The organism is Micromonospora sp. NPDC049048 (assembly GCF_043197615.1).
Classification (GTDB): Bacteria; Actinomycetota; Actinomycetes; order Mycobacteriales; family Micromonosporaceae; genus Micromonospora.
Window position 1 is genome coordinate 1 of the sequence record NZ_JBICTM010000017.1, and the last position, 47,303, is coordinate 47,303.

The following is a 47,303-nucleotide window of genomic DNA, read 5'->3' on the forward strand; positions in this document are numbered from 1 at the left end:
CCGGAGGTCAGGGCGGTGTAGATCTCGCCGAGGGCCACGTCGAACACGGGGGCGCAGGAGTGCAGCATCCGGCTGTCCGGGCCGACCGCGCATTCGTCGCGCATCCAGGTGACGAAGTTCGTCAGGTTGGCGTGGGTCAGCACGACGCCTTTGGGTGTGCCGGTCGAGCCTGACGTGTAGATCACGAACGCGGGCGCAGACGCCTCGACGATCGGCAGGTCGACCGGTTCGGCCGCCTGCACCGTGGGCCACTCGTGGTCGAGCGCGACGACCCGTACGCCGTCGGGTCGGGGGACGCGTGGGGCGACCTCGCCGATGGTGAGCACGACCTGGGCGCCGTGGTCGGCCAGCAGCATCCGCATCCGTTCCGCCGGCCACGACACGTCCATCGGCGTGTACGCCGCGCCCGCCCGCAGCACCCCCAGGGTGGCGATCAGCGTCCACATGCTGCGGTCCAGCGCCAGTGACACCACGTCCCCGACGCCGACGCCGGCCGAGCGCAGGTACCGGGCCAGCGCCCCCGAGCGACGCTCCAACTCCGCGTACGTCAGCACCTCGCCGTCAGCGACGCCCGCGACCGCGTCCGGCGTGCGGCGGGCCCACTCCAGCACCAACTCGTGCAGCGGCTCGGCCGGCACCGGACGGACCGGACCCCGGCCCCACGCGAGCAACCGCTCCCGCTCCGCCTCGCCCAGCAACGGCAACCCTGACAGCCCGACCTCCGGCCCCGCCAACCCGGCGGACGCCAGCGTGACCGCCTGGTTCACCAGGCCCCGCACCCACTGCGTCGAGAACCCGTCCGCTGCGTAGTCCACCCGCACCGCCGACCCGTCGCCCGCGACGGCCACCACCAGGTCCACGTCCACCGCGTCCGGCCCCACCTCGGCCACCGGAGCGTCCACCAACCCGACCACCACCGGACCCACCGCGTCCGCTGCGACCGGCGCGGCCAATGCCGCATCCACCCGCGACACCAGTTCCCCGAAACCGGGATCGTCCGCGACGTCGACCCGCAGCACGCCACCCGACGACAGCCCCACTGCCACCTCGGCCTGACCGGTGTAGCGGGCCAGCACGCCCAGGACACCGGACAGCAGCACCGCGCCGGGGGAGCGCGCGCCCACCAGGCCGGGCAGGTCGACCGCCCGGAACTCGGAGGCCGCGCGGGCCGGCCACACCGTCGGCCGGCGCAGGTCGCCCATCAGGTCGAGCATCTCGACGTCGGGCCCGGAGACATCCGTGGCCGGAGCCCGACCACCAACGAACCCGACAGACATGAGCCAACCTCCGATCAGGACCGGCGCCACCCACGGGGGGTACGCCGGAGGGGAAACCACGAACTCTCAGCACGCGGCTCGCGCGCCCCACGCGGTGACGAGCGGTCCGGTGCGGACGGGCGGACGGTCAGCCGGCGGTGGTGGTACCCGCCGGCCCGGCTTCGAGGAAGCGCAACATGTGGTGGTTCAGCTCCTCGGCGAAGCTGTACGGCAGATAGTCGGTGCGGATGGTGACGCGCAGGAGGGCGTGGTCGACGCGGGGCAGCACCTCGACCGTGAGCCCGTTGGGCACCTCCCGGGCGTACGGGTCGACGACCTCCTCGGCCCGGCAGCCGGGCAGCTCCAGCGGCACCACCACGTTGTCCTGGAACACGAACGTCGGCAGGCTGGCGACCACCTCGCCGGAGAGCCCGGCGGCGGGATCGTCGGCGGTCTCCGCGAAGGGGACGTCCTGGGCCCGCATGAGGTCGCTGATCGTCTCGTCGACCCGCAGGACCAGCTTGTCGTCCTGCGGCCCGTCGAACCGCACCCGGACGCAGTTGAGGTTGAGCCGGGTGGTGAACGCGGAGTCGAGGACCCGGCTGCCCCGCTTGGCCACCACCATCAGCAGGGCGATGTCGTCCTGCTGATGGATGGCGCGCAGCGCCGAGGCGAACGCCGCCACGAAGTAGCTGGAGCGGCTGAACCGCTGTTCCCGGGCGGCGCCGTCCCAGCGTTGCAGCACCTCGGGGGTGACCGTGACGGTGTGCCCCGCCTTGGGTCCCCAGGCGAGCGCCTGCTCCAGGGGCGCGGTGGCCGGGCCCCGGCCCTGGCGGGGCAGGCCGCGTAGCTGCTCGCGCCAGTAGGCCCGCTGGGTCTCGAGGTCGGCGGCCTCGCGGAGCCGGGCGTACTCGTCGTACGACTGGCGCAGCGTCGGCGCGGGGCGGTCCCACCCGGGCGCCTGGCCGGCCTGCCGTGCCGCGTAGGCGTGGCTCAGGTCCCGCACCAGCAGCCCGTACGACCACCCGTCGAAGGCGATGTGGTGGATGCCGACGCCGAACAGGATCCGCTTCGTGGCCTTGTTCCGGATCAGTGCGGCGCGCCAGTTGCGGCCCTGGGTGTAGTCCAGGGGCTGCTGCACGGCCTCGGCGAGCTGGTCGAGCGCGTCCTGCTCGGTGGCGGCGTCGGTCAGCAGGCGCAGCTGCGGCATCGCCGGGTTCGGCGGGACGAGTGCCACCGGGGGGTCCGTGCGCCGGTAGCGGGCGTGCAGCGCCTCGTGGCGGCGGTGTACGTCGCCGAGCGCGGCCATCAGCGCCCGCAGGTCCAGCTCACCCTCGATCCACCAGGTGACCGGGACGACGACCTCCAGCGGCGACATCAGGCACTTCGCCACCTGCTGCGCGAGCGGAACCGGGCCGGGGCGCTGGCGGGCCTGTGCCGTGGTCGAGCCGGTGTCCGTACGGCGGGGTGCGGTGGCGAGCCACCGGGCCAGCTCGTACGGGGTGGGGGTGCGGTGGATCTGCGAGACGGGGACGACCACGTCGGCCGCCTCGTCGATGCCGGTGGCGACGGCCGCGGACTGCAACGACGTGCCGCCGAGGTGGAAGAAGCTGTCGCGGGTGCCGACCCGGTCGATGCCGAGGACGCTCGCGAAGACCCCGGTGACGAGGCGTTCGGCGTCGGTGGCCGGTGCCACGTACAGCACGTCGAGGTCGGGGCGCTGGGTGTCGGGTGCGGGCAGGGCGTTCCGGTCGATCTTGCCGGTGCCGCCGAGGGGGAAGCGGTCGAGGACGACGACGGCCGCGGGCACCATGTAGGTGGGGAGCTGGGCTGCGGCGTGTTCGCGCAGGTCGGCGGTGCTGAGGGGGTGGCCGTCGCGCCCGGTGACGTACGCGACGAGTCGGGCCACGCCCCGGTCCTCGCGGCGGACGACGACGGCGGTCTCCACGTCCGGATGCTGGGCGAGGACGCTCTCGATCTCGCCGAGTTCGATGCGGATGCCGTTGACCTTGACCTGGTGGTCCATGCGGCCGAGGATCTCGAGTGCGCCGGCGGTGTTCCAGCGGGCCAGGTCACCACTGCGGTAGGCGAGGCCACCGCCGTAGGGATCGGTGACGAACCGCTCGGCGGTCAGTTCGGGACGGTTGAGGTAGCCGTCGGCGACGCCGAAGCCGGCGATCAGGATCTCCCCGGGGACCCCGACGGGCATGAGGTTGAGGTTGGCGTCGACGACGCGGACCTGCCGGTTCGGCATCGGCCAGCCGATCGGCACGTACGCGCCACCCCACCCGGCCGACGCGTCGAACCACGTGCACGCCACCGCGATCTCCGCCGGCCCGTACGCGTTCACCACCCGCGTACCCGCCGTCAGCCACCGCTGGGCCAACTGCGGCGGGACGGCCTCGCCGCCGAAGATGATGCAGCGGAGGCCGGGGCAGGCGGCCGGGTCGAGCGGGGCGATGTTGGTGGCCGGTCCGAACGTGTGCGTGACGCCGTGCCGGTTGACCAGTTCGGTGAGCCGGCGTACGTCGAGCAGGTCGTCGCGCGAGCAGACGACGACGCGGCCGCCGCCGGTGAGCGTGGCGAAGATCTCCCCGAACGCGGCGTCGAAGACCGGCGCCGCCGAGTGCAGCATGCGGCTGTCGGGCCCGATGGCGCACTCGTCGGTCATCCACGCCAGGAAGTTGTTCAGCTTCTCGTGCGACAGCACCACGCCCTTCGGCGTGCCCGTCGAACCCGACGTGTAGATCACGAACGCCGGCGCGTCGACCGGCACCTCCGGCAGCCCCACCGCCGCGCACGCCCGCACCGTCGACCAGTCGTCGTCCAGCGCCACCACCGACACCCCGTCCCCGGCGGGAACCCGGGGCGCCACCGCGCCGACCGTCAACACCACCCGCGCGCCGTGGTCGGCCAGCAGCATCCGCATCCGCTCCGCCGGCCACGACACGTCCATCGGCGTGTACGCCGCGCCGGCCCGGAGCACACCCATCGTCGCCACCAGCGACCACAACCCGCGCTCCAACGCCACCGACACGACGTCACCGGCGCCCACGCCCACCGACCGCAGGTACGCCGCCAGCGACCCCGACCGGCGATCCAACTCCCCGTACGTCAACACCTCGTCACCCGCGACACCCGCCACCGCCTCGGGCGACCGCCGCGCCCAGCCGAGCACCAGCTCGTGGATCGGCTCACCCGGCACCTCCCGCGCCGGACCCCGACCCCACCCCAGCAGCCGCTCCCGCTCCGCGTCGCCCAGCAACGCCAGCCCCGACAGGCCGACCTCGGGCTCCGCCGACCCGGCGGAGACCAGCACCACGATCTGATCCACCAGGCTCCGCACCCACTGCGCGGAAAAGCCCTCCACCGCGTAGTCCACCCGCAGCGCGGACCCGTCCGAGGCCACGGTCACCACCAGGTCGACGTCCACCGTCTCGGGGCCCACCTCGGCCACCGGGCCGTCGACGAGCTCCACCGCCACCGGATCCATCCGGTCCCGACCCAGCACGGGCGCCGTCCACGCCGAGCCCACCCGCGCCACCAACTCCCCGAACCCCGGGTCATCCGCGACGTCCACCCGCGCCACCGCGCCGGCCCCCGGCGACAGCCCGAGCACCACCTCGTCCTGGGTGGTCCACCGGGCCAGGACCGCCACGAGCCCCGCCACCACGACATGACCGGCCGGACCGTCGCCCGATGGCCACGGGGGCAGTACGCGGTGTGCCGAGGCCGCCCGAGCGGGCCACACCGCAGGTCTCCGCAGGTCCCCCACCAGCTCCAGAGCCACGGCGTCGGCCGCACCGTCCACGGCCTGGGCGCCATCGAACCCGACAGACAAGAGCTCAACCTCCGATCGAAAGGGGGCGACCGGAAGGCACAGGGCCGCAGCGGCCGGTCAGCCGGGATGCCGTACGCCGGACGGCGGGGTGTGACGCGAGGTGGGGCGGATCCGTCGGCCCGCCGTGGCCCCGGTGCCGCACGGGCGGGCGGACTCCGGGCGGCGTCGCGGAGGCGGCGCGCGGACCCCACGACCGGGTCGGGCGGCTGTGGCGGGTCAGTGGCGGTGTCACCGGGACGGGGTCGCCGTCCGGATTCCGGGCCGCGACCACGTCGATCGGAATGCGCAGGTGGGTGCCCGATCCGATCACCGGCACCTCCCGTCCGTCCGGGCGCCGCGCACCCATGTTCGTCCCCGATCCGGTGCGGTGAAAAAGGGAACGACGAAACCAATGGGGCCCGACCCTATGAAGCCCGGTGGAGTGGCGTACACCCCTAGAGATGCGCGCGTCGACCCCTAGTGCGTCAGCCGGAGATCGCGTCCGGAGATGGGCCGGCGAGTGGTGACCCGTTCCGCACCGTGTCCGGCATCGCCGCCGCTCGATCGGCCTGTATGCGGGATCCGGTGCGCGACCGGGACGGGGGCATCGGATCCCGGCCGATTGCGGTAGCTTCTTTGGCGGAAACACATGCCGCTATATCTTTTCTATATTGGCTGATAGGCGCCCTCTGAGAGGGTCGGTGCATGATTGTCCCGGTTCCACAGTGAACGGTCCTGTGGTTCCTTGCGGGCAGCTTTTCGGTCAGCCCGAGTCGAGGGCTCAGGTAGGCGTATTGGCGACTCCAATGGCGAAAAGGCCGCCCGCGTCCGACTGACTGGCCCATGTCGGGACAATCAGTAGTGACTATGCTTTCCCGACCATGACTCCGGTCGGTGGCTGGCATCAACCGCCGACCGTTGGTGTGCGCCTCGCCGACGCAACGCTGGCCACAAGCCAGCCGGCTTCCGGCCGGTCCAGCTCATGACCGTCCGGTCGGTGCACGCGGTACGCCCGACTCTCGCGGCCGAGCGGCCTCATCAGGACCGGGAGCCCACACTTCCGGCCACGTTCTGCGCTGTTCGTGGCCGTGGTGCGCCCGGTTTCAGTGCCACCCCGAGGCCCCCAGTGGGCCGGCATGTCAGGAGATTCAATGCAGGTGCCCATCCAGGTACAGGTGTTCGCGCACGACGGGGTGATCCTGGCCCGACCGCCCGACCCGGTGGCGACCGCCGACAGCCGCTATCTCGCCGACGCGGGTGCCGCCCTGCACAACGGCTTGGACATGATCACGGGTCTGCACCTGACCCTTCCGCACCAGGCGGCGGCCATTTGCAGCACCGGTTCCAGCGCGGACAAGTCGCTTCGGCTGCTCAGCCGATCCGGTCTCAAGACGCCCAGTGATCTGCGGGAATTCCGTTCCGGCGCGCAGGCGGTGCAGTACGCCCGGGAAGCCGTCGAGCGGGGCGAGACGCTGGAGTTCCAGTTTCCCCCGCACGATCCGCAGTTGCGGGCCGCGCGCAGCCGGGTGCCCGCGGACCTGCTCGCCCGCCTCAACAACAAGACCGTGCTGGAGAGCCTGGTCGCGCCTGAATATCTGCCACGTCGGCAGGTCGCCACCCCCGCCGACGTACGCCGCATCGTGCAGCAGGACCGCCGGCCGGCGGTGATCAAACCGGCCGGTGTCGAGGTGTTCAGCGGAATCGCGATCTTCACCCGGCGGTTGCAGGACAAGCGGAACCGCACCATGTTCAACCAGCTGGAACAGGTCAGCGACCAGTGGATCGTCGAGGAGGAGGTGCCCTTCCGGACGGTCTGGGGCCTCCAGTTCGGCGTGACGGAGAGCGGATCGGTGCACTACTTCGGTGCGTCCGTGCACCTGCCGCAGCCCACCTCGACGTGGGTCGGTTGTGTGATGGACGACGACCAGCCGCCGGCCGAGCTGGTCGAAGCGCTGACCGTAGGGGTCCGAAAGGCCAGCGCGCTCGGGTACCGGGGGTACTGCTCCTTCGACGCCGGGATCGGTCGTGACGGCGCCCTGCGGGTCATCGACCCGAACTTCCGGGTCAGCGGGGCCACCACCTCGCTGCTGCACCGCAGTTCGCTGCTGGGCCAGCATCCGTGTGCGATGACCACGTTCTTCTCGCTGGCTCCCGGCGTCGACGCCGAGCCGATCCTCGCGCCGTTCATCGACCGGGGGCAGTTCGTCGTCTTCATGCACCACGACCCGGCGGAGACGGACAACGGACCGCTGCCGGCGACCATCGTCGGCATGGTCGGGGCGGCGGACCGGTACGCCTGCGGAGTGCTGATCGCGCAGATCCAGCGGGCGCTCGGCAGCTGACGCGTCGACCCCGGTCCCGGCCCGGGTCGGCGCGCCCGTGCCCTGTTCGGCCGGTGCCTGTTCGGCCATCGGCGCGGGCACCGACGTGGCGATCGAGCCGGTGCCCGCGCCGATGCTGTGGCGTGGGCACCGGCCCGACGCACGGCGGAGACGGCGGCGGTGCCGAGCGTCGTCCGGGTGGCCGGCCTGCGGCGTCGACTCCTCCGGCGGGGGCGTGCACCGCCCGCCCGCCCGCTCGCTGCGCGGCACCGGCGGGCGTGCCGGGCACGAACCTGACGGCCTACGGCGCGGGCCTCACATGCCGGTCAGGGCGGTGCGGACGGCAGCCTCGGGGACGTCAGCGACCAGTTCGGGCCCGGCCGGGCCGTCCAGGACGAAGGACAGGCCCGAGGTGGCCTTCTTGTCCCGGCGCATCAGCGCGACCAGTTCGTCGTGGTCGACGCCGGCGGGCAGCGTGGTGTCGAGCCCGTAGCCCGCCACCACGTCGTGGTGCTCGGCCACCCGGTCGGCGGGAACACGGCCGAGGACGCCGGCCAGCCGGCCCGCGAAGACCGTGCCGACGCCGACCGCCTCGCCGTGGCGCAGGCCGAAGTCGGTGGCCCGCTCCAGCGCGTGCCCCAGCGTGTGGCCGTAGTTGAGGATGTGCCGCAGGCCGGAGTCGCGCTCGTCGGCGGCCACCACCCGGGCCTTCAACGCCACGCAGGCGGCGATCTGCTCCGCGACCGGCCGGTCGCGCAGCTCGCCCGCACCGATGAAGTGCGCCCGGGCGATCTCCCCGTACCCGTTGCGCCACTCCCGTTGCGGCAGCGTACCCAGGTGCTCGGTGTCGCAGAGCACCGCCCGGGGCTGCCAGTAGACCCCCACGAGGTTCTTGCCCTCCGGCAGGTTGACCGCGGTCTTCCCGCCCACGCTGGCGTCCACCTGGGCCAGCAGCGAGGTCGGCAGGTGCAGCACCGCGACGCCCCGGTGGTAGAGGCCGGCGGCCAGGCCGACCACGTCCGTGGTGGTGCCGCCGCCGCAGGAGACGACCGCGTCGGCCCGGGTCAGCCCGAACTCGGCGAACGCCCGGCAGAGCTGCTCCACCGTGGCCAGGTTCTTGTCGTGCTCGCCGTCGCGGGCCGGCACCACCCGGTGCGGCACGCCCGGGTCGGGCGTCCACTCCGGCGGCCGGGCCGAGACCACCACGACCCGTCGGGCGCCGATCCGCGCCACCTCCGCCGGGAGCCGGTGGCGCACGCCGGGGCCGATCAGCACCGGGTACGAGCGCTCCCCGAGCGCCACCTCGATGCGGGCCGGCTCGGTGGCGGGACGGTCAGGTGCGGACGCGTGCATGTGGCTGCTGCCTCCTCGGCGCGACGGGGACCGGCGGGCTCGCGGCCGGGCGGTCCCGGACCATCGACAGGCGCAGCGCCAGCGCGGCCAGCGAGTCGACCTCCGGCCCGATGCCCCACCGGTCGTGGGTGAGCTGCGCGTGGTGCGCCAGCAGGAAACCGGACGGCGTCGTCGGGTGGTCCCGACCCACCACGTCGGCCACCCGGTCCAGGTAGCGCTGCCACGCCTCGGCGACCTCCCCGCCCAGCGGCAGGTCGCCGGCCGCCAGGACGATCTTCTCCGCGCCGGCGTCGGCCTGCGCGGCCAGGTCGCGCCGCTGCGCGCCGGTGAGCCGCTGGCCGCGTTCCTGCCAGTGCAGGAAGAGGAACGCCAGGCGGTCGGCCGCCGGCACCAGCCCGGTCAGGTGCCGCAGGTGCGCCACGGCCAGCGGCAACTCGATGCCGACCAGCCAGGGCACGTCCCCGCCGAGCAGGGTCAGGGCCAGGTCACTGCCCGCGAACGCGAGCGGGCCGCCCCGGGCGGCGTCGCGCACGGCGCACCGGTCGGCGGCGAGGGACACCTGCGGGTCGTACGCGAGCAGCCGCGCCCGTACGGCGTCGAGCGCGGCCGGGGCGGCGTGGAAGCCGAGGCGCAGGTGCCCGGCGGGGGAGTCCTCCGGGTCGAAGAACCAGTCCATGCCCGGATCGGCCCGCCGGGCGGCGGCGACCAGTTCGGTCAGGACGGTTCCGACCAGCTCGATCACCCGTGTGCCCGGGCAGCCGGCCGGCACGGCCGAGCGGGCGAACAACCAGCAGCGTTCCAACGACGGCACCTCGGCTGACGGGCGGGTGGAGCACGGGATTCGACGGTCCGCGGGGGTCGCCCCATCATCGGCCTGCGGCCCGTTCCACCACCCGATCGGCGCTTCGAACTGGGGACGACTTAGGGGGTGACAGGGGTAGGACGCCGGCAGGGCGCTCGGAAGACTTGGGCCGCTACGCGAGCGAGGTCTACGCCGCGGATGAGGAGTCTCGCCGACGGACGGATGTGGTGACATGCTTCGGAGCGACCTGATCCAGCCGTTGTCCGATCTGATCGAGGCGCACGCCGCCAGGTTGGGGAACAAGGTCGCATTCCGCGACGACCGTCGGGCGGTCGGATACGCCGACCTGGCGGCGCGGACCCGTCGGTTGGCCGGTCACCTGGCGGCGTCGGGGGTCGCGCGGGGCGACCGGGTCGCCTTCTGCCTCGGCAACCGCGTGGAGACGGTGGAGACCTGGCTGGCCGTGACACGGGCCGCCGCGGTCGGCGTACCGGTGAACCCGCACAGCACCGACGCGGAGCTGGCCCACCTCCTGGACGACTCCGGCGCGGTGCTGGTGGTCACCGACCCGCGCCACCTCGACCAGCTGCTGCGGCTGCGCGCCGACCGGCCGGCCCTGCGGATTGTGGTCACCGGGGACGACCCGGTTCCGGCCGGGATCGTCGCCTGGCGCGACCTGGTCGACACCGAGCCGGCCGTGGGCGCCCGCGACGACCTGGGCCTCGACGAGGTCGCCTGGATGCTCTACACCTCCGGCACCACCGGCCGGCCCAAGGGCGTGCTCTCCACCCAGCGCACCTGCCTCTGGTCCGTCGCCGCCTGCTACGTGCCGATCCCCGGGCTCACCGCCGCCGACCGGGTGGTCTGGCCGCTGCCGCTGTTCCACAGCCTCTCCCACATCGGGTGCGTGCTCAGCGTGACGGCCGTCGGCGCCACGGCCCGGCTCATCGACGGCTTCTCCGCCGACGACGTGCTGCGTGCGGTCGACGAGGACGAGGCCACCGTGCTGGCCGGTGTGCCGGCCATGTACCACCACCTGGTCACCGCCGCCCGGGAGACCGGCTTCCGTGCCCCGGCCCTGCGCGTCTGCCTGGTCGGCGGGGCGATCACCACCGGCGCGCTGCGGCGGGCGTTCGACGAGGTCTTCGACGCGCCGCTGCTCGACGCGTACGGCAGCACGGAGACCTGCGGCTCGATCGCCGTGACCCGGCCGGACCAGGCCCGGGTCGAGGGCTCCTGCGGGCGTGCGGTGCCCGGCGTCGAGGTACGCCTGGTCAGCCCGCAGACGGGTCTGGACGTGCCGACCGGCACCGAGGGGGAGGTCTGGGTCAGCGGCCCGAGCGTCATGCTCGGCTACCACGGCCTGCCGGAGGTCACCGCCGCCGCGCTGCGCGACGGCTGGTACCGCACCGGTGACCTGGCCCGCCGCGACGCCGACGGCAACATCTTCGTCACCGGTCGCCACCAGGAGCTGATCATCCGGGGCGGCGAGAAGATCCACCCGGCCGAGGTGGAGGAGGCGCTGCGCGCGGTGCCCGGCGTCGCCGACGTGGCGGTGACCGGCCGGCCGCACGAGGTGCTCGGCGAGGTGCCGGTGGCGTTCGTGGTGCCCGGGCCGGAGGGCTTCGACCCCCGCGCCGGGTACGCGGCCTGCCGGGAGAAGCTCAGCTACCACAAGGTCCCCGAGGCGCTGTACGAGATCGGGCAGGTGCCCCGCACCGCCTCCGGCAAGGTCACCCGCCGGCTCCTGCTCGACGGGCCGGCCCGGCTGCGGGCCGTCAACGGCAGCCACCACGAGGCGCTGAGCCTGCTCGCCTGGCAGCCGCTGGACCTGGCCGCCGTACCGCCGGTCGAGGCGCCCGTCCCGACGGCCGCGCAGGCCGCCGTCGCGCCGGCCCGCCGCTGGGCGCTCGTCGGCGCCGAGAGCGAGCCGCTGCTGGAGCCGCTGCGCGCGGCGTCGCCGGGAGACCGGTTCCGCGCCCACCGGGACCTGGCCGCGCTGCGCGAGGCCCCGGACGTGCCCGACGTGACGGTGCTCCTGGCCGGGCCGGCCGACGCCGACGCGGCGGACCTCGCCGACCGGGTGCGCGGCTGGCTCGACGACGACCGGTTCGCCGGCACCCGGCTGATGCTGCTGACCGGCCCGGCCGGCGACGCGGCCACCGGCCCCGGCACGAGCGGTACCGGCAGTGCGGGCGACGCCTCCGCGCAAGACGCCACCGCGCAGGACGCCGCCGCAGGCGAGGCCACCGCAGGCGACGCCATCGCGCAGGACGCCGCCGGGTGGACCGGGCCCGATCCGATGGCCGGCGCCGTCTGGGCCGTCGGGCGCAGCCTGCTGGCGGCGTACCCGGACCGGATCATGCTGGTCGACCACGACGCCGCGGACCGCTCGGTCGCCCTGCTGCCCGCCGTGGTGGACGCCGGCGCCGCGCAGGTCGCGCTGCGATCCGGGACGGCCCGGCACGCGGCTCTCGTACCCGCCCCGGCGGCCATGCCGGCCCGGCCGGTGACCGTGGCCGACCCGGACCGCCCGGTCCTGATCACCGGCGCCGACGGGCCGACCGGCGCCGCGCTGGCCCGGCACCTCGTCGCCGCGCACCGCGTCCGCCGGCTGCGGCTGCCGCACGCCGGCGTGACGCCCACCCCGGGCCTGGTGGACCTGGTCGCCGAACTCGCCGCCGCCGGCGCCGAGGCTGTCGCGCTGCCCGCCGACCGGGCCGGCGACGAGCCGCTCGGCGCCGTCTTCCTCTGCCCCGGCGAAGACGACCTGGCCGACGCCGGGGGCGTGGCCCGGCTGCTGGGCCTCGCCGCGACGCTGGACGCCGCGACCCGGCACCCGGGGGCCGCGTTCACCGTCCTCGCCCCGTCGGCCCTGCTGCTGGGCGCCGCGGGCCGGGAGCGGGCCGCCTCGGGCGTCGGCGCCCTGCACGCCCTGGCCGCCTGCCGTCGGGCCGCCGGCCACCCGGCCCGGCTCGTCGGCACGACCGCGCCCGCCGAGCGCGAGCCGTCGCCCTCGGCGGTGACCGGATCCGGAGCGGGAGCCGCACGCGCCGACCTCGCCGCGTTCGACGTGGCCCACGACGGCGACGACCTGGTCGTGCTCGCCCATCCGGCGGGCCACGCCGACGCCGCGCACCCCGCCTGGCGCGGACCCGTCGCGGAACCCCGCGCCGCCGACGACCGGGACGCCGCCGAGCTGCGCCGCCGACTGGCCGGCCTCACCACCGCCGAGGGAGACCGGCTCCTGCTCGACCTGGTCCGCACCGCCACCGCGCAGGTGGCCGGGCTGCCCGGCCCGGCCGCGGTCCGCCCCGGCCGGGCCTTCAAGGAACTCGGCTTCACCTCGGTCGCCGCGGTCGCGCTGCGCGACCGGTTGGCCCAGGCCACCGGGGTACGCCTCTCCGCCACGGCCGCATTCGACCGGCCCAGCCCGGAGGCCCTCGCCCGACACCTCGCCGCCCGGCTGCGCGGCGCCGTTCCGCAGGCCGTTTCCACGGCGGACCGCTCGGCACAGCCGTCCACCGGGGACGATCCGGTGGTCGTCGTCGCCATGGCGTGCCGGCTCCCCGGCGGCGTCGGCTCCCCCGAGGAGCTGTGGGAGCTGGTCGACCAGGGTCGGGAAGGGCTCACGGAGTTCCCCACGGACCGGGGCTGGGACCTGGCCAACCTGTTCTCCGACGACCCCGACCGCCCCGGCACCTCGTACGCCCGGGTGGGCGGCTTCCTCACCGACGCCGCGGAGTTCGACGCCACCCTGTTCGCGATCAGCCCGCGCGAGGCGCTCGCCATGGACCCGCAGCAGCGGCTGCTGCTGGAGACGTCCTGGGAGCTTTTCGAGCGGGCCGGCATCGACCCCACCTCGCTGCGCGGCAGCGCCACGGGCGTCTTCACCGGCGTCATGCACCACGACTACGCCGCGAACCTGCGCCAGGCGCCGCCCGGCACCGAGGGCTACCTCGGCGTCGGCACCGCCGGTAGCGTCGTCTCCGGCCGGGTCGCGTACGCGTTGGGGCTGGAGGGGCCGGCGGTCACCGTCGACACGGCGTGCTCGTCGTCGCTGGTGGCGCTGCACCTGGCCGCCCAGGCGCTGCGCGCCGGGGACTGCTCGCTCGCCGTGGCCGGCGGCGTGGCGGTGATGGGCACCCCGCAGGCGTTCGTGGAGTTCAGCCGGCAGCGTGGGCTCGCCCCGGACGGCCGGTGCAAGGCGTTCGCCGACGGGGCCGACGGCACCGGCTGGTCCGAGGGCGTCGCCGTGCTGCTGCTGGAACGGCTCTCCGACGCCCGCCGGCACGGGCACCCCGTCCTCGCCGTGCTGCGCGGCTCCGCCGTCAACTCCGACGGCGCGTCCAACGGGCTGACCGCCCCGAACGGGCCCGCCCAGGAGCGGGTCATCCGGCGGGCGCTGGACGCGGCCGGGCTCTCCACCGCCGACGTGGACGTCGTCGAGGCGCACGGCACCGGCACGTCGCTCGGCGACCCGATCGAGGCGCAGGCGCTGCTCGCCACGTACGGGGTGGGCCGCGGCGACGCCGAGCCGCTGCGGCTGGGCTCGTTGAAGTCCAACCTCGGCCACACCCAGGCCGCCGCCGGGGCCGCCGGGGTGATCAAGATGGTGCTCGCGATGCGGCACGGCAGGCTGCCCCGCACCCTGCACGTCGACGCCCCGACGTCCGAGGTGGACTGGTCCGCCGGCGCGGTCGAGGTGCTCGCCGAGGCCCGCCCGTGGCCCGACGTACGCCGACCCCGCCGGGCCGGCGTCTCGTCGTTCGGCATCAGCGGCACCAACGCCCACGTCATCGTCGAGGCGCCCGCCGACCCGCCGACCGAGCCGGCGGACGCCGACCGGCAGTCGCCGTCCGGCACCGTCGGAGCGCAGCCGTCGCCCGAGGCCGCCGCCAGTCGGCCACCCGTACCGTGGCTGCTCGCGGCGGCCACCGGCGAGGCCCTGCGGGACCAGGCGGCCCGCCTGCTGGCCTGGCTCGACGGGCCGGGGGCGGACACCGACCCGGCCGACGTCGGGCACGCCCTCGCCACCACCCGCGCCGCCCTCGAACACCGGGCGGTGGTGCTGGTCGGCGACCGGGACAGCGCCCGGACGGGGCTCGGCGCGCTGACCCGCAGCGACCCGGACCCGGACCTGCCGACCGTGCTGACCGGCCGGGTCGTCGACGGCCAACTCGGCCTGCTCTTCGGCGGGCAGGGCGGCCAGCGCGCCGGCATGGGCCGCGAGCTACACGCGGCGTACCCCGTCTTCGCGGCCGCCTTCGACGCGGCCTGCGCCGAACTCGACCGCTGTCTCGCCGGCCACGCCCCGCTCCCCGTCGCGGACGTCGTCCTCGCGGCCGAGGGCACCGCGGTGGCCGAGCTGCTCGACGAGACCCTGTACACCCAGCCGGGGCTGTTCGCCTTCGAGGTGGCGCTATACCGCCTCCTGGAGTCCTGGGGGGTACGTCCCGACGCGGTGCTCGGCCACTCCGTCGGCGAGCTGGCCGCCGCGCACGTGGCCGGGGTGTTCTCCCTCGCCGACGCGGCGGCGCTGGTCGCCGCCCGCGCCCGGCTGATGCAGCAGCTCCCCGCCGGGGGCGCGATGGTGGCCGTCGAGGCCGACGAGGCCGAGGTCGCCGCGCACCTGACCGACCGGGTGGGCCTCGCCGCCGTCAACGGCCCCACCAGCGTCGTCCTCTCCGGCGACACCGACGCGGTGCTGGCCGTCGCGGACACCCTGCGCGCGGCCGGGCGTCGGACCAGCCGGCTGCGGGTGTCGCACGCGTTCCACTCGCCGCGCATGGACCCGATGCTCGACGAGTTCCGCGCGGTCGCGGCCGGCCTCACGTACCGCACCCCGCACCTGCCCGTGGTGTCCAACCTGACCGGTCACCCCGTCGACCCGGCCCGGCTCTGCTCGCCCGAGCACTGGGTGGCGCACGTGCGGGGCACCGTCCGCTTCCACGACGGCGTACGGGCCCTGCACGGGCAGGGCGTCACCACCTTCCTGGAGATCGGCCCGGCCGGCGTACTCACCGCGATGGCCCAGGACTGCCTCGTCGCCGAGGCCGACGAACTGGCCTTCGTCCCCGCCGTACGCGGCACCGCCGGTGAGGTCGAGGCGCTGCTCGCCGCCGTGGCGCGGCTGCACGTGCGGGGCGTCGCCGTGGACCGTGCCACCCTGGCCGGCCCCGGGCCGCACCGCCGCGTCGACCTGCCCACGTACGCCTTCCAGCGCCGGCACTACTGGCTGCCCGCCCCCACCGGCGCCGGCGGTCCCGTCGGCGTCGGGCTGGCCGACGCCGGGCACCCGCTGCTCGGCGGCCTGTTGGCGGTCGCCGGCACCGGGCAGGTGGTCTGCACCGGGCAGCTCTCCACGGCCACGCAGCCGTGGCTGGCCGCCCCCGGCGACGGCACGGCGCCGCTGCTGCCCGCCACCGCCCTGCTGGACATGCTCGCCCACCTCGGTGGACAGCTCGGCGCCCCGAGCGTGCGGCGGCTGCGCGTGCCCGAGCCGGTGCCGCTGCCCGCCGAGGCGACCATCGAGGTGCAGCTCAGGGCCGGCGCGCCGGACGAGCACGGGCACCGGGTGGCGCACTGCCACGTCCGGTCCGGCGAGGGGCAGCCCTGGCGCGAGGTCGCCGAGGCCGTGCTCGCACCCGTCGATCCGGAGAGCGGCCGGGGCGCCCCCACCCCCGTCTGGCCGCCCACCGGGGCCCGACCCGTGGACCTGAACGCCCCGCAGCACCAGGCGATGGCCGGAGAGCTGGCCCGGGCCGCGTGGGTCGCCGCCGACCGGCTCTTCGTCGACGTACGCCTGCCCGAGGACGCCCGCGACCCGGACGCCGAGCGGTACGGTGTGCACCCGCTGGTGCTGGAGGCGGCCCTGCGCCTGCTCCCGCTCGCCGACTTCGCGCCCGGCGACGACGCCCGGCCCGCCGCCCGGCTGCTGCCCACCGAGTGGGCGGGGGTGCGCCACCACGCCGTCGGGGCGCACGCGCTGCGCGTCTGCCTGGCCCCCGCCGGGGCGGACGCGGTGACGCTGAGTGCCGTCGACGACGCCGGCGTGCCCGTGCTCGACGTGGACCGCGTGGTGCTGCGGACCATGGACCTGCCGTCCGCCGACGCGCCCACGCCGCCGGCCGCGCCCGCCGGGCTGTACGCCGTCGACTGGCTGCCCGCCGCGTTCCCGGCGACGCCGGCACCGGCCTGGACGCTCGCCGACGGCACGCCGCCGGACGGACCGCTGCCGCCGCTGCTGGTGCTGCGGGTCGGTGACGGCGAGCCGGGCCGGCCGGTGCCCGACCGGGCGCACGCCGTCGGCCTCGCCGTGCTCGGGGTGCTCCAGGACTGGCTGGCCGACCCCCGCGCCGAGACCACCCGCCTCGCCCTCGCCGTGCGCGACGGCGACCCGGTGCACGCCCCGGTGGCCGGGCTGGTCCGGGTCGCCCAGGCCGAGCAACCCGACCGCTTCCTCCTGCTCAACCTCGACGCCACCGACGACGCCACCGTCCGCGCGGCGCTGGCCGTCACGGCGGACGAACCCGAGGTGGCCGTCCGCGACGGGCGCGCGCTGCTGCCCCGGCTCCGCCCCGTCGAGCGGCCCCCGGCCGGTACGCCGCTCGCGGCCCTGGCCGGCGGCACCGTGCTGGTCACCGGCGGCACCGGCGGGATCGGCCGGCACGTCGCCACCCACCTCGCCACCGCGTACGGCGTCAGCGAACTGGTGCTGCTCAGCCGCGGCGGCCGGGCCGGTGACTGGACGACCGCGCTGACCGACGCCGGCGTCACCGTCCGGGTGGTCGCGGCCGACGTCGCCGACCGGGCGGCGCTCGCCGAGGTGATCGCCCCGCTGGCCGACCGGCTCGTCGCCGTCGTGCACGCCGCCGGGGCCACCGACGACGCGCTGCTCACCGACCTCGACCCGACCCGCTGGGCACAGGCACTGCGGTCCAAGGTGCACGGCGCCTGGCACCTGCACGAGCTCACGGCCGGGCTCGACCTGGCCGCGTTCGTGCTCTTCTCCTCGGCCGCCGCCACCTTCGGCAGCCCCGGCCAGGGCAACTACGCGGCCGGCAACGCGTTCCTCGACGCGCTCGCCGCGCACCGCCGCGCCCAGGGCCTCCCCGCGAGCGCCCTGGCCTGGGGCCTGTGGGCCGCCGAGGACGGGATGGCCGGCCGGCTCAGCCCCGCCGACCTGGCCCGGCTCGCCCGCGGCGGCACCCGCCCCCTCGACACCGCCGCCGGACTCGCGCTGTTCGACGCCGCCCTGCACGTCGACCGGCCGGCGCTCGTGCCGATCGGGCTCGACCTGGCCGCCGTACGGACCTCCGGCGAGGTGCCCGCCCTGCTGCGGGCGCTGCTGCCCCCGCCGCCCCGCCGGGCCGTCAACGCCGCCTCCGCGCCCGCCTCCGCGAAGGGCTTCGCCGACCGGCTGGCCGAACTCGCCGAACCCGAGCGTGCCGACCTGCTGCTGGACCTCGTACGCACCCGGTGCGCCACCGTCGTCGGGCACACCGGCCCCGAGCAGGTCGAGCCGCGCCGCCCGTTCAAGGACCTCGGCTTCGACTCGCTGATGGCCGTGGAGCTGAGCAACCGGCTCACCGCCGTCACCGGCGTGCGGCTCGCCCCGCACGCCGTGTTCAACCACCCCACCCCCGAGCTGCTCGCCGCGCACCTGCACGCCCGGCTGCTCGGCACCGCCGCCACCGAGGTCACCGACGCGAGCACCGTCGCCCTGGACGAGCCGGTCGCCATCGTCGCGATGGCCTGCCGGTTCCCCGGCGGCATCGGCTCCCCGGAGGAGCTGTGGCGGCTGCTCGACGCGGGCGCCGACGTCATCGGCGACCTGCCGGACGACCGGGGCTGGCCGCTGGCCGACCTCTACGACCCGGTGCCCGGCACGTCCGGCCGGACGTACGTGCGCTCCGGCGGGTTCCTCACCGGCATCGCCGACTTCGACGCCGAGTTCTTCGGCATCAGCCCCCGCGAGGCCCTCGCCATGGATCCGCAGCACCGGCTGCTGCTGGAGACCTCCTGGGAGGCGCTGGAACGCGGTGGCATCGACCCGGCCACCCTGCGGGGCAGCCGCACCGGCGTCTTCGCCGGCACCCACGGGCAGGACTACGCCGACCGGGTGGCTCCCGGCGTCGTCTCCGACGACGGCGAGGTCACCGCCGACGAGGGGCACCTGCTCACCGGCACCGCCGGCAGCGTCCTCTCCGGCCGGGTCGCGTACGCGCTCGGGCTGGAGGGACCCGCCGTCACCGTGGACACCGCCTGCTCGGCGTCCCTGGTCGCGCTGCACCTGGCCGTCCAGGCGCTGCGCCAGGGCGACTGCGACCTGGCGCTGGCCGGTGGCGTGTCGGTGATGTCCACCCCGGCCGGGCTGACCGGCTTCAGCCGCCAGCGCGGTCTCGCCGCCGACGGGCGGTGCAAGGCGTTCGCCGAGGACGCCGACGGCTTCGGCATGTCCGAGGGCGTCGGGATGCTGGTGGTGGAGCGGCTCTCCGAGGCCCGGCGCCGGGGCCACCCCGTGCTGGCCGTCGTGCGCGGCTCGGCCGTCAACCAGGACGGCGCGTCCAACGGGCTGACCGCCCCGAACGGGCCGTCGCAGGAACGGGTCATCCGCGCCGCGCTGAGCGCCGCCGGACTGACCGCCGCCGACGTCGACGTGGTGGAGGCGCACGGCACCGGCACGTCGCTCGGCGACCCCATCGAGGCGGAGGCGATCCTCGCCACGTACGGGCAGCGCCCGGCCGGCGCCGCGCCGGTGCTGCTCGGCTCGGTCAAGTCCAACCTCGGGCACACCCAGGCCGCGGCCGGCGTCGCTGGCGTACTCAAGATGGTCCTCGCCATGCGGCACGGCCGGCTGCCCCGCACCCTGCACGCCGAGCGCCGCAGCTCGCGGGTCGACTGGGACTCGGGATCGGTGCAGCTGCTCACCGAGGCCCGCCCGTGGCCGTCGGCGGGCCGGCCGGCGCGCGCCGGCGTCTCGTCGTTCGGCATCAGCGGCACCAACGCCCACGTGATCGTCGAGTCGGTCGCCGATCCGGCGCCGGAGGCCGCCGCCGATCCCGAGCCGCCGCAGGCCCCCGCACTGCCGTGGCTGCTGTCGGCGCGTACCCCGCAGGCGCTCGCCGGCCAGGCGCGCCGGCTGCGGGAGCACCTCGCCGGCCGGCCCGACCAGCGGCCCCTCGACGTGGCCTGGTCGCTGGCCACCAGCCGGAGCACCTTCGACTCCCGGGCGGTGCTGGTCGGCACGTCGGCCGACCGGTTCGCCGACGCCCTCGACGCGCTCGCCGAGGGCCGGCCCGACCCGGCGGTCACGCGGGGCGAGGCCCGGCCCGTCGGCCGGTGCGTCTTCGTCTTCCCCGGGCAGGGCTCCCAGTGGCTCGGCATGGGCCTGGACCTGCTCGACCAGGCCCCGGTGTTCGCCGAGCGGATGGCGGCCTGCGACGCGGCGCTGCGGCCGTACCTGGACTGGTCGCTGCTGGACGTGCTGCGGCAGGTGCCCGGCGCGCCCGGCCTCGACGAGGTCGACGTCGTGCAGCCCGCCCTGTTCGCGATGATGGTGTCGCTGGCCGAGCTGTGGCGCTCGTACGGTGTGCAGCCGGCCGCCGTGGTCGGCCACTCCCAGGGCGAGATCGCCGCCGCCTGCGTCGCCGGGGTGCTCTCCCTGCCCGACGCGGCCCGGGTGGTGGCGCTGCGCAGCCGGGCGCTGCGGGCCCTGGCCGGGCACGGGGCGATGGCCTCCGTCGCGCTGCCCGCCGACACGGTCCGCGACCGGATCGCCCGCTTCGGCGAGCGGATCTCGGTCGCCGCCGTGAACGGACCGGCCGCCGTCGTCGTCTCCGGCGAGCCGGAGGCGGTCGAGGAACTCCTCGCCGAACTGGCCGGCGAGCAGGCCCGGGTGCGACGCATCGCCGTCGACTACGCCTCCCACTCCGCGCAGGTGGAACGCATCCGCGACGAGCTGGCCGGGGTGCTGGCGGGCATCACCCCGGGCCCGGCGGCCGTGCCGCTGTTCTCCACCACCGACCTGCGCTGGCTCGACGGCGAGGAGATGGGGCCCGACTACTGGTACCGCAACCTGCGGCAGCCCGTCGAGCTGGAACGGGCGATCCGCGCGCTGGCCGCCGAGGGCCACGACACGTACGTCGAGTGCAGCCCCCATCCGGTGCTCACGGTCGGCGTCGAGGAGACCCTCGCCGACCACGGCGGCGATGCGGTGGTGGTCGGCTCGGTGCAACGCGACCAGGGCGGCCGGGAACGGTTCCTGCTCTCCCTGGCCCAGCTGCACGTGTGCGGGGTCGCGGTGGACTGGCGGCCCGCGTTGGCCGGCGGCCGGCGGGTCGACCTGCCCACGTACACGTTCGCCCACCGCCGCTACTGGCCCCGGCCCCTCGCCGGCCCCGGCGACGTCGGCGCCGCCGGCCTGGACGCCGCCGACCATCCCCTGCTCGGTGCGTCGGTCGCGCTGGCCGAGACGAGGGGGCACCTGTTCACCGGACGGCTGTCGACCGACGCGCAGCCGTGGCTGGCCGACCACCGGGTCACCGACAGCGTGCTGGTGCCCGGCACCGGCCTGGTGGAACTCTGCCTGCGCGTCGGCGACGAGATCGGCCACCCCGTCCTCGACGAACTGGTCATCGAGGCTCCGCTGACCCTGCCCGCCGACGGGGCGACCCAGGTGCAGGTGGCGGTCGGCCCGGGCGGCGAGGACGGACGCCGCCCGGTGACCGTGCACTCCCGGCCCGCCGACGCGCCCGCGGGGCAGCCGTGGACCCGGCACGCCAGCGCCACCCTCTCCGCCGACCAGCCCGCCGTGTCGCCGCAGCTCACCGCGTGGCCGCCGCGCGACGCCCGCCCCGTCGACCTGACCGGCTTCTACGCCGGCCTGGCAGCCGACGGCTACGCGTACGGGCCGGCGTTCCAGGGCCTGCGCGCGGTGTGGACCAGCGGCGACGAGGTCTACGCCGAGGTGGAGCTGCCGGCGGCCCAGCGGGTCGACGCCGGCCGGTACGGCCTGCACCCCGCCCTGTTCGACGCCGCCCTGCACGCCGCGCACTTCGGCGGTCTCGCCGGTGCCGGTGCCGGCCAGCTGCTGTTGCCGTTCGCCTGGAACGGCGTCAGCCTGCACGCCACCGGCGCGACCGCCCTGCGGGTACGGCTGACCCAGGTCGGGCCGCACGCCATCGCGCTGACCGTCGCCGACCCCACCGGCGCCCCGGTGGCCGAGGTGACCACCCTGACGATGCGCCCGATCTCCACCGCCGAGTTGGCCGTCACCGACGACCGCGCCACCCGCGACGCCCTGTTCCGCGTCGACTGGACGCCGCTGCCACCGGCCGAGGCGGCCACCCCGGTCGACGCCGTGGCCGTCGCCCCCGGCCTGGACGGGTTCCCGCTGCACCCCGGCCTGGACGGGCTCGCTGCCGCCGTCGACGCGGGACTGGCCCTGCCCGGGGCCGTGCTCGTGCCGCTCGACGCGCAACCCGCGCAGTCCACCCCCGGTGCGGCCCGGCACGCCGCCGTGCAGGCCCTCGACCTGGTCCGGCGCTGGCTCACCGAGCCCCGCTGGGCGGCGTCGCGGCTGCTGCTGGTGACCCGGGGCGCGGTGGCCGTGCACCACGCCGGCGAGGTGACCGACCCGGCCGCCGCGACGGCGTGGGGCCTGCTCCGCTCCGCCCAGTCGGAGAACCCGGACCAGGTGGTCGTCGTCGACGTCGACGGCGACGGGATCGGCCCCGACCAGGTCGCCGCGCTGCTGGCGGCGGCCGAGCCGCAGGCCGCGATCCGGGGCGGCGCGGCGTACGTGCCACGGCTGGCGCGGGCCGGCTCGGCGGGCGAGCTGACCGCCCCGCCCGCCGCCGCGTGGCGGCTGGACGCGCCGGTGCGGGGCAGCCTGGAGAACCTCACCCTGAGCCCGACCGACGCGGCCGAGGCCGTTCTCGGCCCCCGCGAGGTCCGGGTCCGCGTCCGTGCCGCCGGCCTCAACTTCCGCGACGTGCTCAACGCGCTCGGCCTCTACCCGGGCGACGCGGGGCCGCTCGGGGGCGAGGGCGCCGGCGAGGTCGTCGAGGTGGGCACCGAGGTGACCGACCTGCGGCCCGGCGACCGGGTGTTCGGGGTCTTCGTGGGCTGCTTCGGGCCCGTCGCGGTCACCGACCGCCGGTTGCTGGCCCCGATGCCGGCCAACTGGTCGTTCGTCGAGGCCGCCTCCGTGCCGGTGGTCTTCCTGACCGCGTACCACGGGCTGGTCAACCTGGCCGGGCTCACCCGGGGCGAGTCGGTGCTGGTGCACGCGGCGGCCGGCGGCGTCGGCATGGCCGCCGTGCAGCTCGCCCGCCACCTCGGGGCCGAGGTGTACGCCACCGCCAGCCCCGCCAAGTGGGACGCCCTGCGCGCGCTGGGTCTCGACGAGGAGCACCTGGCGTCCTCCCGGACCCTCGACTTCGAGACCCGCTTCACCGACGCCACCGGCGGCCGGGGCGTAGACGTCGTACTGGACTCGCTGGCCCGCGAGTTCGTCGACGCCTCGCTGCGGCTGCTGCCGCGCGGCGGGCGGTTCATCGAGATGGGCAAGACCGACATCCGCGACGCCGCCCGCGTCGCCGCCGACCACCCGGGGGTGGCCTACACCGCCTTCGACCTGACCCTCGAGGACCCCGACGAGGTGCAGCGCATGCTCGTCGTGCTGCTGGGGCTCTTCGAACGGGGGACCCTCACCCCGCTGCCCACCCAGGTGTGGGACGTCCGCCAGGCGCCGGAGGCGTTCCGGCACGTCAGCCAGGCCCGGCACGTCGGCAAGGTGGTGCTCACCATGCCCCCGGCGTGGGACCCCGACGGCACGGTGCTGCTGACCGGCGGCACCGGGACCCTGGGCCGGCTGGTCGCCCGGCGGCTGGTCGAGACCCACGGCGTACGACGGCTGCTGCTGGTCAGCCGCCGCGGCGAGCAGGCTCCCGGGGCGGCCGAGGCGGTCGACGAACTACGCCGGCTGGGCGCCGAGGCCACGGTCGTGGCGGCCGACGTGTCCGACCGGGACAACCTCGCCGGGGTGCTGGCGGCGGTGCCGGAGCGGCACCCGCTGACCGCGGTCGTGCACCTCGCCGGGGTGCTCGACGACGGGGTGGTCACCGCCCTGACCCCGCAGCGCGTCGACACGGTCTTCGCGCCGAAGCTCGACGCCGCATGGCACCTGCACGAGCTCACCCGGCACCTCGACCTCGCCGGGTTCGTGCTCTTCTCCTCCGGCGCCGGCGTCTTCGGCGTGCCCGGTCAGGCCAACTACGCGGCGGCCAACGCGTTCCTCGACGCGCTCGCGCTGGCCCGCCGGGCCGAAGGGCTGCCGGGCCGGTCGTTCGCCTGGGGGCTGTGGGAGCAGGCCAGCGAGATGACCGCCAAGCTGGACCGCTCCGACCCCCGGATCACCGCCCGCGACGGGCAGCTCGCGATCCCGTCGGAGCTGGGGATGGCCCTGTTCGACGCGGGCCTGCGGCTGGCCGAGCCGGTCCTGGTGCCGACCAGGATCGACGTCGCCGCGCTCGGCGAGCGGGTCGAGCGGCCCCCGGCCCTGCTGCGCGGGCTGCTGCGCCGGGAGCGGCCGACCGCGCGGGCGGCCGCCCCGACCGCCGGCGGGCGTACCCTCGCCGACGAGCTGGCGGCGCTGGACGGGCCGGAGCGCCACAACCTGGTGGTCGACCTGGTACGCGAGCAGGCGGCGAGCGTGCTCGGGCACGGCAGCCGCGCGGCGGTGGCCCCGGGCCGGGCGTTCAGCCAGATCGGCTTCGACTCGCTGACCGCCGTCGAGCTGCGCAACCGGCTGACCACGGCCACCGGCCTGCGCCTGCCGGCCACGCTGATCTTCGACTACCCGGACCCGAACGAGCTGGCCACGTACCTGGTGTCCCAGCTGGCGCCGGACACCGGCCCGCCGGTGCCGCCGGTCCTCGCGGACCTGGAGAACCTGGAGCGTTCGCTGACCGAGGCCAGCGTCGAGGCGGAGCTGCACGAGCAGATCGGGTCCCGGCTGGAGGTGCTGATCGCCAAGTGGCGGACGATGCGCGCCGGTTCGGGCGGCGATCCCGATCCCGACCTCGACCTCGAACTGGCCAGCGACGACGACCTGTTCGACCTCATCGACTCCGAACTCGGTCTCTGATGGCCGTCCGGCCGCCCCGCGCGGCGCGAGCCGTCCCCGCCCACACCGTGTCCGACCGACTCCCGAGGAACCGATACCGATGCTGATGACCGACGTCCTGATCGTGGGCTACGGCCCCGTCGGTGAGATGCTCACGATCCTGCTGGCGCAGCGGGGGCTCACCGTCACGGCGGTCGAGCGCTGGGCCACCCCGTACAACTTCCCCCGCGCGGTGTCGTACGACGGGGAGGCGAGCCGCATCCTGGCCGCCGCCGGCGTCGCCGACCGCCTCGGCCCGGTGGTGGAGTCGTCGGGCGAGTACACCTTCAAGAACGGCTTCGGCCGGACCCTGCTGCACGTCAAGGTCACCGGCGACGGCCCGATGGGCTGGCCCGACTCGGTCTCCTTCTACCAGCCCGGCCTGGAGGCGCTGCTCGCCGAGCGGGGAGCGGAGCTGCCGGGCGTCACGGTGCTGCGCCCGTACCAGGTGACGGGCCTGGTCGAGCACGACGACCGGGTCGAGGTGACCATCGCCGGGCCGGACGGCGAGGAGGTCCGCGCGGTCCGCTGGGTCGTCGGCTGCGACGGGGCCAACAGCTTCGTCCGGGAGCACCTGGGCGGCGGCGTCACCGACCTCGGCTTCACGCACGACTGGCTGGTCTGCGACGTGGTGCCGCACGAGGCCCGCGAGTTCAAGCCGAACAACCTCCAGGTCTGCGACCCGGCGCGCCCCCGCACGGCCGTGTCGGCCGGCCCGGGGCACCGGCGGTGGGAGTTCATGCGGGTGCCGGGGGAGAGCCGGGAGGAGTTCGAGAGCCTCGAGAGCGTGTGGCGGCTGCTCGGCCTGTTCGACATCACCCCCGACAACGCGACCCTGGAGCGGTACGGGGTCTACACCACTCAGGCCTGCTCGGCCGAGCGCTGGCGGTCGGGGCGGATCATGATCGCCGGCGACGCGGCGCACGTGATGCCGCCGTTCATGGGGCAGGGGATGAGCTCGGGCTTCCGCGACGCCCTCAACCTCGCCTGGAAGCTCGACCTGGTGCACCGCGGCCTCGCCGACGAGGCGCTGCTGGACACCTACCAGGAGGAGCGCTGCGCGCACGTGCAGCACGCCATCCGGATGTCCATGGACTCGGGCACGGTGATCTGCGAGACCGACCGCGCCGCCGCGGCCGGCCGCGACGCCGCCATGCTCGCCGAGTTGCGCCGGCGTACCGCCCGCCCGCGCACCCGGTCCCTGTTGGAGCCTCTGGCCGGCGGGGTCCTGCACGGCCGCGAGAACGGGGCCGGCGTGCCGATGCCGCAGGGCCGCGTCGAGGTCGACGGCCGTACCGGGCTCTTCGACGACGTCGTCGGCACCGGCTTCGCCCTGCTCTGCGCCGAGGACCCCGACGACCTGCTCGACGCCGACGCCCGGGCTGTCCTGGACTCGCTCGGCGCCCGGGTCGTCCGGATCGTTCCCGCCGGCGCGCCCGCCCCCGCACCGGGCGCCGCGCCGACCGCCTTCGACCTCGACGACGTGTACCTGCCCCACCTCAAGCAGTACGACGCGGTGGCGGTGCTCGTCCGGCCCGACTTCTACGTCTTCGGCACCGCCGCTGACCCGGCCGCTGTGCCCGCGCTCGTCGAGGACCTGCGCCAGCAGGTCCGGCGCGGCTGATCGGCATCCACCCACCGGAAGGAACCGACATGTTCGAGAACCTGAAGATCGCCGGCCGGGCGATCCGCACGGTCTTCACCGCCGACCCCATCACCCGGGTCCGGCGCTTCTACGAGATCCAGTCGCCCGACGTCGAGTTCGCGGCCCGCCGTACCCACTACATGAACGTGGGCTACTGGTCCGACGGGGTCACCGACATCGACACGGCCGCCGAGGCACTGGCCGACAAGCTCGCCGACGCCGCCGGGCTCAAGCCTGACGACACCGTCCTCGACGTCGGCTTCGGCTACGCGGACCAGGACTTCAAGTGGCTGCGCGAGCGCCAGGTCGCCAAGGTGTACGGCCTGAACATCACCCCGCACCACGTCGAGGCGGCGCAGCGCCGGGCACAGGAGGAGGGGCTCGCGGACCGGACCGACTTCCGGCTGGGCAGCGCCACCGAACTGCCCTTCGAGGACAACACCTTCGACCGGGTCGTCGCCCTGGAGTCGGCCTTCCACTTCTACCCGCGCAGCGCGTTCTTCGCCGAGGCGCTGCGGGTGCTGCGCCCGGGCGGTGTGCTCGCCACGGCCGACATCATCCCGGTCAGCGGCGACGTCGTCCGCGCGGCCATCCAGTCCGGCCCGCTGAGCTTCGTCAAGTTCAGCATCCCGAAGGAGAACTGGCACGACCGGGACACCTACCGGCAGGAGCTGGTCGAGGCGGGCTTCGCCAACCCGGAGGTGCACTCGATCAAGGAGCAGACCTGGGAGGGTTGGCGGGCGTACATGGCCGGGCGGACCAACGACCCCGAGTTCCGTGCCGTCGTCAAGCCCGCCGTACGCAAGAGCATGGCGGCGCACTGGAAGAACCAGGACCTGATGAAGCGGGAGCTGGCGCAGCTCGACTACGTGATCGCGGTCGGCCACAAGCGCTGACTCCGCGCACGGACGAGGGGCCCGCCGACCGGTGGTGACACCGGTGGACGGGCCCCTCGTCTGGTGGGATCAGATCGCCGGCGCACCGCTCAGGGCCGTCGAGATGGTCCGCAGGACCGCCGGCTGGTGCTCGGCCAGGAAGAAGTGCCCGCCCGGGTAGACCTTGATGTCGAACGCCCCCGTGGTGTGGGTCGACCAGGCCCGGGCCTCCTCGACCGTCGTCTTCGGGTCGTCGTCGCCCGTGAAGACGGTGATCGGGCAGCTCAGCGGCGGACCCGGCCGGTAGGTGTAGGTCTCGGCGGCCCGGTAGTCGCTGCGGATGGCCGGTAGCGCGGCGCGCAGCATCTCCGGGTCCCCGAGGACCGCGGAGTTGGTGCCGCTCAGCTTCCGGACGTCGGCCAGCAGCCCCTCGTCGTCGAGCAGGTGCACCGTCTCGTGCCGCTCCTGCGACGGCGCGCGGCGCCCGGACGCGAACAGGTGCGCGGCCCTGCCGCCGTCCTGCTCGATGAGCCGGGCGAGTTCGAAGCCGACGCTGGCCCCCATGCTGTGCCCGAAGATGGCCACCGGCTCGTCCAGCCAGGGCCGCAGCACGGTGAAGACCTCGCGCGCGAGCTGGTGGATGTCACCGATGCACTTCTCGTGGCGCCGGTCCTGCCGGCCCGGGTACTGGATCGACAGCACCTCCACGGCGGGGGAGAGGCTGCGGGAGACGGGGAAGTAGAAGCTGGCCGACCCGCCGGCGTGGGGCAGGCACACCAACCGCCTCGCGCCGCCCGGGGCGGGGTGGAAGCGTCGCACCCACAAGCCGTTGTCGGTATCTGGCGTCGTCATCCTTGGCGGTCCTTCCGGCGACTGCGGTTCCCGACCGGATCGGCGCAGACCCGGTCGAGGCGACGCTAGTGCGGCGGCCCGGGACCGGACACCCCTAGCTGGCCCGTTGCCTGGTTAGGGGTTGTCCGCGCTCGCGCGTACCCAATAACTTCTCCCCGCAGATGGGGATCCTCGTGGCTATCGGCCGAGCGTGCCGAACGACAGATACAGGTGTCGCCTGAGACTTCTGCGCATTCGTACCGTCGCTTACGTCGAGTCTCCGCCGTGCATCGCGATGGGCTGGGTTGATGGACACCGAAGAGAAGCTCCGGGAGTACCTGAAGAGAGTCACCGCCGACCTGCGGCGGACCCGGCAACGGCTCCGGGACGTCGAGGCCGAGGCGCAGCAGCCCATCGCGATCGTCGGCACCGGCTGCCGGTTCCCGGGCGGGGTACGCACGGCCGAGGAGCTGTGGGACCTCGTCGCGGCCGGCGGTGACGCGATCGCCTCCTTCCCCACCGACCGTGGCTGGGACCTCGACGCGCTCTACGACCCCGAGCGGTCCCGACCGGGCACCTCCTCGGTCCGCGAGGGCGGATTCGTGCCCGACGCCGCCGAGTTCGACCCCCGGCTGTTCGGGGTCTCGCCGCGCGAGGCCCTCGCCATGGACCCGCAGCAGCGCCTGCTGCTGGAAACCTCGTGGGAGGCCGTCGAGTCGGCGGGCATCGACCCCACCAGCCTGAAGGGCGCCCGGGTCGGGGTTTTCGCCGGCATGACCCACAGCGGGTACGCCCATCCGCCGGAGACCCCGCCGGCGGGCGTGGAGGACTATCTCGGTCTCGGCAACGCCGGCAGCATCGCCTCGGGCCGGGTGGCGTACTCGTTCGGTTTCGAGGGGCCGGCGGTGACGGTGGACACGGCGTGTTCGTCGTCGCTGGTGGCGCTGCACCTGGCGGTGCAGGCGTTGCGGTCCGGCGAGTGTGATCTGGCGCTGGCCGGTGGCGTGACGGTGATGCCGACCCCGGCGGTGTTCGTCGACTTCACCCGGCAGGGCAACCTGTCCCCGGTGGCCCGGTGCCGGGCGTTCGCCGACGCGGCGGACGGCACCGCGCTCGCCGAGGGCGTCGGCGTGCTGCTGGTGCAGCGGTTGTCGGATGCGCGGCGTGAGGGCCGGCGGGTTCTGGCGGTGGTGCGGGGTTCGGCGGTGAACCAGGACGGTGCGTCGAACGGGTTGACGGCGCCGAACGGTCCGTCGCAGCAGCGGGTGATCCGGCAGGCCCTCGCCAACGCCCGGCTGGGCGTGGCGGACGTCGACGTGGTGGAGGCGCACGGCACGGGTACGACGCTGGGTGACCCGATCGAGGCGCAGGCGCTGCTGGCGACGTACGGGCAGGGTCGGGATGTGCCGTTGTTGCTGGGGTCGGTGAAGTCGAACATCGGTCACACGCAGGCGGCTGCCGGGGTGGCGGGCATCATCAAGATGATCTTGGCGATGCGGCACGGGATGGTGCCGGCGTCGCTGCACGTGGACGTGCCGTCGTCGCACGTGGATTGGTCGTCGGGCGCGGTGGAGCTGGTGACGCAGGCGCGCGAGTGGCCGGCGGTGGAGCGTCCCCGGCGTGCGGGTGTGTCGTCGTTCGGCATCTCCGGAACGAACGCACACGTGATCCTGGAGCAGCCGGAGCCGGAGGCCGAACCCGGGTCCGATCCTGAGGGCGGAGCGGCCCCGGAGCCGGCTGCGGCGCCGGTCGGGTTGCCGGTGCCGTGGGTGGTGTCGGGGCGTTCGGAGCGGGGTCTGGTGGGTCAGGCGTCGCGGTTGGCGTCGTTCGTGCGGGGCCGGTCTGGTTTGTCGCCGTGGGATGTGTCGTGGTCGTTGGTGACGTCGCGGGCGGCGTTGGAGCATCGGGCGGTGGTGTGGGGTTCGTCGGTGGGCGATCTGGTCGCCGGGTTGTCGGCGGTGTCCGAGGGTCGGTTGTCGGGTGTGGTGTCGGCGGGTCGTCGGGCGGTGTTGTTCACGGGTCAGGGTTCGCAGTGTGCCGGTATGGGCCGGGAGTTGTATGAGACGTTCCCGGTGTTCGCGGCGGCGTTCGACGAGGTGTGTGGGCAGTTCGATGGTCTGTTGCCGCGTGCGTTGCGTGGGGTGGTGTTCGCGGAGGCGGGTTCTGGCGAGGCTGCGCTGTTGGATCAGACCGTGTTTGCGCAGGCGGGGTTGTTTGCGGTTGAGGTGGCGTTGTGGGAGTTGTTGTCGTCGTGGGGTGTGCGGGTCGATTTCCTGGCGGGGCATTCGATCGGTGAGGTGACGGCGGCGTACGTGGCGGGGATGTTGTCGCTTGCTGATGCGTGTGTGTTGGTGGCGGCGCGGGGTCGGTTGATGCAGGCGTTGCCCAGCGGTGGGGTGATGGCGGCGGTCGGTGCGGCCGAGGTTGACGTGCGGGAGGTCATCGATGCTGCGGGTGCGGCGGTGGACATCGCTGCGGTGAACAGTCCGGCGTCGGTGGTCGTGTCGGGCGCGGCGGACGAGGTCGCTGTGGTGGTGGCGACTGCTCGTGAGCGGGGCTGGCGGACGAAGGAGTTGTCGGTCAGTCACGCGTTCCACTCACGGCTGATGGACCCGATGCTGGACGAGTTCGCGTCGGTGGTGGCGGGGCTGGACTGGCGGATGCCGCGGGTGCCGATCGTGTCGAACGTGACCGGTGCGGTCGCGGACGCGGCGGAGCTCACCGATCCGGGCTACTGGGTGCGGCACGTGCGCCAGCCGGTGCGGTTCGCCGACGCGGTGCGCACCCTGCACCAGCAGGACGTCACGCAGTTCCTGGAGGTCGGCCCCGACGCCGTACTCACGGCCATGGCGCAGGACTGCGTCGAGACGACCGGCGACGTCCGGTTCACCGCCACGATGCGCGCCGGCCACTCCGAGGCCGACACGCTGCGCACCGCCCTCGCCGAGCGGTACGTCACCGGCGGCCACGTCGACTGGGCCGGATACCTGACGGCGGCCGGGGCGCGCCCCCGCACCGTCGCCCTGCCCACGTACGCCTTCGACCACCAGCGCTACTGGCTCAACGTCACCAGCGGCGGCGCGGCGGCGCCCGGGCTCGGTGTCCGCCCCGTCGACCACGCGCTGCTCGGCGCCGCCGTACGCGTGGCCGACGACGACGTACGGGTCTTCGGCACCGAACTCTCCGTGCGGACGCACCCGTGGCTCGCCGAACACGTCGTCTGGGACTCGGTGGTGGTGCCCGGCGCCGCCCTGGTCGAGATGGTCCTGCACGCGGGCGCGCAGGTCGGCTGTGACACGCTCGACGAGCTGACCCTCCAGGCGCCGCTGGCGCTCGCCGAGCAGGACACCCGGGCGGTGCAGGTGAAGCTGGGCGCGGCGGACGAGGAAGGCCGCCGCCCGGTCACCATCCACTCCCGTGCCGCCGCCGACCCGGACGGGGAGTGGGACCGCCACGCGGTGGGCGTCCTCGCCCCCGGCGTACCGCAGCCCGACGGGGCCGAGCCGGCGCCGTGGCCGCCCAGCGCCGCCACCGCCGTCGCGGTCGACGGGATCTACACCGAACTGTCCCGCCTGGGCGTCGAGTACGGGCCGCTGTTCCGTGGCCTGCGCGCCGTCTGGCGTACCGGCGACGAGGTGTGCGCCGAGGTGGCGGTGCCCGACGGCACCGAGGTCACCGGCTTCGGCCTGCACCCCGCCCTGCTGGACGCGGCGCTGCACGTCGTCGGCCTGCTCGACTCCGACGGCGAGGAGGCCTCCGGCGTACGCCTGCCCTTCGCCTGGACCGGCGTCACCCTCTCGGCGGTCGGCGCGACCGCGCTGCGGGTACGCGCCCGGCGCAGCGGCGGCGGGGTCACCCTGACCCTGGCCGACCCGGCCGGCGCCCCCGTCGCCCGGATCGGCTCCCTGGTCTCCCGCCCCGTGACCGCCGACCAGGTGCGCGGCGGCGAATCCGCTGTCGACTCGCTGTACGACGTCACCTGGCAGAGCGTGCCGCCGGGCACCCCGGCGACCGTCCGGGTGGTGCTCCTCGGTGACGCCCCGTCCGACCTGGCCGAAATCGCCCGGTACGGGCTCGCCGAGCTGGCCGAGGCGGTCGATTCCGGCCGGCTCGACCCGGAGCTGGTGCTGCTCGCCGCGTACGCCGACGACGAGCGCGCCCCGGTCCCCGCCGCGACGCGGACCCGGCTCGCCGCCGTGCTGACCGCCGTCCAGGGCTGGCTCGCCGACGACCGGCTGGCGGAGCGGCGGCTGGTCGTGCTGACCCGCGGGGCCGTCCCCGCCGGCGACACCGGCCGCGCGGGCGACCTGCCCGGCGCCGCGGTCTGGGGCCTGCTGCGCTCGGCCCAGGCGGAGCACCCCGACCGCTTCGTGCTCGTGGACCTCGACGAGGCGCGACGACCGGAGTCCGGCACCGTGGACCTGGTGGCCCGCGCGGTCGCCACCGGCGAACCCCAACTGGCGATCCGCGACGAACGGGTGCTGGCACCCCGGCTCACGCCCGCCGTCGGCGATCCGGCGCTGGCCACCGAACTCGACCCCGACGGGACGGTCCTGGTCACCGGGGCCACCGGCGCCCTCGGCGGCCTGCTGGCCCGGCACCTGGTCGGTACGCACAAGGTGCGCCACCTGCTGCTGGTCAGCCGGCGAGGGGCGGACGCCCCCGGCGCGGCGGAGCTGCTCGCCGAGCTGACCGCGCTGGGCGCGCAGGCCCGCCTGGTGGCCGGCGACGTGGCGGACCGGGAATCCCTCGCCGCGCTGCTGGACGCCGTCCCCGCCGAGCACCCGCTCACCGGCGTGGTGCACGCCGCCGGCATCCTCGACGACGCGGTGATCTCGGCACTGACGCCCGGGCGGGTCTCCGCTGTGCTCTCCGCCAAGGCCGACGCCGCCTGGCACCTGCACGAGCTGACCCGGGGGCGGAACCTGGCGATGTTCGTGCTCTTCTCGTCGGTCGCCGGCGTCCTCGGCGGCCCCGGGCAGGGCAACTACGCCGCCGCGAACGCGTTCCTGGACGGCCTCGCCGAACACCGGCACGCCTCGGGCCTCGCCGCCACCTCCCTGTCCTGGGGGCTCTGGGCCGCGGACAGCGGGATGACGGGCGCCCTCGACGCCGCCCAGCGGCAACGGATGAGCCGCAACGGCCTCAGCCCGCTCGACACCGACCAGGCGCTGCGCCTCTTCGACGCCAGCCTGCGCGGCGGGCGCCCCCACCTGGTGCCGGCGCTGCTCGATACCGCCGCACTGCGCCGCCAGGCCGACGCCGGCCAACTCCCGGCGCCGCTGCGCGGCCTGGTCCGGGCCCGGCGGCGCGTCGCCGACGGCGGCGGTGACGGCGGCCCGTCCTTCGCGCAGCGCCTGGCCGGCACGCCCGAGGCCGAGCGCGGCCGGCTGGTGGAGGACCTCGTCAAGGCGCAGGTCATCGAGGTGCTCGGCTACCCGCCGGCCACCGTCGTCCCGTCCGGGCAGACGTTCACCGGCCTCGGCTTCGACTCGCTGACGGCGGTCGAACTGCGCAACCGGCTGACCGCCCTCACCGGCATCCGACTGCCGGCGAGCCTCATCTTCGACTGCCCCACGCCCGCCGCCCTCGCCGACTTCCTGCTGGTCGACGCCGCCCCGCCCGCGCCCGAAACCAGCCTGCTGGCCGAGCTCGACCGGCTGGAGGCGGCGTTCGCCGCGACCGGCCCAGAAGAGCTGGAACGGCTGGCCGGCGACGACGAGACGCGTACCGCCGTGGCGGTGCGCCTCCGGGCGCTGGTCACCCGGTGGAGCGACGCCACCGACCGGCCGGCCGACGTCAGCCAGGCCCTCGACGACGCCTCGGACGACGAGCTGTTCGACTTCATCGACCAGAAGTTCGGCCGATCCTGACCACGAGTCCGCCGCTTGCCCCTTAGCGACAGGTGATCAACCCGATGGCGAACGAAGCCAAGCTCCGCGAGTACCTCAAGCGCGTCACCGCTGACCTGCACGAGACCAGCGAACGCCTGCGGGCCGTCGACGAGCAGAACCACGAGCCGATCGCGATCGTGGGCATGGGTTGCCGCTATCCGGGCGGGGTGCGGACTCCCGAGGCGCTGTGGCGGCTCGTCGAGTCCGGCGTCGACGCCGTCACCCCGTTCCCGGCGGACCGGGGCTGGGACGTGGAGAACCTCTACGACCCCGACCCGGACGCGCACGGCAAGTCGTACACCCGCGAGGGTGGCTTCCTGCACGACGCCGGCGAGTTCGACGGCGGGTTCTTCGGCATCTCCCCGCGCGAGGCGCTGGCCATGGACCCGCAGCAGCGCCTCCTGCTGGAGGTCGCCTGGGAGACGGTCGAGCGGGCCGGCATCGCCGCCGACTCGCTCAAGGGCAGCCGCACCGGCGTCTTCACCGGCGTCATGTACCACGACTACGTCTCCCGGCTCAACGGCGTGCCGCAGGAGGTCGAGGCGTTCGTCGGCACCGGCAACCACGGCAGCGTCGTCTCCGGCCGGATCTCGTACACGTTCGGCTTCGAGGGCCCGGCGGTCACCGTCGACACCGCCTGCTCGTCCTCGCTGGTGGCGCTGCACCTCGCCGTGCAGGCCCTGCGCTCCGGCGAGTGCACCCTCGCGCTGGCCGGCGGCGTCACCGTGATGTCCAGCCCCGACACGTTCATCGGCTTCAGCCGCCAGCGCGGGCTGTCCCCGGACGGGCGGTGCAAGTCCTTCGCCGCCACCGCCGACGGCACCGGCTGGAGCGAGGGCGCCGGGCTGCTGCTGCTGGAACGGCTCTCCGACGCCCAGCGCAACGGCCACCGGGTGCTCGCCGTGGTACGCGGCAGCGCCGTCAACCAGGACGGCGCCTCGAACGGCCTCACCGCGCCGCACGGCCCGTCGCAGCAGCGGGTGATCCGCCAGGCTCTCGCCAACGCCCGGCTCGCCCCGGCCGACGTGGACGCCGTCGAGGCCCACGGCACCGGCACCCGCCTCGGCGACCCCATCGAGGCGCAGGCCCTGCTCGCCACGTACGGCCGGGACCGCGCCGCCGACCAGCCCCTGTGGCTCGGCTCGATCAAGTCCAACCTCGGCCACACCCAGGCCGCCGCCGGCGTTGCCGGCGTGATCAAGATGGTCATGGCGATGCGCCACGGCGTCCTGCCGCGGACCCTGCACGTCGACGAGCCGTCCCCGCACGTCGACTGGTCGGCCGGCGCGGTGAGCCTGCTCCGCGAGCCGCGCCCGTGGCCGCGCGGGACCCGGCCCATGCGGGCCGGCGTCTCCTCGTTCGGCGTCAGCGGCACCAACGCCCACGTCATCGTCGAGGCCGCCCCGCCCGCGTCGCAGCCGGATGCCGCCACCGACGCCGTCACCGGCCCCGACCCCCTGCCGTGGGTCGTCTCCGCGCGCAGCGCCGCCGCGCTCGGCGCCCAGGCCGACCGGCTGCGCTCCTGGCTCGCCGAGCACCCCGACGTCGCGCCGGCCGCCGTGGGCCGGGCCCTGGCCGCCGGGCGGTCCGTCCTGGAACACCGGGCGGTGCTGCTCGGATCCGACCGGGACGAACTGCTCGCCGGGCTCGGCGCACTGGCCGACGGCGTCCCGGCGGCGTCCGTGCGGCGCGGGGTCGCCAGCCCCACCCGGGTCGCCGTGCTCTGCACCGGGCAGGGCGCCCAGCGCGTCGGCATGGGTCAGCGGTTGTACGCCGCGTTCCCCGCCTTCGCCGAGGCCTTCGACGCCGCCTGCGCGGAGCTGGACAAGCACCTCGACCGGCCGCTGCGCGGCGTGCTCGACGGCCCCGCCGACGTGCTCGACCGCACCGGGTACGCCCAGGCGGCACTGTTCGCCGTCGAGGTCGCCGCCTACCGGCTCGTCGAGTCCTGGGGCGTCGTGCCGGACTTCGTGACCGGACACTCGGTCGGCGAGGTGGCCGCCGCGCACATCGCCGGCGTGCTGTCGCTGCCGGACGCCGCCCGCCTGGTGGCCGCCCGGGGCACCCTGATGCAGGCGCTGCCCACCGGCGGCGCCATGGTGTCGATCCGCGCCACCGAGGCGGAGGTGCGCGCGCACCTGGACACCGCCGGTGAGTCGACCGGCGCGGGGCTGGCCGCCGTCAACGGCCCGGAGTCCGTCGTCGTCTCCGGCGACGAGGACGCCGTGCTGGCGGTCGCCGCACACTTCGCGGCCCTCGGCCGCGACACGAAGCGGCTGCGGGTCAGCCACGCGTTCCACTCCGCCCGGATGGACCCGATGCTCGACGCGTTCGGCGACGTGCTCGGGCAGCTGACCTTCGCCGCGCCCCGGATCCCCGTGGTCTCCACCGTGACGGGCGCGGTGCTCGACCCCGACGAGGTGCGCTCCCCGGCGTACTGGCTGCGCAACGTCCGCGACACGGTCCGCTTCGCCGCCGCCGTGACCACCCTGCACGAGCTGGGGGTGGGCGCGTACGTCGAGGTGGGCCCGGGTGGGGTGCTCAGCGCGCTCACCCAGGAGACCGTCGGCGGGGACCAGACGGTGTGCGCCCCGATGCTGCGTGCGGGCTCCGACGAGGCGGCGACCGCGCTGGCCGCCGCCGCCACCGTCTGGGCCCGGGGCGTGCCGGTGAACTGGGCGGCCCTGTTCGACGGCCCGCCCGTGCCCGTCGACCTGCCCACGTACGCGTTCCAGCGCGAACGCTACTGGCTGCTGCCCCTGCCGCAGCCCGCCGACGTGACCGCCGCCGGGCTGACCCCGACCGGCCACCCGCTGCTCGGGGCGGTGTTCCGCTCCGCCGACGGCGACGAGGTGACGCTCACCGGCCGGCTGTCCGTGGAGAGCCAGCCCTGGCTGGCCGAGCACGCCGTACGCGACGTGGTGCTCCTCCCCGGGACCGGGTTCGTGGAGCTGGCGCTGCGGGCCGGCGCGGAGGTCGGCGCCGACCGGCTCGCCGAGCTGACCCTCCAGGCGCCGCTGGTGCTGCCCGAGACCGGGGGCGTCGACGTGCAGGTCGCCGCCGAACGCACGGGCGGCGGGGCGTGGCAGGTGACCGTCCACGCCCGCCGCGCCGGCACCGACGACCTGTGGGTCCGGCACGCCACCGGCCTGCTCACCCCCGAACCGGGGGAGGACACCGGCACGCTGGCGCAGTGGCCGCCGAGCGGCGCCACCGCCCTGGACGTGTCCGAGCTGACCGGGCGGGCGGCGCGGGCCGGGTTCGCGTACGGCCCGGCCTTCCAGGGGCTGCGCGCCGCCTGGCGCGTCGGCACCGACGTGTACGCCGAGGTGGCGCTGCCCGAGCCGGCGGCCGACGACGCCGGCGCGTACGGGCTGCACCCGGCGCTGCTCGACGCCGCCGTGCAGGCGGTCGGGCTGGGCATCGTCGACCCCGGCGAGGCCCGGATGCCGTTCTCCTGGTCGGACGTGACGCTGTCCGCCCACGGCGCCGACACGCTGCGGGTACGGCTGACCCCCGCCGGTCCGGACACGGTGACCATGCTGGTCGCCGACGCCACCGGTGAACCCGTAGCCCGGATCGGCGCCCTGGTGCTGCGGCCCCTACCGGCGGGCGAGCTTGCCCCCGGCGGGTCCCCGTGGCGGCGCTCGCTGTTCCGCCTCGACTGGGTCCGGCACGCGATCGCCGACGGCGCCGCCGACGGCACGACCTGGGCGGTGCTCGGCGACCGCCCCGCCCCGCTGCCGTCCGGGCTGCCCGCCGCCCGGTACGCCGACCTCGACGCGCTCTGCGACGCCGGGGTGCCCGACGCCGTGCTGTTCCCCGTGGCGGGCGCGACGGGCCCCGGCGCGGTCCACGAGCTGCTCGCCGAGGTCCTCGCCGTGCTCCAGGGCTGGCTCGCCGCCGAGCGGCACACCGGCGGGTCCCGGCTGGTGGTCCTCACCAGCGGCGCCGTCGCCGTGGACGACGACGCGGACGTGACCGACCTGGCCGGCGCCGCCGTGTGGGGCCTGCTCCGGTCCGCCCAGGCCGAGCACCCCGGCCGCTTCCTCGTCGTCGACGTCGACGACGAGGAGAACTGCGCGGCCGCCCTCGCCGGCCTGCTGCCGGCCGACGAGCCGCAGGCGGCGGTACGCGACGGGGTGGTACGTGTACCCCGGCTCGTCGCCGCCCCGGAACCCGACGCGCCGGCACCGGCGCTCGACCCGGAGGGCACGGTGCTGGTCACCGGCGGCACGGGCGCCCTCGGCACGCTGACCGCCCGCCACCTCGTCACCCGGCACGGGGTCCGGCACCTGGTGCTGACCAGCCGGCGCGGTGCCGACGCCGACGGCGCCGCCGACCTGCTCGCCGACCTCGCCGACCTGGGCGCCACGGCGACGGTCGAGGCGTGCGACGCCGCCGACCGGACGGCCCTCGCCGCGCTGCTGGATCGGATCGACCCGGCGCACCCGCTGACCGGCGTGGTGCACACCGCCGGCGTGCTGGCCGACCGCACCCTGACCTCGCTCACCCCCGAGACCCTCGGCGACGTGCTCCGGCCGAAGGTGGACGCCGCCGCCAACCTGCACGAGCTGACCGCCGGCAGCCGCCTCGCGCTGTTCGTCACCTACTCTTCGGCGGCGGGCGTCACGGGCAGCCCCGGCCAGGCCAACTACGCGGCGGCCAACGCCTTCCTGGACGCGCTCGCCCACCGGCGGCGGGCCGCGGGCCTCCCGGCACTCTCCCTGGCCTGGGGCCCGTGGGCGGAGTCGGGCGGCGGCATGACCGCCGCCCTCGACCGCGCCGACACCGACCGGCTGGCCCGTGCCGGCGTACGACCGATCCCCGCGGGGGACGGCCTCGCGCTCTTCGACGCCGCTTTGCTCACCGGCCTGCCCGCGACGGTGCCGATGGTGCTGGACGGGCCGGCGCTGCGCGCCCAGGCCGAGGCGGGCACCCTGCCGTCGGTCCTGCGCGGCCTGGTGCGGGCGCCCCGGCGTCGCGCCGCGCGGTCCGGCCCGGCGGAGACCGCCGCGCTGACCGAGCGGCTCGCCGGGCTCGACCGCGAGGAGCGCGCCGCGGCCCTGCTGCGGCTCGTCCTCGACCAGGTCGCGGCGGTCCTGGGGTACGCCGACGCTGCCGCCATCGAGGCCGGGCGTCCGTTCACCGAGCTGGGCTTCGACTCACTGACTGCCGTCGAGCTGCGCAACCGGCTGGGCGCGGTGACCGGCCTGCGCCTCCCGGCGACCCTGGTCTTCGACCATCCGACCCCGCTCGCCCTCGCCGACCACCTGGACGTCGAGACCGGAACCGACGCCGGTACGCCGACGACCCCGGTCGCCGCCCTCACGGCGCTCGACGAACCGATCGCCATCGTCGGCATGAGCTGCCGTTACCCCGGCGGCGTACGCTCCCCCGAGCAGTTGTGGGACCTCCTCGTCTCCGGTGGGGACGGCATCACCGGCTTTCCCGCCGACCGTGGCTGGGACGTCGACGACCTGTACGACCCGTCCGGCACGCGCCGGGGCAGCAGCTACGCTCGCGAGGGCGGCTTCCTGGTCGACGCCGGCGACTTCGACGCCGACCTGTTCAAGATCTCCCCGCACGAGGCCCTCGCCATGGACCCGCAGCAGCGGCTGCTGCTGGAGACCTCGTGGGAGGCCATCGAGGACGCCCGGATCGACCCGCTCGCGCTCCGGGGCCGCCCGGTCGGCGTCTTCGCCGGCATGATGTACCACAACCACGCCGCCGGACTGGCCGACGTCCCCGAGACCCTCGACGGCTACCTCGGCGTCGGAACGGCCAGCAGCGTGCTGTCGGGCCGGGTGGCGTACTCGTTCGGTTTCGAGGGGCCGGCGGTGACGGTGGACACGGCGTGTTCGTCGTCGCTGGTGGCGTTGCACCTGGCGGTGCAGGCGTTGCGGTCCGGCGAGTGTGACCTGGCGCTGGCCGGTGGCGTCACGGTGATGGCGACGCCCGAGACGTTCATCGACTTCTCCCGCCAGCGGGGCATGGCCCCCGACGGCCGGTGCAAGTCGTTCTCCGACGCGGCGGACGGCACGGGCTGGTCCGAGGGCGTCGGCGTGCTGCTGGTGCAGCGGCTGTCGGACGCGCGGCGCGACGGGCGCCGGGTCCTCGCGGTCGTGCGGGGCACGGCGGTGAACCAGGACGGCGCGTCGAACGGGTTGACGGCGCCGAACGGTCCGTCGCAGCAGCGGGTGATCCGGCAGGCCCTCGCCAACGCCCGGCTGGGCGTGGCGGACGTGGACGTCGTGGAGGCCCACGGCACCGGCACGACGCTGGGTGACCCGATCGAGGCGCAGGCCCTGCTGGCCACGTACGGGCAGGACCGCGACGAGCCGTTCCTCCTCGGCTCGGTGAAGTCGAACATCGGTCACACGCAGGCGGCTGCCGGGGTGGCGGGCATCATCAAGATGATCTTGGCGATGCGGCACGGGGTGGTGCCGGCGTCGTTGCACGTCGACACGCCGTCGTCGCACGTGGACTGGTCGTCGGGCGCGGTGGAGCTGGTGACCGAGTCCCGTGACTGGCCGGCGGTGGGGCGTGCGCGGCGTGCGGGTGTGTCGTCGTTCGGCATCTCCGGAACCAACGCGCACGTGATCATCGAGCAGCCGGAGCCGGCCCTGGTGGCACCGCCGGCGGGCGATTCGTCGGCGACGTCGGGCGTGGTCGTGCCGGTGCCGTGGGTGGTGTCGGGGCGTTCGGAGCGGGGTCTGGTGGGTCAGGCGTCGCGGTTGGCGTCGTTCGTGCGGGACCGGTCTGGTCTGTCGCCGTGGGATGTGTCGTGGTCGTTGGTGACGTCGCGGGCGACGTTGGAGCATCGGGCGGTGGTGTGGGGTTCGTCGGTGGACGACCTGGTCGCCGGGTTGTCGGCGGTGTCCGAGGGTCGGTTGTCGGGTGTGGTGTCGGCGGGTCGTCGGGCGGTGTTGTTCACGGGTCAGGGTTCGCAGCGTGCCGGTATGGGCCGGGAGTTGTACGAGACGTTCCCGGTGTTCGCGGCGGCGTTCGACGCAGTGTGTGCGGAGTTCGATGCGCTTCTTCCTCGTGCGTTGCGTGAGGTGGTGTTCGCGGAGGCGGGTTCTGGCGAGGCTGCGCTGTTGGATCAGACCGTGTTTGCGCAGGCGGGGTTGTTTGCGGTTGAGGTGGCGTTGTGGGAGTTGTTGTCGTCGTGGGGTGTGCGGGTTGATTTCCTGGCGGGTCATTCGATTGGTGAGGTGAGCGCCGCCTATGTGGCGGGGATGTTGTCGCTGTCGGACGCCTGTTCTCTGGTGGCGGCGCGGGGTCGGTTGATGCAGGCGTTGCCCAGCGGTGGGGTGATGGCGGCGGTCGGTGCGGCCGAGGTTGACGTGCGGGAGGTCATTGAGGCGTCGGGTGCGGCGGTGGACATCGCTGCGGTGAATGGTCCGGCGTCGGTGGTCGTGTCGGGTGCGGCGGACGAGGTCGCTGTGGTGGTGGCGGCTGGGCGTGAGCGGGGTTGGCGGACAAAGGAGTTGTCGGTCAGTCACGCGTTCCATTCACGGTTGATGGACCCGATGTTGGACGAGTTCCGGTCGGTGGTGGCGGGGCTTGATTGGCGGGTGCCGCGGGTGCCGATCGTGTCGAATGTGACCGGTGCGGTGGCGGACGGGTTGGAGTTGGTGGATCCGGAGTACTGGGTGCGGCACGTGCGGCAGCCGGTGCGGTTCGCTGATGGTGTGGCGGCTCTGCGGGGGCAGGGCGTGGACACGTTCGTGGAGGTTGGCCCCGATGCGACGTTGACGGCGATGGTGGCGGAGATCGCTGTGGATGCCGGGGTGCGGCGTGTTGCGGTGTCGCGGCGGGATCTGTCGGAGGTCGGGGCGCTGACGTCTGCGCTGGGGCAGTTGTGGGTGGCGGGTGTGCCGGTGGACTGGGCGGCGTACCACGGTCAGGTTGGTGTCCGGCCGCGCGTGGTCGACCTGCCCACGTACGCCTTCGACCACCGGCGTTACTGGATCAATGCCGCGACGCGCTCCTACCGTCCCCCTGCCGCCCGCCGAACCGCAGCAGACGAGGATTTCTGGCGCGCGATCGAGGCCGAGGACCTCACGACCCTCGCCGAGAGTCTGGCCGTCGACGCCGATGCCCCGCTCGCCGACGTACTGCCGGCGCTGTCCAACTGGCGGCGCCGCCGCGACGCCGAGGCCGCCCTCGACTCCTGGCGCTACCGGGTGGCCTGGCAGCCGCTGGCCGACGATCCTGCCCGCGCCGAGGCGACCGACTTCCTGCTCGTCGTACCGGCCGACGCCGGCACGGCCGCGACCGACTGGGCGGCTGCCCTCGGTGCCGCCGGGGGGCGGATCGTCGAGGTCGACGCCGCGTACGACCGGAAGCGGCTCGCCCACGACCTCGTCGAGGCGTCGACCGGCCACGGCGGGGACCCGCTGACCGTGCTCTCCCTCCTCGCCTTCGACAACCGGCCGTACGCCGGGGCCGGCTCCGTGCCGACCGGCCTCGCCGGCACCGTCGCGCTCGCGCAGGCCCTCGGGGACGCCGGGATCACCGCCCGGCTCTGGATCGCCACCCGTGGCGCGGTCTCCGTCGGGTCCCAGGACCGGCACGTCGACCCCGCGCAGGCGATGACGTGGGGCTTCGGCAGCGTGCTGCGCGCCGAGCACCCGCACCGGTGGGGCGGGCTCGTCGACCTCCCCGAGCAGCCCGACCAGAACGCCGTACGCACCCTGCGGACGCTGATCTCCGGTGTCGGGCAGGAGGACGAGATCGCCCTGCGCAGCAACGGTGCCCACGCGCGCCGCCTCGTCCGGGCGGCGTACGGGGACACCGGCCCGCGCGGTTCCTGGACGCCTCGCGGCACCGTGCTGATCACCGGCGGCACCGGGGCCCTCGGTGGGCACGTCGCCCGTGCGTTGGCCGCCGAAGGCGCCGAACACCTCCTGCTGGTGAGCCGGCGGGGCGCCGAGGCACCGGGAGCGTCCGCCCTCGCCGAGGAACTCACCGGGCTCGGCAGCCGGGTCACCCTCGCGTCCTGTGACGTGGCCGACCGGACCGCGCTCGAAGCGCTGCTCGCCTCGATTCCCGACGAGCTTCCGCTGAGCGCGGTCGTGCACACCGCCGCCGCCCTCGACGACAACGTCGTCGACGCGGTCAGCGTCGAACAGCTCGCCACGGCCCTGCGGGCGAAGGTCGACGCCGCGCGCAACCTGGACGAGCTGACGCGGGACGCGGACCTCTCCGCGTTCGTCCTCTTCTCCTCGCTCGCCGGCCTCATGGGCGCCGCCGGCCAGGCCACGTACGCGCCGGGCAACGCGTTCCTCGACGCCCTGGCGCAGCGGCGCCGCGCCGAGGGGCTCCCGGGGACCTCGCTCGCCTGGGGCCTGTGGGCCGACGGCGGGGTGAGCGCGGGCGACTTCGAGCAGCGGCTCAGCCGTACCGGTTTCGGCGCGATGGCCCCGGAGACGGCGGCGCGCGCCTTCAGCCGGGCCCTGGAGCGCGACGAGACGTACCTCGTCGTGGCCGACATCGACTGGGCACGGGTGGCCGCCGCCGGCGGTCGGCGCCACCACCCGCTGGTCCGCGACCTGCTGGCCGAGGCCGGCGCGGCGGTGACCGCCGACGCCCCCGCGCCGGCGGCCGACCTGCGCCTGCGCCTGTCCGGGATGTCCGGTACGGAGCAGCTGCGCGTCCTCGGTGAGCTGGTACGCGCCGAGGTCGCCGCCGTGCTGGGCCACGAGTCCGCCGAGCGGGTGGCACCGGACCGCGCGTTCCAGGACCTCGGCTTCACGTCGCTGGCGGCGGTCGAACTGCGCAACCGGCTCGACGTGGCGACCGGCCTCGCGTTGCCGAGCACGCTCGCCTTCGACTACCCGAACTCCGCCGTCCTGGCCGGACACATCCACGCCGAGCTGCTGGGTGGGCAGGGACTTCCCGTCCCTGCCGCCGTCGCCGGCCCCGTCGTGGGCGACGACCCGATCGTCATCGTCGGCATGGGCTGCCGATTCCCGGCCGGAGCCGAGTCCCCGGAGGGCCTCTGGGAGCTGCTGACGGCCGGTGTCGACGCGATGTCGGACTTCCCGACCAACCGGCACTGGGACCTGGAGTCGCTGGCCGGAACCGACTCCTACGTCTCGCGCGGGGCGTTCCTGGCCGACGCGGGTGGCTTCGACGCGGAGTTCTTCGGCATCTCGCCGCGCGAGGCCCTCGCCATGGACCCGCAGCAGCGGCTGCTGCTGGAGGTCGCGTGGGAGGCGTTCGAGGACGCCCGGATCGAGCCCCTCGCGCTGCGCGGCAGCCGCGTCGGGGTGTTCGCCGGCACCAACGGGCAGGACTACGAGACCGTCGTACGCGAAGCTGGTGAGTCGCTCGCCGGGTACGGCGCGACGGGCGCCTCGGCGAGCGTGTTGTCGGGCCGGGTGGCGTACTCGTTCGGTTTCGAGGGGCCGGCGGTGACGGTGGACACGGCGTGTTCGTCGTCGCTGGTGGCGCTGCACCTGGCGGCGCAGGCCCTGCGGTCGGGGGAGTGCGACCTGGCGCTGGCCGGCGGCGTCACCGTGATGGCCACGCCGGGTGCCTTCATCGAGTTCTCCCGCCAGGGCGGCCTGTCGGCGGACGGCCGCTGCAAGGCCTTCGCCGAGTCGGCGGACGGCACCGCGTGGGGCGAGGGCGTGGGCGTCCTCGTCGTGCAGCGGTTGTCGGATGCGCGGCGTGAGGGCCGGCGGGTGCTGGCGGTGGTGCGGGGTTCGGCGGTGAACCAGGACGGTGCGTCGAACGGTTTGACGGCGCCGAACGGTCCGTCGCAGCAGCGGGTGATCCGGCAGGCGCTCGCGAACGCCGGGTTGGGCGTGGCGGACGTGGACGTGGTGGAGGCGCACGGCACGGGTACGACGCTGGGTGATCCGATTGAGGCGCAGGCGCTGCTGGCGACGTACGGGCAGGGTCGGGATGTGCCGTTGTTGCTGGGGTCGGTGAAGTCGAACATCGGTCACACGCAGGCGGCTGCCGGGGTGGCGGGTGTGATCAAGATGATCTTGGCGATGCGGCACGGGGTGGTGCCGGCGTCGCTGCACGTGGACGTGCCGTCGTCGCACGTGGATTGGTCGTCGGGCGCGGTGGAGCTGGTGACGCAGGCACGTGAGTGGCCAGCCCTGGAGCGTCCTCGGCGTGCGGGTGTGTCCTCGTTCGGGATCTCGGGAACGAACGCGCACGTCATCATCGAGCAGCCCGCGCCGGGTCTGGTGGCGCTGCACGCTGGAGAGTCGGCGGCGGAGTCCGTGGCCACGCTGGGTGCGGCGCTGGTGGAGTCGGTGTCGGCGGCGGGCGGCGAGGCCGACCGGATCGGGTCGACGGACGCGGAGCCGGAGCCCGTCGTGGCGTCGGGCGTGGTCGTGCCGGTGCCGTGGGTGGTGTCGGGGCGTTCGGAGCGGGGTCTGGTGGGTCAGGCGTCGCGGTTGGCGTCGTTCGTGCGTGGTCGTTCGGATCTGCCGGTGTCGGACGTGTCGTGGTCGTTGGTGTCGTCGCGGGCGGCGTTGGAGCATCGGGCGGTGGTGTGGGGTTCGTCGGTGGGCGATCTGGTCGCGGGCTTGTCGGCGGTGTCCGAGGGTCGGTTGTCGGGTGTGGTGTCGGCGGGTCGTCGGGCGGTGTTGTTCACGGGTCAGGGTTCGCAGCGTGCCGGTATGGGCCGGGAGTTGTACGAGACGTTCCCGGTGTTCGCGTCGGCGTTCGACGCAGTGTGCGCGGAGTTCGATGTGCTTTTGCCGCGTCCACTGCGTGAGGTGGTGTTCGCGGAGGCGGGTTCTGGCGAGGCTGCGCTGTTGGATCAGACCGTGTTTGCGCAGGCGGGGTTGTTTGCGGTTGAGGTGGCGTTGTGGGAGTTGTTGTCGTCGTGGGGTGTGCGGGTCGATTTCCTGGCGGGTCATTCGATCGGTGAGGTGAGCGCCGCCTATGTGGCGGGGATGTTGTCGCTGTCGGACGCCTGTTCTCTGGTGGCGGCGCGGGGTCGGTTGATGCAGGCGTTGCCGGCCGGGGGCGTGATGGCGGCCGTCGGCGTGGCGGAGGAGCTTGTCACCGAGTTGATCGCCTCGACTGGTGCGGCGGTGGATGTGGCGGCGGTGAATGGTCCGGCGTCGGTGGTCGTGTCGGGTGCGGCGGACGAGGTCGCTTCGGTGGTGGCGGTTGGGCGTGAGCGGGGTTGGCGGGTCAAGGAACTGTCGGTGAGTCACGCGTTCCATTCGCGGTTGATGGACCCGATGTTGGACGAGTTCCGGTCGGTGGTGGCGGGGCTGGATTGGCGGGTGCCGCGGGTGCCGATCGTGTCGAATGTGACCGGTGCGGTGGCGGACGGGTTGGAGTTGGTGGATCCGGAGTACTGGGTGCGGCACGTGCGGCAGCCGGTGCGGTTCGCTGATGGTGTGGCGGCTCTGCGGGGGCAGGGCGTGGACACGTTCGTGGAGGTTGGTCCCGATGCGACGTTGACGGCGATGGTGGCGGAGATCGCTGTGGATGCCGGGGTGCGGCGTGTTGCGGTGTCGCGGCGGGATCTGTCGGAGGTCGGGGCGCTGACGTCTGCGTTGGGGCAGTTGTGGGTGGCGGGTGTGCCGGTGGACTGGGCGGCGTACCACGGTCAGGTTGGTGTCCGGCCGCGCGTGGTCGACCTGCCCACGTACGCCTTCGACCACACCTGGTACTGGCCCGAGGCCGCGCCCGTGGTCCGTGGGAACGCGCACGACGACGCTCTCGACGGGCGGTTCTGGGCCGCCGTCGAGTCCGGTGACCCGGACCTGGTCGGCGGCGAGTTGGGCGTCGGCGCGGACGAACCGTTCAGCGCGGTCCTGCCGAAGCTCGCGCAGTGGCGGCGGGCCGCCCAGCAGCAGTCGACCGTGGATTCCTGGCGGTACCGGGTGGTGTGGCGTCGCCAGCCCGCGACCGGGGACGAGAACCTCGGCGGAACCTGGCTGGTGCTGATGCTCCCGGGCCAGGAGGACCACCCGTTGTTGGCCGGGCTGGCCGAGCGGGGCGCCGAGATCGTCCCGGTGGTGCTGGACGTGCTGGAACGGGAGGCGGTCGCGCGCCGACTGACCGCAGCGTCGGAGACCGCGGCGCCGGTTGCCGGGATGATCTCGCTGTTGTCGCTGGCCGGTGCGGGCGTCGTCGAGGCACTGGCGGTGGCACAGGCGCTGGCCGACACGGAGGTCGAGGGGCGCCTGTGGTGGTTGACCAGTGGCGCGGTCTCCGTGGACGACTCCGAGCCCCTGGTCGATGTGACGGGTGCTGCGGTGTGGGGTTTGGGTCGGGTGGTGGGTTTGGAGTTGCCGTTGCGGTGGGGTGGTTTGGTGGATTTGCCGGGGTTGTTGGGTGGT

The 47,303-nt window shown here is 74.9% G+C and carries 11 protein-coding genes; 6 read left to right on the forward strand and 5 right to left on the reverse strand.

All coding sequences use genetic code 11. The annotated features are described in order from the left end of the window. Both ACGFIG_RS30270 and ACGFIG_RS30275 read right to left on the reverse strand, forming a co-directional pair. On the reverse strand, positions 1-1,277 hold a 1,277-nt coding region (locus tag ACGFIG_RS30270), incomplete at its 3' end, for an AMP-binding protein (protein WP_393008715.1). 127 nt (positions 1,278-1,404) lie between these two features. Continuing rightward, positions 1,405-4,926, reverse strand: coding sequence for an amino acid adenylation domain-containing protein (locus tag ACGFIG_RS30275; RefSeq protein WP_393008717.1), 3,522 nt, complete (start codon positions 4,924-4,926; stop codon positions 1,405-1,407). A 1,301-nt stretch (positions 4,927-6,227) separates the two neighbouring features. On the opposite strand from ACGFIG_RS30275, the gene ACGFIG_RS30280 reads away from it, so the two are divergent. After that, complete coding sequence (locus ACGFIG_RS30280; protein WP_393008719.1) at positions 6,228-7,418, forward strand: ATP-grasp domain-containing protein; 1,191 nt, start codon at positions 6,228-6,230, stop codon at positions 7,416-7,418. Positions 7,419-7,712: 294 nt separating this feature from the next. On the opposite strand, the gene ACGFIG_RS30285 is transcribed toward ACGFIG_RS30280, so the two are convergent. Both ACGFIG_RS30285 and ACGFIG_RS30290 read right to left on the reverse strand, forming a co-directional pair. Continuing rightward, positions 7,713-8,750, reverse strand: coding sequence for a 3-dehydroquinate synthase family protein (locus ACGFIG_RS30285; protein ID WP_393008721.1), 1,038 nt, complete (start codon positions 8,748-8,750; stop codon positions 7,713-7,715). Then, positions 8,731-9,561 carry a hypothetical protein gene (locus ACGFIG_RS30290; RefSeq protein ID WP_393008723.1) on the reverse strand — a complete coding sequence of 277 codons (831 nt, stop codon included), beginning with the start codon at positions 9,559-9,561 and terminating at the stop codon, positions 8,731-8,733. The genes ACGFIG_RS30285 and ACGFIG_RS30290 overlap by 20 nt, the downstream gene beginning before the upstream one ends. Before the next feature lie 223 nt (positions 9,562-9,784). Between ACGFIG_RS30290 and ACGFIG_RS30295 the strand changes: the two genes are divergently transcribed. From ACGFIG_RS30295 to ACGFIG_RS30305, 3 genes are all read left to right on the forward strand, one after another. Continuing rightward, complete coding sequence (locus ACGFIG_RS30295) at positions 9,785-24,706, forward strand: SDR family NAD(P)-dependent oxidoreductase (RefSeq protein ID WP_393008725.1); 14,922 nt, start codon at positions 9,785-9,787, stop codon at positions 24,704-24,706. Positions 24,707-24,791: 85 nt separating this feature from the next. After that, a complete protein-coding gene (locus ACGFIG_RS30300; RefSeq protein WP_393008727.1) occupies positions 24,792-26,348 on the forward strand; it encodes a bifunctional 3-(3-hydroxy-phenyl)propionate/3-hydroxycinnamic acid hydroxylase in 1,557 nt (518 codons plus the stop codon). Between the two features lie 29 nt (positions 26,349-26,377). Beyond that, positions 26,378-27,265, forward strand: a complete 888-nt coding sequence (locus ACGFIG_RS30305; RefSeq protein ID WP_393008729.1) for a class I SAM-dependent methyltransferase — start codon at positions 26,378-26,380, stop codon at positions 27,263-27,265. A 69-nt stretch (positions 27,266-27,334) separates the two neighbouring features. Here the strand turns inward: ACGFIG_RS30305 and ACGFIG_RS30310 are convergent, their stop codons facing one another. Then, positions 27,335-28,096 (reverse strand): thioesterase II family protein, encoded by a 762-nt coding sequence (locus tag ACGFIG_RS30310; RefSeq protein ID WP_393008731.1) that lies wholly within the window; start codon positions 28,094-28,096, stop codon positions 27,335-27,337. 284 nt (positions 28,097-28,380) lie between these two features. On the opposite strand from ACGFIG_RS30310, the gene ACGFIG_RS30315 reads away from it, so the two are divergent. Together ACGFIG_RS30315 and ACGFIG_RS30320 are read left to right on the forward strand one after the other, a co-directional pair. Continuing rightward, positions 28,381-33,948, forward strand: a complete 5,568-nt coding sequence (locus ACGFIG_RS30315) for a type I polyketide synthase (RefSeq protein ID WP_393008733.1) — start codon at positions 28,381-28,383, stop codon at positions 33,946-33,948. Positions 33,949-33,992: 44 nt separating this feature from the next. Beyond that, a partial coding sequence (locus ACGFIG_RS30320; RefSeq protein WP_393008735.1) for a type I polyketide synthase occupies positions 33,993-47,303 on the forward strand: 13,311 nt, incomplete at its 3' end.

What these genes read in the sequence shown, in the direction of transcription:
- ACGFIG_RS30295 (WP_393008725.1), top strand. Translation starts at nt 9,785, where the DNA reads ATGCTTCGGAGCGACCTGATCCAGCCGTTGTCCGATCTGATCGAGGCG.
- ACGFIG_RS30280 (WP_393008719.1), top strand. Translation starts at nt 6,228, where the DNA reads ATGCAGGTGCCCATCCAGGTACAGGTGTTCGCGCACGACGGGGTGATC.
- ACGFIG_RS30300 (WP_393008727.1), top strand. Translation starts at nt 24,792, where the DNA reads ATGACCGACGTCCTGATCGTGGGCTACGGCCCCGTCGGTGAGATGCTC.
- ACGFIG_RS30305 (WP_393008729.1), top strand. Translation starts at nt 26,378, where the DNA reads ATGTTCGAGAACCTGAAGATCGCCGGCCGGGCGATCCGCACGGTCTTC.
- ACGFIG_RS30310 (WP_393008731.1), bottom strand. Translation starts at nt 28,096, where the DNA reads ATGACGACGCCAGATACCGACAACGGCTTGTGGGTGCGACGCTTCCAC.
- ACGFIG_RS30285 (WP_393008721.1), bottom strand. Translation starts at nt 8,750, where the DNA reads ATGCACGCGTCCGCACCTGACCGTCCCGCCACCGAGCCGGCCCGCATC.